Source organism: Pueribacillus sp. YX66, from assembly GCF_041725775.1.
Taxonomy (GTDB): domain Bacteria; phylum Bacillota; class Bacilli; order Bacillales; family UBA6769; genus Pueribacillus.
Genome location: NZ_JBEUEL010000017.1, coordinates 1 through 57,671, shown reverse-complemented (window position 1 = coordinate 57,671; position 57,671 = coordinate 1). Strand labels below are relative to the sequence as shown.

General features: G+C 37.3%; 42 protein-coding genes and 3 pseudogenes (1 of these 45 running past the window's edge). 4 read left to right on the top strand and 41 right to left on the bottom strand.

All coding sequences use genetic code 11. The features are described 5' to 3' along the window. The 5 genes from ABU914_RS09240 to ABU914_RS09220 form a co-directional block, all read right to left on the bottom strand. Positions 1-205, bottom strand: partial view of a spore coat protein gene (locus tag ABU914_RS09240; protein WP_062351093.1) — the start only. It extends 320 nt beyond the left edge of the window; only the first 205 of its 525 coding nucleotides appear in the window; its start codon is at positions 203-205; the stop codon falls past the left edge of the window. A gap of 101 nt (positions 206-306) precedes the next feature. Beyond that, complete coding sequence (locus ABU914_RS09235; protein WP_379669441.1) at positions 307-780, bottom strand: hypothetical protein; 474 nt, start codon at positions 778-780, stop codon at positions 307-309. A gap of 284 nt (positions 781-1,064) precedes the next feature. Then, on the bottom strand, positions 1,065-2,537 hold the full coding sequence (locus ABU914_RS09230; RefSeq protein ID WP_062351088.1) for a multicopper oxidase family protein: 1,473 nt from the start codon (positions 2,535-2,537) through the stop codon (positions 1,065-1,067). 55 nt (positions 2,538-2,592) lie between these two features. Continuing rightward, the gene (locus ABU914_RS09225) at positions 2,593-3,978 is read right to left on the bottom strand and encodes a sensor histidine kinase (RefSeq protein WP_062351085.1); all 1,386 of its coding nucleotides are present in this window, start codon (positions 3,976-3,978) and stop codon (positions 2,593-2,595) included. Then, complete coding sequence (locus ABU914_RS09220) at positions 3,953-4,669, bottom strand: response regulator transcription factor (RefSeq protein ID WP_062351081.1); 717 nt, start codon at positions 4,667-4,669, stop codon at positions 3,953-3,955. The genes ABU914_RS09225 and ABU914_RS09220 overlap by 26 nt, the downstream gene beginning before the upstream one ends. A 132-nt stretch (positions 4,670-4,801) precedes the next feature. Here ABU914_RS09220 and ABU914_RS09215 point away from each other — a divergent pair, with 132 nt between their 5' ends. Then, complete coding sequence (locus ABU914_RS09215; RefSeq protein ID WP_062351078.1) at positions 4,802-5,041, top strand: hypothetical protein; 240 nt, start codon at positions 4,802-4,804, stop codon at positions 5,039-5,041. 409 nt (positions 5,042-5,450) lie between these two features. On the opposite strand, the gene ABU914_RS09210 is transcribed toward ABU914_RS09215, so the two are convergent. The 3 genes from ABU914_RS09210 to ABU914_RS09200 form a co-directional block, all read right to left on the bottom strand. Continuing rightward, positions 5,451-6,068, bottom strand: a complete 618-nt coding sequence (locus ABU914_RS09210; RefSeq protein ID WP_040036845.1) for a CadD family cadmium resistance transporter — start codon at positions 6,066-6,068, stop codon at positions 5,451-5,453. 70 nt (positions 6,069-6,138) lie between these two features. After that, positions 6,139-8,535 carry a heavy metal translocating P-type ATPase gene (locus ABU914_RS09205; protein WP_062351075.1) on the bottom strand — a complete coding sequence of 799 codons (2,397 nt, stop codon included), beginning with the start codon at positions 8,533-8,535 and terminating at the stop codon, positions 6,139-6,141. Beyond that, positions 8,528-8,896, bottom strand: coding sequence for an ArsR/SmtB family transcription factor (locus tag ABU914_RS09200; protein WP_040047916.1), 369 nt, complete (start codon positions 8,894-8,896; stop codon positions 8,528-8,530). The genes ABU914_RS09205 and ABU914_RS09200 overlap by 8 nt, the downstream gene beginning before the upstream one ends. A gap of 212 nt (positions 8,897-9,108) precedes the next feature. Here ABU914_RS09200 and ABU914_RS09195 point away from each other — a divergent pair, with 212 nt between their 5' ends. Next, positions 9,109-10,809 (top strand): recombinase family protein, encoded by a 1,701-nt coding sequence (locus tag ABU914_RS09195; protein WP_379669440.1) that lies wholly within the window; start codon positions 9,109-9,111, stop codon positions 10,807-10,809. Here the strand turns inward: ABU914_RS09195 and rlmH are convergent. The 10 genes from rlmH to ABU914_RS09145 form a co-directional block, all read right to left on the bottom strand. Next, a complete protein-coding gene (gene rlmH / locus ABU914_RS09190) occupies positions 10,753-11,232 on the bottom strand; it encodes a 23S rRNA (pseudouridine(1915)-N(3))-methyltransferase RlmH (protein ID WP_379669439.1) in 480 nt (159 codons plus the stop codon). The genes ABU914_RS09195 and rlmH overlap by 57 nt on opposite strands. Before the next feature lie 67 nt (positions 11,233-11,299). Then, positions 11,300-11,476 carry a CxxH/CxxC protein gene (locus ABU914_RS09185; protein WP_379669442.1) on the bottom strand — a complete coding sequence of 59 codons (177 nt, stop codon included), beginning with the start codon at positions 11,474-11,476 and terminating at the stop codon, positions 11,300-11,302. 352 nt (positions 11,477-11,828) lie between these two features. Continuing rightward, on the bottom strand, positions 11,829-13,031 hold the full coding sequence (locus ABU914_RS09180; protein WP_379669438.1) for a S1C family serine protease: 1,203 nt from the start codon (positions 13,029-13,031) through the stop codon (positions 11,829-11,831). Positions 13,032-13,545: 514 nt separating this feature from the next. Then, positions 13,546-14,340, bottom strand: coding sequence for an MBL fold metallo-hydrolase (locus ABU914_RS09175; protein WP_379669437.1), 795 nt, complete (start codon positions 14,338-14,340; stop codon positions 13,546-13,548). Further along, positions 14,337-15,158, bottom strand: a complete 822-nt coding sequence (locus ABU914_RS09170; protein WP_379669436.1) for a two-component system regulatory protein YycI — start codon at positions 15,156-15,158, stop codon at positions 14,337-14,339. Before ABU914_RS09170 ends, ABU914_RS09175 begins: the two co-directional genes overlap by 4 nt. Positions 15,159-15,234: 76 nt before the next feature. Further along, complete coding sequence (locus ABU914_RS09165) at positions 15,235-16,542, bottom strand: YycH family regulatory protein (protein ID WP_379669435.1); 1,308 nt, start codon at positions 16,540-16,542, stop codon at positions 15,235-15,237. Continuing rightward, positions 16,539-18,365: a cell wall metabolism sensor histidine kinase WalK gene (gene walK, locus ABU914_RS09160; RefSeq protein WP_379669434.1), complete on the bottom strand. Its 1,827-nt coding sequence runs from the start codon at positions 18,363-18,365 to the stop codon at positions 16,539-16,541. Before walK ends, ABU914_RS09165 begins: the two co-directional genes overlap by 4 nt. A gap of 8 nt (positions 18,366-18,373) precedes the next feature. Further along, positions 18,374-19,078 (bottom strand): response regulator YycF, encoded by a 705-nt coding sequence (gene yycF / locus ABU914_RS09155; RefSeq protein WP_379669433.1) that lies wholly within the window; start codon positions 19,076-19,078, stop codon positions 18,374-18,376. A gap of 774 nt (positions 19,079-19,852) precedes the next feature. Beyond that, entirely contained in the window at positions 19,853-20,869 is a 1,017-nt protein-coding gene (locus ABU914_RS09150) for an NADP-dependent oxidoreductase (protein WP_379669432.1), read from the bottom strand. Between the two features lie 428 nt (positions 20,870-21,297). After that, positions 21,298-22,584, bottom strand: coding sequence for an adenylosuccinate synthase (locus ABU914_RS09145; protein ID WP_379669431.1), 1,287 nt, complete (start codon positions 22,582-22,584; stop codon positions 21,298-21,300). Between the two features lie 220 nt (positions 22,585-22,804). On the opposite strand from ABU914_RS09145, the gene ABU914_RS09140 reads away from it, so the two are divergent. Further along, positions 22,805-23,545, top strand: coding sequence for an SDR family NAD(P)-dependent oxidoreductase (locus ABU914_RS09140; protein ID WP_379669430.1), 741 nt, complete (start codon positions 22,805-22,807; stop codon positions 23,543-23,545). A 373-nt stretch (positions 23,546-23,918) separates the two neighbouring features. Here ABU914_RS09140 and ABU914_RS09135 read toward each other — a convergent pair whose 3' ends face one another. The 16 genes and pseudogenes from ABU914_RS09135 to ABU914_RS09060 all read right to left on the bottom strand — a co-directional run bounded on the left by ABU914_RS09135 (position 23,919) and on the right by ABU914_RS09060 (position 43,498). Then, complete coding sequence (locus ABU914_RS09135; RefSeq protein ID WP_379669429.1) at positions 23,919-25,448, bottom strand: acyl-CoA carboxylase subunit beta; 1,530 nt, start codon at positions 25,446-25,448, stop codon at positions 23,919-23,921. 34 nt (positions 25,449-25,482) lie between these two features. Further along, a complete protein-coding gene (locus ABU914_RS09130) occupies positions 25,483-26,262 on the bottom strand; it encodes an enoyl-CoA hydratase (RefSeq protein ID WP_379669428.1) in 780 nt (259 codons plus the stop codon). A gap of 18 nt (positions 26,263-26,280) precedes the next feature. Then, positions 26,281-27,183, bottom strand: a complete 903-nt coding sequence (locus ABU914_RS09125) for a hydroxymethylglutaryl-CoA lyase (protein WP_379669427.1) — start codon at positions 27,181-27,183, stop codon at positions 26,281-26,283. A gap of 54 nt (positions 27,184-27,237) precedes the next feature. Beyond that, positions 27,238-27,450 (bottom strand): annotated as a pseudogene (locus tag ABU914_RS09120) (acetyl-CoA carboxylase biotin carboxyl carrier protein subunit). A gap of 51 nt (positions 27,451-27,501) precedes the next feature. Beyond that, a pseudogene (locus tag ABU914_RS09115) lies at positions 27,502-27,657 on the bottom strand (biotin carboxylase N-terminal domain-containing protein); the annotation flags it as partial. A 280-nt stretch (positions 27,658-27,937) separates the two neighbouring features. Beyond that, positions 27,938-29,905 carry an acetate--CoA ligase gene (locus ABU914_RS09110; protein WP_379669426.1) on the bottom strand — a complete coding sequence of 656 codons (1,968 nt, stop codon included), beginning with the start codon at positions 29,903-29,905 and terminating at the stop codon, positions 27,938-27,940. Positions 29,906-29,973: 68 nt separating this feature from the next. Further along, positions 29,974-31,116 carry an acyl-CoA dehydrogenase family protein gene (locus ABU914_RS09105; RefSeq protein WP_379669425.1) on the bottom strand — a complete coding sequence of 381 codons (1,143 nt, stop codon included), beginning with the start codon at positions 31,114-31,116 and terminating at the stop codon, positions 29,974-29,976. A gap of 357 nt (positions 31,117-31,473) precedes the next feature. Next, positions 31,474-32,841 carry a replicative DNA helicase gene (gene dnaB / locus ABU914_RS09100; RefSeq protein ID WP_379669424.1) on the bottom strand — a complete coding sequence of 456 codons (1,368 nt, stop codon included), beginning with the start codon at positions 32,839-32,841 and terminating at the stop codon, positions 31,474-31,476. Positions 32,842-32,859: 18 nt separating this feature from the next. Then, on the bottom strand, positions 32,860-33,303 hold the full coding sequence (gene rplI, locus ABU914_RS09095) for a 50S ribosomal protein L9 (RefSeq protein ID WP_379669423.1): 444 nt from the start codon (positions 33,301-33,303) through the stop codon (positions 32,860-32,862). Further along, complete coding sequence (locus ABU914_RS09090; RefSeq protein WP_379669422.1) at positions 33,300-35,285, bottom strand: DHH family phosphoesterase; 1,986 nt, start codon at positions 35,283-35,285, stop codon at positions 33,300-33,302. Before ABU914_RS09090 ends, rplI begins: the two co-directional genes overlap by 4 nt. 15 nt (positions 35,286-35,300) lie before the next feature. Beyond that, positions 35,301-36,224 carry a YybS family protein gene (locus ABU914_RS09085; RefSeq protein WP_379669421.1) on the bottom strand — a complete coding sequence of 308 codons (924 nt, stop codon included), beginning with the start codon at positions 36,222-36,224 and terminating at the stop codon, positions 35,301-35,303. A 181-nt stretch (positions 36,225-36,405) separates the two neighbouring features. Beyond that, positions 36,406-38,571: a cellulose biosynthesis cyclic di-GMP-binding regulatory protein BcsB gene (locus tag ABU914_RS09080; protein WP_379669420.1), complete on the bottom strand. Its 2,166-nt coding sequence runs from the start codon at positions 38,569-38,571 to the stop codon at positions 36,406-36,408. Positions 38,572-38,599: 28 nt separating this feature from the next. Continuing rightward, entirely contained in the window at positions 38,600-39,847 is a 1,248-nt protein-coding gene (locus ABU914_RS09075; protein ID WP_379669419.1) for a glycosyltransferase family 2 protein, read from the bottom strand. After that, positions 39,840-41,588 carry a DUF2334 domain-containing protein gene (locus tag ABU914_RS09070; RefSeq protein WP_379669418.1) on the bottom strand — a complete coding sequence of 583 codons (1,749 nt, stop codon included), beginning with the start codon at positions 41,586-41,588 and terminating at the stop codon, positions 39,840-39,842. The genes ABU914_RS09075 and ABU914_RS09070 overlap by 8 nt, the downstream gene beginning before the upstream one ends. Next, entirely contained in the window at positions 41,578-42,426 is an 849-nt protein-coding gene (locus ABU914_RS09065) for a diguanylate cyclase domain-containing protein (protein ID WP_379669417.1), read from the bottom strand. Before ABU914_RS09065 ends, ABU914_RS09070 begins: the two co-directional genes overlap by 11 nt. Then, positions 42,407-43,498, bottom strand: a complete 1,092-nt coding sequence (locus ABU914_RS09060) for a hypothetical protein (protein ID WP_379669416.1) — start codon at positions 43,496-43,498, stop codon at positions 42,407-42,409. Before ABU914_RS09060 ends, ABU914_RS09065 begins: the two co-directional genes overlap by 20 nt. Positions 43,499-44,184: 686 nt before the next feature. On the opposite strand from ABU914_RS09060, the gene ABU914_RS09055 reads away from it, so the two are divergent. Continuing rightward, on the top strand, positions 44,185-47,292 hold the full coding sequence (locus ABU914_RS09055; RefSeq protein ID WP_379669415.1) for a hybrid sensor histidine kinase/response regulator: 3,108 nt from the start codon (positions 44,185-44,187) through the stop codon (positions 47,290-47,292). Between the two features lie 137 nt (positions 47,293-47,429). Here ABU914_RS09055 and ABU914_RS09050 read toward each other — a convergent pair whose 3' ends face one another. The 7 genes and pseudogenes from ABU914_RS09050 to ABU914_RS09020 all read right to left on the bottom strand — a co-directional run. Next, entirely contained in the window at positions 47,430-53,285 is a 5,856-nt protein-coding gene (locus tag ABU914_RS09050; protein WP_379669414.1) for a SpaA isopeptide-forming pilin-related protein, read from the bottom strand. 73 nt (positions 53,286-53,358) lie between these two features. Next, the gene (locus ABU914_RS09045) at positions 53,359-54,477 is read right to left on the bottom strand and encodes a response regulator (RefSeq protein WP_379669413.1); all 1,119 of its coding nucleotides are present in this window, start codon (positions 54,475-54,477) and stop codon (positions 53,359-53,361) included. A gap of 201 nt (positions 54,478-54,678) precedes the next feature. Beyond that, complete coding sequence (locus tag ABU914_RS09040) at positions 54,679-55,788, bottom strand: diguanylate cyclase (RefSeq protein ID WP_379669412.1); 1,110 nt, start codon at positions 55,786-55,788, stop codon at positions 54,679-54,681. Positions 55,789-55,931: 143 nt separating this feature from the next. Further along, positions 55,932-56,162: a 30S ribosomal protein S18 gene (rpsR, locus tag ABU914_RS09035; protein ID WP_379669411.1), complete on the bottom strand. Its 231-nt coding sequence runs from the start codon at positions 56,160-56,162 to the stop codon at positions 55,932-55,934. A 31-nt stretch (positions 56,163-56,193) separates the two neighbouring features. Continuing rightward, positions 56,194-56,700: a single-stranded DNA-binding protein gene (ssb, locus tag ABU914_RS09030; protein ID WP_379669410.1), complete on the bottom strand. Its 507-nt coding sequence runs from the start codon at positions 56,698-56,700 to the stop codon at positions 56,194-56,196. A gap of 17 nt (positions 56,701-56,717) precedes the next feature. Further along, complete coding sequence (gene rpsF / locus ABU914_RS09025; RefSeq protein WP_379669409.1) at positions 56,718-57,005, bottom strand: 30S ribosomal protein S6; 288 nt, start codon at positions 57,003-57,005, stop codon at positions 56,718-56,720. A 332-nt stretch (positions 57,006-57,337) separates the two neighbouring features. Further along, positions 57,338-57,671: pseudogene (locus tag ABU914_RS09020) on the bottom strand (transposase); the annotation flags it as partial.

Below are 57,671 nucleotides of genomic sequence, written 5' to 3'. Positions count from 1 at the left end.
CAACATACTCATTATTATCAGGATTAATTAAAGATAACATTACCCTAACATGCGACATCATGACATTTATCTGGAGAGCAATAATACTTTTCAAATCTGGATTTGTAGTATTAATATGATAGACTTTTAACTTATTTATCATTCCTTCGTGTGTAGACAAATGTTCGGCCATTAAGCCAAGGTCTACAGATGGTAAAGTTGACATATAACTCACCTTTCATTAAATAAATTCCCTTTAATATATGCTGTTTAATGAAAATCTGTTATTAATGCCCACTCTTATCTAGAAAGTGAAAATCAAGTGGATCAATGTAATTCAATACCAAAAATAATATTACATTGGTTGGCTTGTTTACGAATTGATTCTTCAGCTGCATATAAAACAAGTAACAAAACCATTGTTATCAACACAGCTATAATATTAATGATCGCATTCGGCCTAGTCATTGCTACCATATCTCCTAGCATGGCTCCCATCATCCCCCCCATTAGTCCGGAGAGTATGCCATCAATGACAGCAGGAAGACCTATAGGTAATCCTGCTAAAAAACCAACAACCAATCCAATTATTATAGCGTAAATGGTTGATTTAAATAAATCACCATGAAAGATGACCCCTAAAATAGTTCCCATTAGAATTCCTGCCGACATCCCTAATGACATGGATATCATCATTCCATTCATTTTTGTTACCCAATTTCGGTAATGCACTACATAGATAATGGTTGTTATAACTTGGGTGGCACACAACAAAAGTATAAAAAATAATGAAATTGACATTATTTCAACCCCAATCTTAGTTTGTCCACTTTTATTGTATTCACTGTTAACCCGCATTATGATATACCCATATAGGGTTTATTTTTATATTTACTGATAACAGTACAAGAGAGTTATCGTAAAAATAATCGAAACCTCCGTTCCTTCATCTAAGCTATTATCTATTTGAATTTCCGCTTAACCAAAAAATACGGTGAATTATGTCACCGTATTTTTTGATTATAATGAGTATATTTCCGAAATGCTCATATAGATTATTTATATAATATTTAAGCTTCCACTTTTTATTCCACTTTAAATTGTCCCATCATTCCTGCATCTTCATGTTCAAGTATATGACAATGATACATAAATACACCAGAATGATTAAATGTAGCAATAGCCCTAACTTTTTCTCCCGGATACACAATAAACGTATCCTTCCATCCAGTTTCATTAAGTGGCGGTGGATTTCCATCACGATCAATTATTTGAAATTGGACACCATGCGCATGGAAGGGATGAACAGTCCCTCCCATCATTCCCATTCCACTCTCATTGGAAACTTCCCATATTTCTGTTTCATGTATATCCACAAATTCGTCGATTCGATTCATATCCATTTGTTTTCCATTAATGTTGACCATAGGCCCCATTCCTTGAAAAACAAATTCTCTAGTTCTTACTGCTTCATAAGGATCAATCTTTTCAATGGTAGTTAATTGTTCTGGAATGGTATAGTTGGATTCACTTTCACCGTTTACAACAAACTTCATAAACTCTGACCCTTTATTCGATAATTGAATTGTATCTCCATCCTTAAAATTTGAAAAATCAACTAGGATTTCTGCCCTCTCGGCTGGACCCAGAATAAGCTCGTCCATTTCTATTGGATTTTCAAGAAAACCACCATCACTTGCAATTTGATAAAAGGTTTGGTTATTACTATAATGGAGTTCATACACACTTGCATTCGATCCATTTAATAACCGTAGCCTCATCATGCCTTTTGGAACTTCCAAATACGGATCTACAGCCCCGTTGACTAGCATTGTGCCTCCTTGTAATCCGTTCATCACATCATGCATTCCTAGTTCATATTGAAAACTTCCATTTTCATTAAATTGTTTGTCCTGAATGATAAGTGGAACATCATTCACCCCATATTCTTTTGGAATATCCAGAGAGTCAGAAACTTCATCTTCAATGAAAAATAATCCCGCTAATCCCTTATATACTTGCCTCCCGGTATTTTTTTCTGGGTGAGGGTGATACCACAGCGTAGCTGCAGGCTGATCTATCGTAAATTCCGGTGTCCAAGACTCTCCCGGTTGAATTCCTGAATGTGGGCCTCCATCTGCGTCTCCATCCACTTCTAGGCCGTGCCAATGAATTGTCGTAATTTCATCTTCTAAATTATTTTCTACCTGTACGGACACGTCTTCCCCATTTCGAACCCTAATGACAGGGCCTAAATAATTTCCATTATACCCCATCGTTTCTGTTTCCACTCCTGAAATAAATTCCTTTGTTGCATTTTGGGCAGTTATATGGAATTCAGCTTTATCTGGATCTGGATTTTTATCCTCTAACAATGGTGGGATGGGTAGAGATGAATTTCCAGCTATATCCGTTTTATTAAAGGAATACCCATTATCTGATTCATTAATTGGATGTATTGGAAATCCCGATACACCCGAACCTTGTATAAAAAAGAGGTAATACCCTCCGAAAATAATTACTAATCCAGCCAAACTAATACCTAAATATTTCTTCATACTTTTTCCTCCTCGTGAGTGAAGATGTTACCCAGCCATTCAGATTCTTATCTATTCATAAAGTTTCATGCTTTGGGAAGAAAACTGTAATTTCCGTTCCTTCCTTCCATTTACTGCCGATTTGAATTTTTCCACGGTGTGCATCCATTAATGCCTTGACAATAGACAATCCAATACCTATTCCACCTGTTTTTCTGTCTCTTGATTTGTCCCCTCGGTAAAATCGTTCAAATAGATAGGGTAGATCATCCTCTTTAATCCCAATCCCTTCATCTTGAACACAAAATCCAACATAACCATTAGAATCCACTATCTTAACATATACGCTATTCCCTTCAGGGGTATACTGAAGGGCATTATTAATTATATTCGTTAACACTTGTAAAACACGATCCTGATCCGCATGTAACCAATATTCTTTAGTTGGCTTTTGAATATTTAATGAAACGCCTTTTTCCTGAAAGGCTGGGGTAAATTGCCCATCTAATAAACGTAATAAATATCCTACATCTATATTGCTTTTGTTTAGTTTTATTTGTGGATTTTCAGCGGCAAGTAACTCTTCCAGTTCGCCCACTAGACGTACTAAACGCATCAATTCATCATGACTTTGCTGCAACCTTTTTGGCGTTGGTTCAAATATCCCATCTTGAAAAGCTTCCATTTGACTTCTTAATGTCGCAAGTGGGGTTCGTATTTCATGAGCAAAATCAGCAGTAAACTGTTTACGAAGTATCTCTTCCTTTGATAACGATTCAGCAAGTCGATTAAACGATTCACCAAGTGGCTTCATTTCATCTGACAATTCCTTAACTGGTACACGCGTTCGCCATTTATGGTCTTGTAATTCTTGAATAGCTTTTGATAACTTTCGATACCCAGTTGTTAGGCGTTTAGAAAACAATAGGCTAAACACGAACGCTAAAACAACTGTAACAATAATAGCAAGATAAATATTCGATTTAATTGTATTTAAAAAAGCAATGTCTTCCCCTATCATTTCCTCTGGATAATAAACTTCCATATTGCCTACATATCTTTCATCAAATGTTAAATCATAAGTATTTTTTCGGTATTCCGTTTTCATATCGATGTCCGAATCAGAATGCATTCCCATCCTATTCATCATTCCGAGCATCATCGTTGTATCTGCTATTACCTGTCCTTCTTCATCAGTAATTCTATAAAATAAATTGTCTGTCATAGCTTGTTGATGCATTAAATTTATTAATTGGTTATCAATAAGTTTCCCTGTTTCTTTATAAGAATTAATTGCTTCATCTTCTATAAGCTTACTTCTTTCCTCTCTATTAATTTGTAAATATTCGTTAAATTGATCTTCAAATCCCCATAGTATAGAGAAACTAGTAAGAAAAATACCAAAAAGTGACACAACTAATAGGTAAAAAAGGATTTTAGAACGAAGTGTCAATCGACGCATCAGACGCTCCTCCAAACTTATATCCCATCCCAAAAACAGTTAAAATAAATTCTGGGTGGCGAGAATCTGTTTCAATCTTTTTCCGAAGGTTTTTTATATGTGTATCAACACTTCGTTCATATCCTTCAAAATAAGATCCATCATCCTGAATTTTTTCCAGTAAATCCAAACGACTGTAAACTCGTCCGGGGTAGCTTGCCATAGCTATTAATAGCTTATATTCGATAGGAGTTAGTGGTATGATTTGGTTATTCAATGTCATCTCCTTTTTTAAAAGATCTACTGTTAGCTTTCCTTCATTGAACGATAAATGGTTTCCACTATTTACTCTTCTTAACCTACGTAAAATAGCCTTTGCCCTTATTACGACTTCTCTTGGACTAAAAGGTTTTGTAACATAGTCATCTGCCCCAATAACGATTCCATTAATTAAATCGTCTTCTGTCGATTTTGCTGTTAACATAATGATAGGAACATCACTTTCTTTTCTCGTTAATCTACATACCTCTTCACCTGAAATATCTGGCAACATAAGATCTAAAATAATAATATCTGGATTATTTTCTTTTATTTTTTTTAATGCTTCTATTCCATTAGAGGCAGGAATGGTTTCCCATCCCTCTTTTTCAAAGTATGCTTCTAACACTTCAAGAATCATATCTTCATCGTCAACAATAAGAATTTTAGTCATGTTAAACCACCTCTTTCATATAGTATCATCAATTAAAATGAAAATGATAATCTTCACAACTTCCACATAAGTTCACCACAAATTCTACATTTATAAGAGGTATGATTTAGTTAAGAAAAGGAGATGTTATAAATGAAAAAATTAGTAATAGGTATATTAACTGGAGCCGTTCTATTAGGAAGTGCAACTTTTGTTGCAGCTGAATCAAATGGTAATGGATTTTTCAACTTTGAAGAAATGAAACCTTATATTGAAGAAATGCATCCTAATTTATCACCAGAACAGCAAGAAGAAATGTTTAACAACTGTCACGGTGAAAATGGTATGATGCAAAACAATACCGGATTCCGTGATATGATGAATAATATCTAGTTTAGAGAGGTGATCCCATATGATGGGGATGATGAGCATGATGGGTTACGGTTTACTAGGATGGATCCTTAACCTTCTAGCTATCGGTATCGTTGTATATTATGCCACCAAATTAGCATTGAAAAATAATCATAAAAATTAATAGTAACTTACAATCCCTTTTAAGTGGTAAATGTCCCCTTAGTTGGACGACAACTAATTGACCATTTAGATAATAATAAAGAAGCCGCCACCCTTTGATCTGCTAAATCAAAATAAGGGTGACGGTTCGCTATGCAAAGTAAATACATTTTTGTTTATCCAGAAATAATTCATTCAGAACAACATTATCATGCTAACTAAAAATGCCAGCAGCATTCTCGGTATTTTTAAGATGTTTGATTTCTAGGATTAAAATTTGCCCCATTTGTTAAATTAGGAATGAAAATAAAGCGTTGAATGTACCATTCTCAAACATGATATAAATCCCTAGCCCTATAAATACAATAGGGACAATCCAACGTTCATATTTCTCAATTTTTTCTGATACAAAATCCAAAGAAGCTAAGCGATAGCTGACATAACATAGAACCCCAACCATAATGAAGAAGACAATACTAGCAATAAGTATTTCAACCGTGTTTAATGCCGTGAAATAAGGTATATAAATAGAAAAGTCATCTGCACTGGAAGACAGCACAATAAATATGACTGTTATATACAATTTATTAAACCGATTTGAGGAAAATAAAGATAATATATTGCTTTCATCTTCATCCTCCTCTCCCTTGATCCAAATCTTAATCCCCAGATAAAGTGGAATAAGCCCTAGAAGACCTAAAACCCATTGCTGAGGGATTAACCATGTAATACCTAGAGCTACTAAAAGACTGGCAGCTATAATAATTGCCGTACCTATGTATTGTCCAATCCATATATGTTTCGCTTGTCCTTTTTTTATTTGTGAAAACAAAAGGATTAAAATAATAAGATAATCAATCCCTGTTGCTACATAAACTGCAGCCGCAGTAAGTGCCGTTGTAATCATTTTTTTCATCTCCAATATTTCAGGATTGGGCTTTTCAATAAGAAGAAAAGCCCTGAGATTGCAAATTTAGTTAATATTTATCTTCTTCCACTCGCATTAGTCTTAAACCATTCAATGCTACTAAAAGAGTTGCTCCCATATCTGAAAGGATGGCAATCCAAAGTGTTAGCCAACCGGGGATAACCAATAATAAGGCAATGAATTTAATTGCTAATGCGAAGGTGATGTTTTGCTTAATTATAGTAAGTGCTTTTCGGCTTAGTTTCACAGAAAATGGAAGTTTTCTTAAATCATCTCCCATTAAAGCTACATCTGCTGTTTCAAGGGCAGTATCTGTCCCTGCTCCACCCATTGCAATTCCAACTGTAGAGGCAGCTAACGCAGGGGCATCATTGACACCATCCCCAACCATCGCTACGTTGCCATATTTAGATCTCAATTGTTTAATAAATTCTAATTTATCTTGAGGCAATAGTTCTGCTTGAATATCCGTTACCCCAACATGACCTCCAATTGCATTGGCTGTACCTTTGTTGTCACCTGTAAGCATGATGGTTTTTTTGATTCCAAGTTGATGTAACTTTTGAATGATTTCCTTGCTGGATTCACGTACTTCATCGGCTACTGCAATGACAGCAAGTATTTCTTTTTCAGTTCCAACCATCATTGCGGTTTTACCTTGATTTTGTAGGTTCTTAACAATTTGCTCTTGTTTATTATTAAAGTCAACTGACAGATTCTCAAATAATTTCGGATTTCCAATGTAGTAAGTCGTACCGTTGATAGTCCCCTTAATTCCTTTTCCTGTGATAGAAGAGAAATCATCCACGATTACATGAGTGTAGGAAATGTTCTCCTCATCTGCTTTTTTCATAATAGCTGAAGCTAGAGGATGCCCGGAACGATATTCTAATGCAGTAATGATAGACAACATATCTTCTGCATTTACCTGATTGTTCAACATTTTAAAATCTGTTACAACTGGAACTCCTTTTGTAAGTGTACCCGTTTTATCAAAAGCTATTGCTTTTAAAGCACCCATTTCTTCTAGATAAATTCCGCCTTTGATAAGCACACCTTTTTTAGCTGCATTTCCAATTGCTGAAACAATAGAAATAGGAGTTGAAATAACTAATGCACAGGGACAACCAACGACCAATACTGCTAGCCCTTGATAAACCCAAGTTCCCCAGCTGCCACCAAATAATAATGGTGGTACTACAGCTACCAGCCCTGCGATAATCATAATAATAGGCGTATAATATTTTGCAAATTTATCTACAAACGCTTGAGAAGGCGCGCGTTCCCCTTGAGCTTCTTCAACAAGGTGAATGATTTTGGAAATTGTTGTATCTTCAACAAGCTTTGTTACTTTAACTTCAAGTATTCCCTCTTCGTTTAATGTACCTGCAAAAACTTCATCATCCACTGTTTTCTCAACTGGGACTGACTCGCCTGTAATAGTTGCTTGATTAACAGCCGAGTAACCATGTACTACTACACCATCCATAGCAAGCTTTTGACCGGGTTTCACAATCATAATATCGCCAACAGCAATATCATCAACATGAATCATCATTTCTTGCCCATTTCTTCTAACAAGCGCCTCTTTCGGAGCAATATCCATTAAAGATCGAATTGATTGTCTTGCTCGGTCCATAGAGAAACGTTCTAAAGCTTCACTAATTGCAAAGAGAATAACAACAATTGCACCTTCTGCCCATTCTCCAATAATAGCTGCTCCAATAATAGCCACTGTCATAAGAGTTTTCATGTCAAATTCAAAATGTAGTAAGTTTTGAAACCCGACTTTAAAGAGTGAATATCCCCCAATAACGATGGCTGCTGCAAACAATAGGGAGGTAATAATATTTTCTTCCCCATTAACAAACTGAGAGATATAACCAAAAACGATTAATAAAGAAGCGTATAGTAATGTGCTGTGTTTTTTATAAAATGGCTCTTTCTCTTCTTTAACCTCTTGTTTCTCTTCCCTTAATGGTTTATCTGGAGCGACTTTAAGGTTTTCAAAAGCACCAGCTTTTTCTAATTCCTCGATAGTTGTATTCCCATATACCTCAATTTTAGATGCACCAAAATTTACTTTTGCATCATGAACCCCTGATAATTTTTTTACATTCTCTTCGAATTTACCCGCACAATTGGCACACGAAAAGCCTTCAACCCGATACACATTTTTATCCTGATGAACAACAATTGGTGTTTGCCGTTTTGGTTTTTCAGGCATTACTTTAAGATTTTCAAAAGCGCCAGCCCTTTCTAATTCTTCAACCGTTGCATCACCATATACGGATATTTTAGATGCACCGAAATTTACTTTTGCATCTTGCACATTGGGCAGTTTCTTAACATTTCTTTCAAATTTCCCTGCACAATTAGCACATGAAAAGCCTTGTACTCGGTAGGAAGTCATTTCCACTTCAGACCGTTCAGCTTGTTCAGACATTTACCTCCACCTCTTTCTTATGTGTTAATGCAATCATCATAATTTGTTTGATATGTTCGTCGTTTAATGAGTAAAAGGAAAGCTTTCCTTCTTTTCTATAGTTGACAATCCTTTGCTTATAAAGTGTTCGTAAATGATGAGAAGCATTAGCAACTGTAACGCCTAAGATATTAGCTATATCACAAACACATAGTTCATCTTCCTGACACAAAGCATAGGTGATTTTTGCTCTATTTTCGTCGGCAATTGCTTTTAACATTTGAGAAACACCTGAAATATCTACTGTTTGTAGATCACCCTGTATTCGATTAACCTTTTCCTCGTCATAACAAAAAATTTCACAAGTATCTTTCTTATTCAATTCATCACCTCATTCAAGTATTCGCTTGATTATATAATAACTTTTTCCAGCGCAACATTCAAGCATATACTTGAATGAAATAAAAAAGAAATGGGTATTTCCAATTCTAAAAAGTACTTCTTCAATTTCCCATTTAAGTCAAACAATCACATAAGGTCCCATTTCTCTTATCTAGTATTTCATTGTAATATCAGTATGAAGGAGGATTAGATATGGATATATCAAGAGTTGCAATTTATGCTCGTGTAAGCACAGAAGAACAGGCAAAAGAAGGTTTTAGTATAGCCGCGCAACTTCAAACACTTCGGCAATATGCTCAAATTTATAACTGGGAGGTGATTGATGAATATGTCGATGAAGGAATTAGTGGTAAATCCGTAAAAGGACGGCCTGAAATGAAAAGACTAATTAAAGATGTAGAGAATGAGAGATTTGATGCTGTAATAGTTTGGAAAATTTCCCGACTTTCAAGAAATATGCTAGAAACACTCATGATTCTAGATAAGTTTGAAAAATACAACGTGAAATTTATATCCTACTCAGAAAACTTTGATACCAGTAGTCCTATAGGTCGTTTAGTACTTCAAATTATGGCCTCAATCGCTGAAATGGAGCGAAATACATTAGCGGAAAACGTTAAGCTTGGGATGAAACAGAGAGCTTTGGAAGGGAGATGGAACGGCGGGGTTGTATTTGGATATGACACTGTTAAGAAGGAGCTAGTTATCAATGAAAAGGAAGCTGAAGTAGTACAGTTAATCTATCATATGTATGCAAATGGCAAAGGGCTAAGAGCGATTTCTAACCACTTAAATAAAGCTGGATATAAAACCAAGCGTAATCGTTATTTCTCCATCAATGGAGTAGCACAAATCCTAGACAATGTAATATATAACGGTAAAATCAGTTGGCTAAAATTTGAAAATTGGGATTCCAAACGAAGAAAAGGGAAAAATCCAAATCCTATTCTTGTAGAAGGAAAACATGAACCTATTATTTCGGACGAACTATGGAGCGTTGTACGAGCAAGGAGAAAAAGTAAATCATTTAAGCAGCGTCAATCAAACGAACCATTTTTACTTAGTGGCCTTTTACGCTGTCCTGATTGTGGTCAAGGAATGGTTCCGTCAATTACAACACATACACGAAAAGATGGGACGAAACGAAAACATCGTTATTACGTTTGTAGCGATTTTCATAACAAAGGATCTGCTGCTTGTAAAGCTAATTCCATTAAGGCATATAAAGCAGAAGAAACGGTTATCAAGAAAATTGAACATTTTAGTTCTAATAAGAAGAGATTATATAAGACGATCACTGACATAAGTTCAAGTTCTGCTCATTCGATAAGTAAGCTTAACAAAGAATTAGAAAAGATTGAAATACGATTAAAAGAGATTGAACAATTACAGGCAAAGTATATGGATGCCTTTGAGAAAAACACTCTCCCTGTTGATATTCTACAAGAACGGTTACAAAAGGTCTCGAATGATAAAAGGGGGTTAGAACAAAAGAAAAATGAGATTATAATACAATTAGGATCTATCGATTCAAAAGTAATCCAACCAGATTTGATTGAAAATTTACTGAAAAAATTCTTATCAGTATATAGGAAGACATCTAGGGAAAATAAAAAACAATTACTTCAGTTGTTAATCGATAATATCTCAATCAAGCAAATAGATAAATCTAGAACCATAAAAAACATAGAACTTGAATTTGATTTTACTGAACTGAATATATCGAAAACCTTTATACTAATCCACTTGTTGTATCGAGAAACGGATAATGAACATACATTTTCAATACCCGCTTCCGATAAAGAATTACCACCTTATCTACAACAGTTTTTGCCTCTATTTGTGGTACGGTTCCCCCCGATTAATCCGAAATCCCCGATAAATCTGCTCTAGCAAAATCACTCGCATCAACTGATGTGGGAATGTCATCTTCGAAAATGACAGCTTTTCGTTCGCGCGCTTTATCACTTCATTGCTCAGTCCTAGCGAACCACCAATCACAAATACGACTTTGCTATGGCCGTAGGTAGCAAGCTTGTCGAGCTTTGTAGCAAACTCCTCTGATGTCAGGCTTTTGCCTTTGATGACGAGGGCGATGACGTAGGCATCGCTAGGGATTTTAGCGAGGATGCGGGAACCTTCAATCCATTTGACTTGCTCAGCTTCGGATTCACTTAGTTGTTCAGGTGCTTTTTCGTCAGAGACTTCAACGATTGTTAGCTTAGCATAGCTGGAGAGCCGTTTCGTATATTCGACGATTGCTTGTTTTAAATAATTTTCTTTTAGTTTTCCAACGGAAATGATCGATATGTTCACAATTTATCCTACCTTTACAAACAAGTTATACACATTTTTATCCACAAATCCACAATTTCATTCTACATTATGTATGAGACCGTTCGTTCGACACTATATATACAGTAGGTTTATCACAGTATTCACAGGTTGTGTATAAGTTGTGTATAATATTAACTTTTTCCAAAACTGGAAAGGTTTCCTTCTCATCAATAATTACATCGATGGCAAGTTCGACGTGCTCTTCACAACAATGAATGACCATCGTTTCCTCTCCTTCTCTAATTGTATTTTGCAAATGAAAATTGAGCCACCTGAATTTGATGCTGTTCACCAGCTTAGATGGTTACTGCACAAGCTTCACATAGAGCTTCTACGGGTAGACTTATTTGCGAAAGCGTAGTTAGCACCCCATTCAACGCCCAAGGGTATCATGCCCACCTCTCCATATAAAGCTAATGGAGTTAGAAAAGTTTAATTAGCGAGCATTTTTAATTGTCATCTGGAGCAATTTTCTATTAACATTTACACTAATCTAATATACAGAAAAAGACAGGCGATGCGCACCTGTCTTTTTCCTAAATCTGACCTCTAACTTTTATTCTCTGTTCTCCGAATCAATATGTTTGCTCAACGAGCTTGACGGTTTTTTCTTGTTTTTTACCGTCTCGGTAAAATGTAATTTTCATGTTATCCCCAACTTTTTTCTTGTTGTATAGATGTTTCCGTAGTTCGAGGACGTTTGCGATTTCTTTGCCGTCAAGTTCCGTAATGACATCGAGTTCTTTTATGCCTGCACGGTGAGCTGGAGAACCTGTGACAACTTCCATGACGACAGCTCCTGCTTCAATCCCATCAGGGAGCTTTAACGTTTCTTTTAAATGATATGCGGGGATTTCACTTAAGTCTTGTGTTGACACGCCTAAAAATGCTCGTCTCACTTCGCCGTATTTTTCAAGTTGGTCAATGATTGGTTTGGCTGCATCAATTGGGATGGCAAAGCCGATGCCTTCGACGGCACTTTGCGCAATTTTACTAGAGTTAATCCCGATGACCTGGCCCGCAATGTTAATTAATGCTCCTCCGCTATTCCCTGGGTTAATGGACGCGTCGGTTTGAATTACTTCTGCATTCCAATCTGGCGCGCCGTCACCGTCTGTATCAACAGGGATTGTTCGTTCAATGTTGCTAATGATTCCTGCGGTGACGGTTCCTTCAAGAAAACCTAATGGGTTTCCAATTGCGATCGCTGGTTCACCCGGTTTCACACTGCTTGATGTCCCAAATTCAGCGATTTTCTTCACTTTCGATGCATCGACTTGAAGTATCGCTAAGTCCATGAGCGGATCAGAACCGACGAGTTCTGCTTCAAGTCGTTCACCGTCGCTTAATGTCACTTCGATGCCCGTAGCATCCCTAACGACGTGCTCGTTCGTCACGACGAAAGCTTTGTCACCTGCTTTTTTATAAATGACACCAGAGCCCGCACCCGCTTCACTTACTTGCCCTTCCCAAAAGTTCGTTCGTTGTAGATTAATGACACCGACGACGGCGTCGCTAACGACTTGAACAGCTTCCGTCACATCAGATTTAACGTCCAAACTGACGCCTTGTGTAACAGTATTATTGTTCTGATCATTTAACACCTTGTTTTCATTTGCATTGTTATCGCTAGGAAATAAACCTAATCCTGCGAGCTTTGGAGCAGCTAACAAGACGACGACTGCTCCAATTACCGCACCGATGATGCCTGCTAAGAATGAGCGACTGTTTTTATTATTATTGCGATTTTCACTTTGCGGATTATCATAATAGCCCATGATTGTCACCTTTCCTTTCGCTCTATATCAGTATGCCTGTTTTAAAGGATGTTCAAACAGGAGCAGAAAATCCCACTACGTTTCTCTTCGTTACGGAATAAGACATTGCTTATGAAACAATGTTTTTTTGTGATCTTCTGCTAAAGACTTGCACATCTGCGACATACATGATGTGCAGTACCGCAGTACTCACAAGACTCAAACAATACTTCACCGAATATACATTGGCTATCGCGAACGTTTTGATCTTGAATAATTCAACATATCTTGTTCGAGTCCGCCGGTTTTAAGACCGTAACTTTAAATTACTAAGCAAGTCTTGCTCATGTCACCGTTGCACAATTACTTTCCCAGTCGGGCGAGTAACTGCAGCCCCAAGAAAGGGTCGACTTGATTCTGTCCTATTTTAAATCACAAACTCACACTGTAAGTATAGGAAAAAAAGACAATTATTATAAAAATGTGGCGACTTTTCCACATTTTTTCACATCGTATCATGATTTTCGATTCTACTTTAAACCGCAGTCAATGCTGTCGGAACGTTCGGATCGGTATCATATAATCCGAGGCTCTCTCCAATCGTAAAGCCACGTTGTTCAAGCACTTGCTGGACAGAGAGCCGTGCAAGGTCTTTCATGTTGTTGTCACGGCTAAGATGGGCTAAGTAAATTCGGCTCGTGTTCGTCCCGATCATATCTGCGAGGGCGTGAGCGGCATCTTCGTTCGAGACGTGGCCTTTGTCACTTAAAATCCTTCGCTTTACGTTCCACGGATACCGCCCCATCATCAGCATGTTGACATCGTGATTCGCTTCAAAAACATACATATCAGAATGTTGAATCATCCCTTTCATCCGATCGCTAACGTAGCCGATATCGGTTGCGAGCGTCAATTTTTTACCTTCATGATGAAAAATATAAAACATCGGCTCTGCCGCATCGTGCGAAACGGCAAACGATTCGACGTCAATATCTCCGAAGCTTTTCACTGTTTCAACTGGAAACTCAAATTTTTGCTCCGTCGGAATGTTTCCAATCATTCCGTCCATTGCATCCCACGTTTTTGCATTTGCATAAATGGGCAGATTGTATCGCCTCGCAAATACACCTAACCCTTTAATATGGTCACTGTGCTCGTGTGTAACGAGAATGCCGTCAAGTTCCTCTGGTGAACGGTCAATCTTTCGAAACAGTTGTTCTAGTTTTTTTCCGCTTAAACCTGCGTCAATCAATAGCTTTTGCTTTTCTGTTGCGACATACATCGCATTGCCTGAGCTACCGCTCGCAAGCACGCTAAAAGTTAAACTCATTGTTCGTCGTCTCCTGTCTCAAGTGTTGCCTCAATGTTTGGATCGTCAATTAATCCGTTAATGGCATTGACATAATAATGCCGTTTATCGTTCACTTCGACGAACCATGTCGGGGCAAGAACTTGCACCTTCCCTTCAATGAGGCTGTAATAACCAAGTTCAATTTGTGTAATTTTGTCTTCGTTATCAAGTTTATTTTTGTTATACAGCTGATTAATTGCTTTAATTGCTGTTAAAATTTCTTGTTCTTTTCCTTCTTCGCTCGTCTTTAAATACGTTTGCGAGAAGCTCTTTATATGACCGTCCTTGTCCAATTGCACGATCATTTGGCCGTTCGGACTATCTTCCTTTTGATAGATGGGTCGCCCGTCATACGTTTGAATAAAGACAAGCTCTTTACCTTTTTCCGACAAATGCTTTGAAAACATATACTCATCACTAAACAATGTGTATGAGGATAAAACGTTTTTCGCTTCGCTTTCTGTCCCAATTATTGTTATCGGTTCATCAAACGACGCGTAAAAGCTTTTATTATCTTCGGATACCGCCAATATCACTTCATCTGAATTCACTTCAGCAAGTTTATCTTTTGAAAATGTATACGTTTCTCCGATGACATGGGACAGCTTTTTCGGGACCTCGGGCAATTGTACATACGTAATTCCTGCATCTTTCAGTTGGTCTTCAATTTTTACAGATGATTCTGAGATGTATTCAAATTGATTGTCGGTCTCCTTTTGATAAAGCTGGTAACCGAGAAAAAGATCAAGCACGAAAAACGTAATAATAAAAATTGTTTTTGTTCGGCTCCAATCCACAAGCATGTCCCTCCTTTTTCCGACATATCATCTATTTTTAAATTGAACGGCTCACCGGACGTGCAAACACTTCGTTTTACTCGCCGTTTTCTTTTAGAACGACTTCCCAGTTGTCACGATAAAAAATATACCAGTTCGGCGTAAAGACGATGTAATCATCATAGTTGCTCACTGTATAACCAAGCGTAATGTTTTCAATTTCATGCTTATCGATCATCATCGATTGCTGTATAGAATCAAGCAACTGTTCAGCTGACAGCAATGTGAGCGATTCCGGTTCTAGGTAAGTGATTGAATCTGAAAGCGTCTCTGTCGCTCGTTCATATTCAAACACTTCCTGCTGCTGCCAAATCACTTTCATTTGTGCAATGCGTGAGTCAAAGGCTGGATAACCTTTAAATGTCAAGCGGAATTCCACTTGTGTTTTATGATCAGGTTGTTCGCTTACGCTCATGAACGTAAACGGTTCAGTAAATCCGCCATGACTATTAACGAAACGATGCGTTTGAAGGATAGGCGATTCCTCTTGAACAGTTGACTGATCGCCACGTCTCGTCGGATTAATAAACGTTAAATAGTTTGCATGTAAGTAGAGTTTGAGCTCACGATTTCCATCTGTATAGGAACGAATATCGTTTTCATGATAGCTTTCGCGAACGAGACTCGGATCAGGGAATAACGCACTCGTTAGCTCAAGTTCAGGAATTGGAGCTGGATAGGCATGTACTCTTTGTGTCATGATTTCTTCCGTCGGGAAAAAGATCGGGACTCGATTTGAGCCTATATTTAATGGTTCCACATCATGAAAATTCTTTTTATGTTTCTCAACTAAGTCGAGGTATGCTTGAAACGTTTGATTTTTGATTTCAGCTTCAATGTAACTATTCTTTTCATTAGAAATAAACCATGCAAATGTTTTGACGCGATTTCTTCTCATTTGTTCGAATAGCACAATTCGGTCGACATGAGTAAGCATAGGCTTTTCACGATTGAAATCAAACAACTGATGAAACACTTCCATCGAAATGCCGTCCGCATACACGAATTCAATACTTTTCTCCGTGTTAATGATGTCGTTTAACTGGTTATTCAATGAATGTGTCGCAAAATTAACAAATTGGGCTTCAAGCAATTGATCATAGAACGGTTTCAAATAATCCAAGTTGTACATGCCTCTATGCGTGTCATCCGTATGATGAAATAGTTGAATCGGCATGAACACTTCACTTAATGATCGTTCGGCTGCGAGTGTCACTTTCTCTACCGTTTCTAAATTATGAAGCTGTTCATAGTTTGGTTGAAACGTCCATAAAAAGTACGTGAGGACAAGACTAAGTGTAAAGAGGAATATTAACGTAATCGTTTTGAGCTTTTCAAGATTCATTCGTAGTCAGCCCCTGACATCTTTTTAAACGGTAGCGTAAAGGAAATCGTCGTTCCTTTTCCCCATTCACTTTCTGCCCATATGTCTCCACCATGTGCATGAATAATGTCTTTCGCAATTGCAAGTCCAAGTCCAGTTCCCCCTAGTTGTCGTGACCGTGCGCGATCGACTCGGTAAAAGCGATCGAAAATTCTAGGGAGATTCGCTTTCGGAATTCCAACTCCTTCATCAGAAATGCTGACACGTAGACGATTCGCTTGACGCCAGCAACGGAACGTCACAGTTCCACCTTCAGGCGAATATTTTAATGTATTCGAAATAATATTATCGATCACTTGTGTCATTTTATCTTTATCAATTTGTACGTACGCGGCTCCAGTTTGCAAATATCTGACGAAGTGGATCGTTTCAAGCTTGGACATTTCAAATCGATCAATAATTTTGTTGAAATAATCAATGAAATCGACTTCTTCCATTTCAAAATTATATTCATTTTTATCCATTTTCGAAAGCTGCAATAAATCGTTAACAAGTCGGATCATCCGATCCGTTTCATCCCCGACAACAGAAAGAAATCGTGGAGCAACATCTTTATCTTTCCAAGCGCCTTCTTGCAATGCTTCAATATAACTTTTTAACGTCGTTAACGGTGTCCGCAATTCATGGGATACGTTCACAACAAATTCGCGGCGTTCTTCTTCGATCTGTTCTTGTTCCGTAATGTCGTGCAACACAGCGATAAGACCGTTGATCGAGCCGTCTTCTTTTAAGATAAACGAATGACTCGATCGAAGAATATACGTCTCTTCGTCAGTACTGAAGTCTAAAAGGATCGACTCTGGACCGGAATAAAATTCTTTCCACGTCAATTGATCAGATAAACGGAACAACTTCAAAATTGACGTTCCGAGTACGTTTTGCCTTGACAAGTTTAACATTTGCTCTGCCCGGTCGTTCATTAAAATAATCATTCCATCACTATCTGTCGCAACGACACCATCCGTCATAAAGGATAAAATCGAGCTAAGCTTTTTGCGTTCCCCTTCTGTAATTGCATTCGCTTCTTGTAATTTACGCGTTAAATCGTTAAACGCAGAAGCGAGTTGACCAATTTCATCATCACCGTACACTTTAACTTTTCTCGTAAAATCACCTCGCGCCATAATGAGCGCATGGTTACGCATATCTGACATCGGTCTCGTAATCGTACGAGCTAAAAAGACACCTAACAGAGCCGTTATAATGAGAGCGATCACGGTCGCTGTCACTAAAATCGTATTGATTTCATTCAGCTGCTCATATACTTCCTCCATTGAAGCTTCAACACGAATAACCCCAATCGCCGTATCTTTTCCTGACGCTAAAATCGGCATCGCTAAAATGTAAATTCGATCGCCATTTTTCGGATCACGTACAATGTCATCATCACGCGAGCCAAGTAACGCTTGTTTAACACGGACATCATTCGTCCGTTCACCTCCGGAACCAATGTTCCCTCTCGTAACAAGCACTTCGCCGTCACTATCAATCACTTGGACTTCACGGATCGCATTGTTTAAAGTCGGAAAGTTTCCAACGAGCGCTTCGATATTCTCTTGAATGTCATCCGGATCACCTTCCGGTACCTTGCTCAGTTCATGTCCAACATTGTACTCGAGGAGTTCAACACGTTCTGTAATCGAATTTTTAAAATTTGTTTTAAACCGCTCTTCAAGCTGCTGGATAAAATAAACGCTAATAATTTGAATCGCTACGACGATAAGCAAAACATACATAAGTGTAAACTTTAAATGGATTGATTTTAAGAAAGGCACTTTTGTCATGCTCGTTCTTACTCCTGTTCAGGATTGCGCAAATAATAACCGACTCCCCGTCTTGTAATAATCCAAGTCGGGTGACTTGGGTTATCCTCAACTTTTTCACGCAAACGGCGTACCGTTACGTCAACAGTACGTACATCCCCGAAGTAGTCATAGCCCCATACCGTTTGCAGCAAATGTTCCCTCGTCATCACTTGCCCGATATGTCTCGCCAAATAATGAAGTAACTCAAACTCACGGTGAGTTAAATCAAGTGCTTCTCCATGTTTCGTTACTTGGTATGCATTTGGATGAATGACGAGTGCACCAATTTCGATATCTTTCGCTTCCATGTCTGATTGACTCTCGTCTTTCTGATGCCTGCGCAAATTTGCTTTCACACGCGCTATCAGTTCACGAGTGCTGAACGGTTTCGTTACGTAATCATCCGCACCAAGCTCAAGACCTAGCACTTTATCAATTTCTGAATCTTTCGCTGTTAACATAATAATCGGCATATAGTGCTCTTTACGAATTTCCCGACACACTTCCATTCCGTCTTTTTTCGGGAGCATTAAATCTAATAGAACTAGATCTGGTGAATCCTCTCTAACTTTTGTTAATGCTTCTTCGCCATCATTGGCAACTGCAACCCGATAGCCTTCTTTTTCCAAATTAAACTGAAGAATATCCGCTATCGGTTTTTCATCTTCTACGACTAAAACTTTCTTATCCATTACATAATCACTCCTTTGTAAATTACATTTTCGATCTATCACGGTGCAGTCTAGGACATCGCTGCAAGCTTTTTTAAAATTATAATGATTTGCAAACTCTTTATTTTCACGATTTCTCGTCAGTCAATTCTAATCCGTAACGAACGCTAAAAACTAATAGACTTGCTAGCAATTAGCTATCACTAATGGAAGCCATGAATCGTAATCCATTCGGATAAACAACTGCTAAAAACCTGTTCGCCTCACATTATGCATAAGTAAACATGCTGCATCATTACTTTTTATTATTTTTGAAAATGATGATCGAACTTATCCACTAATTGTAACATAAAGCAAAAAACTTGTTTGAAATACAGAACAATTTTCATAAAATAAACTTCGTTCCGATGAAGTTTCGGCGCTTAAAGCAAGACAAGCGTTATTACAAGACACTAATTTAGTTCATGTAACAAAATGATATACTTAATTTTAACTCGACTTCTCATCCTGCTACTGAAATAAAATCATTCATTGTATGTATATATTGGCGTAGAGTAGAAAACAGGAATTAGAGCTTCGGAAGGTTGTTATTTACGAGGCCGCAAGATTCAAGCTGCTAAGTCGCTCGCACTCTTCGAGATGGTTACTTTATCACAAGGATTCAATCTTAAGGTTTCTACATTCGTTGCTTGTCAGCTACCGAGCGACTTAGCACTTACTCGGGTTGGACTTAACGGCTTGCTCGGTGCGCCACCACCACAAAAAAACCTGCTTCGTATTGAAGCAGGTCCTTCCTTATTTATCATCCGCAATTTTAACAAGCATTTTCCCTAAGTTATCCCCGCGGAACAATCCAAGGAAAGCATTAGGAGCATTTTCTAACCCTTCATATATTGTCTCTTTATATTTAATTTTGCCTTCCCGCAACCACTCAGCAAGTTGTTTCACACCTTCTTCAGCTTGATCATCATAGTTACTTACGATAAAACCTTTTAATAGAACACTACGCGTTAATAAATAAGGTAAGACACGTGGTCCCTTTTCGATTTCTGTATCGTTGTAATGAGCAATTTGACCACAGAGGGCAACTCGTGCATGGAAATTTAACAGCGAAAGTACCGCATCTGTAATTTCACCACCGACGTTGTCGAAATAAACATCAATGCCTTTCGGACAAGCAGCCTTCAAATCTTCACGTATGTTTTTCGTCGTTTTGTAGTTAATGACTTCATCAAATCCGAGTTCATTTTTTAAGTAGGCTATTTTTTCATCAGAACCTGCAATTCCTACAACGCGGCAGCCTTTCAGTTTTGCAATTTGACCAACGACCATCCCGACAGCACCTGCTGCTCCAGAGACGACAACGGTTTCACCTGCTTGCGGTTTTCCGATGTCTAAAAGACCGAAATAGGCAGTCAGTCCAGGCATTCCAGTGACATACAATGCAGTCGTAATGGGTGCTACATCCGGGTCAATTTTTTGCAAATGTTTTCCTTTTGCAGCCGTGTAATCTGCCCATTTCAGCATACCTGTAACATAATCACCTTCAATGAAGTTTGGATCGTTTGATTTCACAACCTTTCCAACGACACCACCTATTAACGCCTTACCGACTTCAAACGGTTCAACATATGACTTCGCGGCACTCATTCTCCCGCGCATGTACGGATCAACAGATAAATACAGCGCGCGAACAAGCACTTCACCATCTTTCGGCTCTGGCACTTCCGTTTCTACGAATTTGAATGTGGAGTCATCTGGCATTCCTTTTGGTCTTTCAGCAAGCAACACTTGTCTATTCTTTGTTCCCAATACATACACCCCCAACGTTTTTTACACTCAGAATCTATATTACTAGAAAGTTGCAAAATTTCCTAAAGAAAACCCTTACATGTTTTTTGAATCACATTGTTGCAACACACCATTATATTGAATTAGAGCATGGCGTTACCCAATAATATAAGGTTTATCGAAGAAATGGATCCTCATGAAAAGGCGAAATTCATAGCTAAAAATTTTCTGCAATTTATCGAGCAAGTTGTAAAAAAATACATCTATCATTTGAGTGGAAAGCAGATCGACTTCTACCCACTTCATGACAATCTTGATACAACTGCGTGGCGCGGTTTTCTTTGCTACGAGTGAAAACGAGCTTTATACTGCGTTATTCAAAAAAGTCAGTATTCATATTATTAAATAAAAAATACTTAGGAAGCCTGTAGCTCCTAAGCATTTAACGTTTACGCAAACACGCCACGTAGCATATTCGTTTGTGAGCGGTCTGGACCAACGGAGAAAACCGAAAGTGGAATTCCTGTCAATTGTGATACACGTTCAATGTAGTGACGTGCATTGTCAGGCAACTCGTTGAGTGACTTTACACTCGTAATATCCTCTGTCCATCCTGGCAATTCTTCGTAAATCGGTTTACATTCGCTAAGCATTTTTAAACTCGCTGGAAATTCTTCAATCCGCTTCCCATTATGTTCATACGCCACACAAATTTTCAGCGTTTCAATTCCTGTTAAAACGTCAATTGAGTTTAATGACAAATCCGTAATTCCACTGACCCGACGTGCATGGCGCACAACGACACTATCAAACCATCCGACCCGACGCGGACGACCCGTTGTCGTTCCATACTCATTTCCGACATCACGAATTTGGTCACCAATTTCATCCGTTAACTCGGTCGGAAACGGGCCATCGCCAACACGAGTTGTATATGCTTTGGCTACGCCGACGACATGATTAATTTTTGACGGACCGACACCTGACCCGATCGTTACACCGCCCGCAATTGGATTCGACGACGTCACGAATGGATACGTTCCTTGATCAATATCGAGCATAACCCCTTGCGCACCTTCAAACAGCACACGGCGACCTTCATCAAGTGCGTCATTTAAAACGACAGATGTATCAACGACATATTCAGCAAACTTTTGCCCATATTCATAGTATTCATCTAAAATGTCTTCAAGGTGATAGCCGTCTGTTTCATACATCCGTTCAAAGAGACGGTTTTTTTCTTTTAAATTTATCGTTAACTTTTCTGCAAACACGTCTTTGTCTAGCAAATCAGCGATGCGAATTCCGATTCTTGCTGCTTTATCCATGTACGCGGGACCGATACCTTTCCCCGTCGTCCCAATTTTGTTCGCGCCTTTGCGATTTTCTTCAAGCAAATCTTGTTTAATATGATACGGTAAAATGACATGTGCTCGGTTACTAATTTTTAAATTTCTCGTGCTAATACCTTCATTGTGCAAATAAGCTAATTCTTCCACGAGTGCCTTCGGATCGACGACCATCCCATTTCCGATGACACAAATTTTATCTTCGTAAAAAATTCCTGACGGAATTAAGTGCAATTTATATTTTTTATTGTTAAAAACGATTGTATGTCCTGCATTATTCCCGCCTTGATAGCGGGCAACAACTTCCGCATTTTCCGATAAATAATCTGTAATTTTCCCTTTACCTTCGTCTCCCCATTGTGTACCCACTACAACGACAGATGACATAAGCTTATACCTCCGGTTTCAGAATCAAACGCAACACGCGCTTGTAAAAACAAACATAAAAACCATCGTAAGTTTACCAATACGAAAGCAAAAAGTCAATGAAACACGAACGTTTTAATGAAAAATATATAGTTTGTTCGCCATTTTATAATTAAAGGAGATCGCAACGTTCTGTTGAATATAAGTTTGTGAACGTTGACTAACTTTGGAGGTGACACAGATGGAGTTAAAAGGAAAAGTGGCTCTTGTTACTGGTTCAGCAACTGGGATCGGACGTGCAATAGCAATTAACTTAGCGAAACAAGGCGTACATGTTATCGTTAACTATTCTCGTTCGAAAAAGGAGGCAGAAGAAACAGCGAGTCTCGTCCGTTCTTATGGGGTTAATTGTCTCGTTTATCAAGCGACGGTTGCATCAGATGAACAAGTACGTGCGATGGTTGACGCAACGATTAAGAAATTCGAAAGACTCGATATTCTTATCAACAATGCTGGGACGACAACATTTATTCCCCACGATGATTTAGAAGGGTTAAAAGAAGAGCATTGGGATACGGTTATGGATGTCAATGTAAAAGGACTCTTTTTCACTTGTCGTGCAGCGGCTGAAGAGTTAAAGAAAAACAAAGGCTGCATCGTAAACGTTACGTCCGTTGCTGGATTAACGGGCGGCGGTAGCTCGATCGCTTACTCCGCATCAAAAGCAGCCGCTGTCAGTGTAACAAAATCACTTGCGCGCGTCTTTGCTCCTGAAGTGAGAGTGAACGGTGTTGCTCCAGGTGTTGTGATGACCCGCTGGATGGACGGACACGAACAATTCGCGAAAAAACATTCAAAACGAACACCGCTCGGTAGACCAGCATACCCAGAAGATGTTTCCGAAGTCGTCATGTCGCTCATAACAGGCGCAAGCTTCGTCACAGGACAAACGGTTGTCGTCGACGGCGGAAATTTAATTTAACAAAAAAAGAGGGTATCGTTTTCTAAAAAAATTTTTAAAAGCAGTTTAAGCTTGGACATCGACTAGTGATTTGGTTAATATCCATGAATGTAATTGCGTAACTATCGTTCGTTACTCTAAACTCTACCCTTACCTCGTTTGCTAAAGCTTCGTTGGAGTAAGTTCAAAACGATCCACTCATTTTTTGCTAAAAAATGAACGGAACCGTTCCCATACGAGTCATGTTATCTATCATCTCATAATATCATCACTTAGACGTTAGCTATTTCTATTCGTGTAAAAAGGAACGAGCTTAAATGGTTCGTTCCTTTATAATGAAAAATCTCTTTCATCACACCAGATAACTTTGAGCAATTTCACGAATCTCTTCTTTTTAAACCGGATATACTCCATGTTTACGGTCAGTGAATACTTGATACTTCGAAGTGTACGCCTCTAGACGAGTCATAATTTCGTGACGTAATCGATTAGGTTCAACAATTCCATCAACAATCATTTCAGATGCCAAATGGTAAATATCAATGTCTTCATTATATTCTTCTTGCTTTTGTTGAATAAATGCTTCTCTCTCTTCTTCGGTAAGTTTAGCGATTTTGTTTGCGTAAACCGCATTAATTGCAGCTTCAGGACCCATAACAGCAATTTTAGCTGTTGGAAGTGCTAAGCAGCAATCAGGCTCAAACGCAGGACCTGCCATTGCATAAAGTCCCGCACCATAAGCCTTTCTAACAATTACTGAAATCTTAGGCACAGTAGCCTCACTTATCGCTGAAATCATTTTGGCACCATGTCGAATAATTCCAACACGTTCAACCTTCGTACCAATCATAAACCCTGGTACGTCAACCAAGAACAAGAGTGGAATATGGTAAGCATCACAAAGTGTAATAAACTTAGTCGCTTTATCAGCCGAATCATGGAATAATACACCACCTTTGACACACGGCTGATTAGCTATAACCCCTATTGACTGACCATTGATCCTTGCTAACCCTGTAATAAGCTCGGGTGCAAAAAGTTTCTTGATCTCACAAAACGAGTCTTCATCAATGATGCGATCAATAAAATCATACATATTAAAAGGTGCATTTTGGTTTTCAGGTATAATCTCTTCAATCGATTTGTCAAATGGCTTTTGTGAAATCGATTGAGTTTTTGCCGGTTTCTCTTTGTAATTTTGTGGAAAATACGTTAAATAACGACGGGCAAAAGCGATTGCCTCTTCTTCAGTTTTTACCATAACGTCTCCACAACCAGAAACAGAGCAATGCATTTTTGCACCACCCATTTCTTCAAGCGTTACCTTTTCACCAATCACCATTTCGGACATCCTTGGTGACCCTAAATACATCGATGCATTACCTTCGACCATAACAACAATATCGCAAAAGGCAGGGATGTATGCACCTCCGGCTGCAGATGGTCCGAATAATAAACAAATTTGCGGAACTTTACCGGAAAGCTTCACTTGATTATAAAAAATTCGTCCTGCTCCTCGTCTGCCAGGGAACATTTCAATTTGATCCGTAATACGTGCACCAGCCGAATCAACTAAATAAAAGATAGGTACTTGCAACTTTTCAGCTGTCTCCTGAATGCGGAGTATTTTTTCAACAGTCCGTTTTCCCCATGAGCCCGCTTTTACAGTCGAATCATTAGCCATTACACACACCGTTCTCCCATTTATTTTTCCAATCCCTGTTACGACCCCATCACCTGGCAACCCGTCTTCCATACAATTTGCAAAAAAAGCATCTTCGATTTCTATATTCTCATCAAATAAAAGCTCTAAGCGTTCACGAACAAAAAGTTTTCCTTTTTCAGCATTTTTTTCGTGATAAATTTCAGCACCGCCTTTTTTAATTTTTTTAATACGTTTTTGTAATTGTTTATTTTTTTCCACTATCTCTTCCCTCCCCAGTATGAATAGCTAGTATTCATTCCCCTTTGTATTGTGGTTTTCTTTTTTCTTTAAAAGCCGTTAAACCTTCTATGCGATCTTTTGTCGGAATCGTAATTGCATAAGCCATTTGCTCGATTTCTAATCCAGTCTGCAAATCAACTTGAATTCCTTTATTAACAGCAAGTTTCGCTTGAGCCACGGCAATTGGTCCATTTTCTGCTATTTTTTCAGCTATTTCGTGCGCTTTATTTAATAGTTTTTCCTTTTCAACGACATATTCAATAAGACCAAATTCCTTCGCCTCTCTAGCTTCAACTTTGCACGCTGTAAATATTAACTCTTTCGCTTTTCCTAAACCGATGAGCCGAGGTAAACACTGTGTTCCGCCTGCACCCGGTATGATCGCTAGTGAGGTTTCGGTTAAACCAACCTCGGCATTTTCAATTGCTATACGGATGTCACAGGCTAATGCAAGCTCTAGTCCACCACCCAATGCTACCCCGTTTATGGCAGCAATGACTGGATTTGGCAATTGTTCAACCAAATTTACAACTTGTCGGATTTGAAAAACCGTTTGTTTTACTTCAATCTCTGACATTCCCGTCCGTTCTTTTAAATCTGCACCAGCGCAAAAAACTTTATCACCAGAACCTGTAATTATAACAGCACGAATAGATGGATTGTATTTAATTTCTTCTAAAATTTCTTTCAATTCGCAAAGCAACTGTTTAGAAAAAGCATTAGCCGCCTCTGGACGATTTAATGTGATCGTTGCAAGATTATTTTGAACGTCAAATAATATCGTTGTTGGCACAAATGACCATCCTCCTTTCTAATTTTCTCTTCGTTCTTTTCGCATCGTATAACTTGAGAGCGGGTTTCCTAGTTTTTCTTCAATAAACAGAGCTGCCTGTATTAACTGTTTACGTTTAATTCCAGTGTCAATTCCCATGCTATTCAACATATAATGGAGGTCATCTGTTGCAAGATTACCTGAAGCGCCTGGAGCATAAGGACAGCCTCCTAGTCCGCCTAGTGCACTGTCAAAATTAGTGATTCCTAGATTAAGAGCAACTAATACATTTGCAAGCGCTGTTCCACTTGTATTATGAAAATGCATAGCTATTTTTTCACTAGGGAATCTCTTCAAGACTTCAGTTAAAACATCTTCCACTTGTTTAGGATTTGCGACACCAATCGTATCACCTAACGAAAGCTCATAAATCCCAAGTGAAAACAATTGCTCTGATACTGAAAGGACAGCATCTGTTGAAACTTTTCCCTCATAAGGACAGCCGAACACCGTAGATACATAGCCCCGCACTTTTTTTCCAGATGCGATTGCTTCGTTAATGACCAGCTTAAGGACAGGAAAGGTTTCAGAAATAGATTTATTAATATTTTTTCGATTATGAGTTTCAGAAGCTGACATAAATACTGAAACTTCATCAATATTAACTTCGAGTGCTCTCTGCAAACCTCTTTCGTTAGGTACGAGAGCTGCATAAGTAATATCTTTCTTCCGTATAATTGATTTTGAAACTTCAATAGCGTCCACGAGTTGCGGAATCCATTTAGGATTTACAAATGAGGTGATTTCTATATAGGATAATCCTGTTTCTGAAAGTAAGTTAATCCATTCGATTTTATCTTCAGTTTGAATAAACTGCTTTTCATTTTGCAATCCATCACGCGGTCCAACTTCTTTTATCGTTACAGTTTTTGGAAAGTCCATATATAGACATCCTTTCGTTTAACCTTTACGAGCACCATCAGAGCCTGAACCTTATTACTCAACAACGATAAGTTCATCTTCTTCGTTAACAAAGTCACCTTCATCTATTTTTATTTCTTTTACAACCCCGTTTACTTCAGCAGCTATTGGAATTTCCATTTTCATAGATTCTAATATAACTACATCTTGCCCTTCTAAAATCGCATCCCCTTCGCTTACTAATAGTTACCAAACATTTCCTGCCATATTCGATTGAATGATCGCCATAAATAAGTCCTCCTTAATATTTTTATTTATACGAACGATTGAATATATATTTCAATATATTTCAACAAACAGGTTTGTTGTATCTTCAGATTGTTCTTCCATGCATTTATTAACAAATTCAGCGTTTTCACTTAAAAGTCCATAGCGTGGATGAATAGCTTGTGCCCCAGTTTGTTTAGCGACTCCAATACTTTCATCCATTTGTAAATAACTTTCATGGACAGTCTAGTTTTCCAATGCAATATGCTTCATCTGCCATTTATGAGCTGAAGAGAATCCACATCTGCTTCTGAATAAACAGCAATCATTTTTATCCCCATTTTATTTGCAAGTACGGATTACACGTACTATAATTTCCCAGCGATTTGCAATGAAAACTTTCGTAAACAAAATAAGTTCTAAAATGGATTTATATAAATCTTGGCAGAAGACGAACCTTCAACTAAATGCCTCTCTAAGGCTGTCTTCTACCATTCTATTTCAATGATTACTTCGAGATAGATTTACCTTCTGTAATTTTTTTTATTTGGACTACTGAAGCAGGATCTTCTAAACCTGTAATATCACCCGATACCTTACCGGAAACTACAATTTCTTTTAATAAACGGCGCATAATTTTTCCGCTTACGGTTTTTGGCAATGATTCCGTAAAAACGATTGCTTTAGGCAGAGCAATTTTTCCAATTTGTTGAGTAATACACTCATTGATTTTTTCTTTTAAATCATCTGTTGCTAACGACATATCACCCAAACGTGCAAAGACTAGCGGAACCTCTCCTTTTATTTCATCAGGTATGCCAATAACCGCAACTTCAGCAATCCCTTCACATTCCATCACTGCACTTTCTATTTCCATAGTGCTTAAGCGATGTCCGGCTACATTAAAGGCATCATCAGAACGGCCGACGACCCATATATAGCCATCCTCATCTATTAATGCTAAATCGCTTGTATAATAGGCACCGTCTACTTGACTAAAATAAGATGAAAGATAGCGCTTCGGTTCCTTCCATAGTGTTCTGCACAACATCGGGAACGGTCTACGAATAATTAAATTTCCTAATGTACCAGGCTGAACAGGATTTCCCTCTTCATCAACAACGGCAACATCGGCTCCTAAAAATTGAATTCCAGCAGATCCAGGCTTCATTGGCGTTAGCCATGCGGCACCCGCTATCGGACAGCCAGCCGTCTCTGTTTGTCCCCATGTGTTGTTAACAGAAATTTTCTTTTTGCCAAGTACTTCATATGTCCAATGCCACGTTTCTGGATCTAAAGGTTCACCAACAAGTGCGACAACATCAAGATGCGATAAATCAAACTGATTCAATACATTTTCGCCTAAACTTTTAAGCATTCTTAGAGCAGTAGGAGCTGTAAATAATTTATTTACTCGATACTTTTCGATCATTTGATAAAATCTATCTTTTTTCGGGTAGTCGATGGCCCCTTCATATACAACCGTTGTAACACCATTTGCCAACGCACCAGCGATTCCCCAAATATGCATCGTCAACCAGCCTATATCAGCGGTACACCAGAAAACATCATCATCATGATGATCCATATGATATTTAGCATAAATGTAATTCTGGATCACGAATGCCATTCCAGCGTGTACGACTCCTTTCGGTTTGCCTGTCGTCCCGCTTGTATAAAATACAATCCCGTATTCATTTGCTTCTAATCTCTCAGGTTCACAGACTACACTTGCCTTCTTCACAAGCTCATGCCACCAATAATCACGTCCTTCTGTCATATCAATCTCTGTTCCTAATCGATCAACTACAATCACTGTTTCAATAGAAGGAACATGAGGAATAACTGCATCAACTTTTTCTTTTAAGCGAATAACGTTTCCGCGTCTAGTTGTTGCATCAGTAGTTACAATCACTTTTGGCTCAAAGCTGATGAGACGATCCTTTAATGACTTTTCGGAATATCCCGAAAATACTGTGTTATAGATAGCTCCGATTCGGAAGCAAGCTAATACCGCTATAAATGCCTCCGCTAAATTGGGAAGAAAAATAGCAACACAATCTCCTTTTTTTACTCCAAAGGAACGCAAGACGTTTGAAAAACGATTCACTTCTGCCAGTAACATAGTATATGTGAAAAATTTTGTGTCCCCATTTTCTCCTTCCCAAATGAGTGCTGTCCGATTGCCAGTCCCATTTTCTACATGGCGATCAATTAAATTAACACAAGGATTGCTAATTCCGCCTTCAAAAAAGCGAAAATCTGGCAATTGACCACTCATCGTTTTTTCCCATGACTCATACCAATAAAGTTGCTTCGCTACATCATCCCAAAAAGATGCTGGGTCCAGCTGAGATTTTTCAAGCAAGTTTTGAAAAGCTTTGCTGCTACCAATAGACGTTTTTGCTTGCTTTTCTTCACTTGGATAAACAAGCTTACTTTCAGCTACTACTTTTAAAATTCCGCTAGCATCCATAGAAATCCCCCTTTATAAAATTTATAAGTGCACTAAAACTAATCATGAAACTCTTGAACTTTCATTCATTAACAACCTAATTGACGGGCAATGACGAGTCGCTGAATTTCAGATGTTCCTTCTCCAATTTCCATCAACTTCATATCACGCAGATAGCGCTCAACCTCATATTCCCGCATATAACCGTAACCGCCATGTATTTGAATAGCTTGATTACACGCTCTAAAGCCAGCTTCTGATGCAAATAGCTTTGCATAAGCCGCTTCTTTTGTGAATGGTTTGCCGTTGTCCTTTAACCAAGCTGCCTTATGTACCATATTTCGTGCAAGTTCAATTTCCATCGCCATGTCTGCAAGCTTAAATTGTATTGCCTGAAATTTCGAAATACTTCGTCCAAACTGGATCCTTTCTTTTGCATAGTTTAATGCTTTTTCAAATGCAGCTTGAGCGATACCGACTGACAAAGCTGCAATGGAAATGCGCCCACCATCTAATGTATACAAAAATTGTTTAAATCCAGCTTTTGAATCTCCCAATAAATTCTCCTTTGGAACACGAACATTTTCCAAAATCATTTCACATGTATTGGAACCACGAACTCCTAATTTTTCATAATTACTATTAACGGTTAATCCTGAAGAATTTGTCGGTACAATAATAGCTGAAATAATATTTTTCCCGCGATCATCTTTTCCTGTAATCGCAGTTACTGTTATCGTTTTTGCATATTCTGCATTTGTAATAAAACATTTTTCACCATTTATAATATATTCATCACGATGAAGAACAGCCTTTGTTTCTGTTCCACCAGCGTCAGATCCTGCATTAGGTTCCGTTAAACCGAATGCAGCTAACGTTTCGCCTTTTGCAAGTGGCACAAGATATTTTTGTTTCTGAGCTTCTGTTCCAAAATAGTAGATCGGACTTGCTCCAAGTGAAACTGCTGCAGCATAACTTAACCCTGTACTTCCACACGCCTTACCAATTTCCTCCACAGCAATAGCATAAGAGATTGTGTCTCCTCCCGAACCACCGTATTCTTCTGGAAATGGTAAGCCTAGAATCCCTAAATCCCCCAATTTTTTAAATGTTTCTTCGGGAAATTCACATGTGCGATCAACATACTCTGCTTTTGGAGCTATTTCTTTCTCTGCAAATGCACTTACCATATCTCGAATCATTCGTTGTTCTTTCGTTAATTCAAAATTCATATATTTTCCCCTCTCATCTCACGCGTATTGTCAAAACTGTAAAACCTATCGTATTCATGACCTTACGAGCAAAAAGTATCTTCCCCTTGCATTTGCGTCCTTGCGTAATAACTCATGTTCGTGGAAGCTCAATGTCATGTCTTCTATATTCAAAATTTGCACCACTATTGCATTCGGAAATTCTTCAATTTTTAAATAATTCTAGAATCGAAACCGACTAGTAAGTCTGTTTAATGTATACTATTTATTTAAAAACCGTTTTATTCAAAAAGCGGTTACATCTTAATTATTTTTAAAGAAAAAAATCACCAGTAATGTAAAATGGTGATTTTCTATGAGTTTATTATCTTTTAAGTTTTATGCACCCGGCGGAATATCGCTTTCATCATGCCTGCGATCTAAATTAACGAACTTGTTATATTCTTTAATGAACGCAAGCTCAACCGTTCCTGTTGGCCCGTTCCTTTGCTTTGCAATAATGATTTCAATCATATTTTGATTTTCTGATTCTTTATCGTAATAATCGTCCCGATATAAAAATGCCACGATATCCGCATCTTGCTCAATGCTACCGCTCTCACGAATATCTGACATCATCGGGCGTTTATCTTGGCGTGATTCTACACCACGAGAAAGCTGGGACAACGCGATGACAGGAACTTCTAATTCCCGTGCGAGTGCCTTTAATGAACGAGAAATTTCCGATACTTCCTGTTGACGGTTATCGCCTGAACGATTGCTACTTCCTTGAATGAGTTGCAAGTAATCAATGACAACGAGACCTAAACCACTCTCTTGCTTAAGACGACGACATTTTGCGCGAATTTCACTTACGCGAATCCCAGGGGTATCATCAATATAAATACCTGCATTCGAGAGACTTCCCATCGCCATCGTAAGCTTCTCCCAGTCTTCTGGTGTCAACTTTCCAGTCCGTAGCCTTTGAGCATCAATGTTCCCTTCTGCACAGAGCATCCGCATAACGAGCTGCTGTGCACCCATTTCTAAGCTAAAAATTGCAACATTTTCGTCCGTTTTCGTTGCGACATTTTGAGAAATGTTTAAAGCAAAAGCTGTTTTCCCTACTGATGGTCGCGCCGCCACGATAATAAAATCGTTACGTTGAAATCCAGCTGTAATTCGATCGAGTTCAATGAATCCTGTTGGAACCCCAGTAATGTCATCTTTTCGATTGTGTAACATTTCAATGTTGTCATACGCTTCAACAAGAATATCTTTAATCGAAACGAATGAACCAGTATTTTTGCGATTCGCAACTTCGAGAATGCTTTTCTCCGCATTATCTAACACTTTTTCGACTTCTTCTTCACTCGCATATCCTTCCGCTGCAATTTCGGTTGCGGTTTTAATTAAACGGCGCAAGAGGGATTTTTCTTCAATGACGTAACTGTAATATTCTACGTTTGCCGCGGTTGGAACCGAACTCGCTAAATCACTTAAATACGAGACACCACCAATTTCCTCGAGCAACTTCCGATTTTGTAATTCTGTCGTAACAGTGACGAGATCAACAGGCTCTCCTCGTTCTGATAGATCGATCATCACGCGAAAAATTCGCTCGTGAGCCGGTCGGTAAAAATCTTCCGGGACAAGAATTTCGCTCGCTTTTACTAATGACTCTTGTTCAAGAAACACTGCACCTAACACCGCTTGTTCAGCTTCAATACTTTGCGGTGGCGTCCGATCCGCAAATAAATCACTCATTTTGCAGTCTTCCTTTCACTATTCTTCGACAACATGAACATTAATGATCGCTGTTACATCTGGATGGATCTTCACCGGTACTTTCGTAAATCCGAGAGAACGAATCGGTTCCGCCAATTCAATTTTTCTACGGTCAACTTTAATGTTTTGCTTCTTTAATTCGTCTGCAATTTGTTTGTTCGTCACTGCTCCGAATAGTCGTCCGCTTTCACCCGCTTTGGCCGTTAACTTCACTTCAAGTTTTTCTAATTTCGCCTTCAGCTGTTCCGCCTCTTGCTTCGCTTCTTGTGCTTTCTTTTCATCACTGCGTTGTTTCGCTTTTAACGTCTGCATGTTGCTTTTCGTCGCTTCAACGGCTAAATTGTTTGGGAACAAATGGTTGCGTGCGTACCCGTCAGCAACATTTTTCACTTCACCTGCTTTACCTTTTCCTTTTACATCTTTCAAAAAGATCACTTTCATCCTTCATCTCCCCTTTCTTGATCGTCAAAATATTCATCAATGGCCTGTTTCAGTAGAGTTTCTACTGCCTCGAGCGAATCGTCATCAAGCTGTGTAGCGGCATTCGTTAAATGTCCACCACCGTTTAATGATTCCATAATAACTTGAACATTAATTTCGCCAAGTGAACGTGCACTAATGCTAATTTTTCCGTCTGTACGTCGTGAAATGACGAAAGCTGCCTTTACGTCACTAATAGATAAAAGAGTATCTGCCGTTTGAGCAATTAACACTTGCTCATAACTCGTATTCGGATCACCTTTTGTAATCGCAACACCATCACGGTATATTTTTGCCTTCTCGATCATTTTAGATCGTTGAATAAATTTACTTAAATCTTCACTTAAAAACTTTTGCACGAGAGCAGTATCTGCCCCGCGTGCCCGCAAATACGAAGCGGCATCAAACGTTCGCGAGCCCGTTCGCAATGTAAAATTATTCGTGTCAACAGTAATTCCAGCGAGCAGTGCTGTTGCCTCTAACATGTTCAATTTTAGCCGCTCCGGTTGATATTCTAGTAATTCAGTGACGAGCTCAGAAGTCGACGATGCATACGGTTCCATATAAACGAGAACAGGTTCTTCGATAAAATCTTCTCCGCGCCGGTGATGGTCAATGACAACGACCCGTTCGCTCTTTTGTATAAGTTTCTCCTCAATGACGAGTGACGGTTTATGCGTATCAACGATGACGAGAAGTGTCTTTGCTGTCATCATATCGAGCGCAACTTCTGGGCGAACAAAACGGCTCCATAACGAAGGTTCTTCTTTAATTTTTTCAATGAGTTTCTCAATGGCAAAGTTCCTGTCCTCTTTACTAAAAATGATATAGCCTTCTTTATCATTCACTTGTGCGACTTTCAAAATCCCAATCGCTGACCCGATAACATCCATATCCGGCTGACGGTGCCCCATAATCAATACTTTATCACTATCGAGGATAAGTTCACGAAGCGCATGAGAAATGACGCGAGCTCTTACACGCGTTCGTTTTTCAATCGGATTCGTTTTCCCGCCATAAAATTTCACTTTGCCATCCGTTTGCTTAATCGCAACTTGGTCACCACCCCGACCGAGCGCGAGATCAAGTCCCGACTGTGCAAGCTGGCCTAGCTCCTGAAAATCCGCTGTCCCACAACCAACACCGATGCTTAACGTAATCGGTACGTTTAGATCGGATGTAAACTCTCGAACATCGTCAAGTAACGAAAATTTTGTTCTTTCAAGTTCATCCAATACTTGACGATTTAAAACAGCGAAAAATTTTTCCGATGAACTTCGCTTTAAATAAAGACCTTGTTTCACTGCCCATTTATTCAACATGTCGGTCACTTGGCTATTTAGCGTACTTCTTTCAGTGTCTCCCATTCCTTGTGTCAACTCATCATAATTATCTAAATAAACGATGGCAAAAACAGGTTTTTCCTGCTCATATCGTCGTTTTATTTCAACTTGCTCCGTCACGTCAAAAAAGTAAATAAGCCGCTCATTTCGCCTAATTTCGATTCGAAATCTATGCTCGAGAATCGCTACCTCTTCATGATTCACTTCTTCATTGTTAATGATAGACATGAGATCAGCCGATAAAGACTCTAGTGATTCACCAACGGATACTTTTTCTTGAAACCACGTTTTCATTTGTTTATTTGCCCATTTTACCCGAAGCTCATCGTCATACAATAGCATGCCGATTGGGATATCACGAATCGCTTCATCTCCGATCCGCTCCACTTGACGAGTCAACGTCGATAAATAGTCGAGAAGTTCTTTTCGTAACAAAAGTTCTCGCTGAATTACAATAAACGCAAGCATGACAAGCCCTATGAGTGCAGCAAAACCGAGCGTGATGTTATAAAAAAATATCGTAATCACAAACAATGAAGTAACGGCAAACAAAGTAGCGATATGAATCCCGAAAAACCTCTTCTTTAAAAACTTCGGCATGCTTTCAGCTCCTACTTAAGATTTCATTCGGCTACGTAGATTTAATCCTAAATCAAGAATTCCTAACAATTTCACGAGTTGGAGAGGGAACATAAGCATAAATGAGCCGATTGTAATTAAGGCTGGTACAGCAAGACTCCATCCTTTTATTTTACTAAAGGCATAAATGATCGTAAAGCCTTGCAAAACCATCGCATTTCCGAGCAAGACTTCCAAGTTCGCAACAAGAACAAAAAGTGTCGTTCCTTCTTCTAAACCGACAAGCGATAAAATAAGCACTATTAAGTAATAAAAAATGACACTTCTCGGTAACGACCATTCGGAAAATGGTTTCCATGATTTTACTTCATATTGCAATCGTTTCAAAATGGAGCTCGTAATCAGCTGGGTAATGAATGCAAACAATAGGGCACTCATAATGAGCATGCTTGGTACTAAGTAAGTTATAAAATCAAGCTGTTCGATAAACATCTCGATTTGCGTTTCGGTTCCTTTTGGAAACCCTGGTGTCGATTGAAGTTGACCGATCATATCTTTCATTTCATTAATCGAGTCTGCAATCGGATTAATGCCAGTAACGACAATTATAAGAATGTAAAGAAAAAGAAAGTTAACTATGTACGCTAGCGTACCAGCGAGTAAAATATGAAAAGGTGACTTTTTTCTACGATACACTTCTCCAATGACGAAACCCGCACTGGCAAAAGTCCATGTCAAAAGTACAGCTGGCAACGTAAAGATAAACGAAAGAACGAGTGCAGCAACAAGCATCACAAGCGTGGCGTTTCGTCCATTTCTCACTGCATTCAAAATAAACGGTAATGGTAAAACCCACACGAAAAGCAACCCAAATAACGGAATAAAAAACGCGATTGCAAAGAGTATCATATATAGTGCTAACCATAATGCTGTCTCTATTAGTTGCTTTGTATTCTTCACACATCCACCTCAAATAGATCGTTTTCCTATTGCTTCATTATCATACCATATTTCATCACTAAAACTCACAAGCGAAACTTCCCTTAGCGTAACGGTTATGGGGTCTTATAGGCATTTAACACGTTATAAAATAGATTAGCCTATACCGTGTATCAACAACGACATAGGCTAAAATTATTTATTATTCTTTTTTATTCCTTTTAAACTTGCGGTAAACATAAATAAAGAGAATTAAGCTTAGGGAAAAAATCCCAATAAACCCTAAAATAAAAAGCAATGTATTTTTATCACTGTTTACTGTATCAATTTTACTTTGGGAATTACCCATTTCAGATTCGTGAAGCTCATTTGTAAAAATTTCACCGTTTTTACTTTGTACAACAACTGTTGCTTTTAAAGCCGTAGTTTTTAAATAATCAACAATTTCTTTACTTAAAAACTGCTCCGTATTATTAGGATGAACAGCGGCGAATACTGCCATTGATTTGTCCTTATCCCAAATTGAGGATTGCTGCCAAGCTACATATTTCGATGTTTCATTTATAAATTTAAATGCTGATACGTCCAAGTTTTTCTTTTTATCCGTCTGAATGAGCAGCTGATCCATTTTATTTTCAAGTGCTGAATGCGCATGAGGTCCACCTAGTATAATCACATGTCGACCTTTTAATTTTTTCTTATCAACCTTATTTTCCTGCAATAATTGTAATCCGTCCAATGTTCCTTGATTTCCAATGCTATTCGTTAATGTTTGTAATTGGCTTATCATACGCTCATCATACTCACTCGGAAGCAAGATGGTTGTCTCGTTTGTACCATCTGTCGTCATAAATGGTGTTGGCCATGTTCTAAAATTTGACTCAGCTTCTGTTTCTAAAAAACCCATTAGTAAATAGCTATCTTCACTAATAAAAATCCATTTGTCATCATCTGGAGGAACACAAATTTCACGATTCCGTAACCCTTTTGCTTCAAATTGAATCATTACAAACGGAGATTTCTGCAATACGTCTGACTCAATCGGTATATCGACTCTATACGTTGACATACGTTCGTCCTCTTCTAAATCATCGATTGCGATCGAATGTGGCTCTTCATTAACATAAACAACGAGTTCTGCCCGTTTATCATTCGACACCTTTTCTTCACGTGTAAATAACGTATTTGAAACTTTCAAATTTAAATGCAACGTTGAATTCTTACGTATATCCACGTAAGAAGGTAACGGATAAAAGTAATGTTGAGACATTGTTTTCCGCCCCGTTAACGTTAAATTCGATATATTTAATTCTTCAAATGAATGCTTTTCTTTCGCTAGTTTTTCATCTGTATATACATTTTCAATTGAAACTTCGTTTCCTGTTAATTGTGAAGCGAAGTTCTCTTCTGTAACGACCGAAATTTTCTCCTCAATTACTTTATCACTTTCAGCAGTGACAAATAAAATTTGCTTCGTTGTTTGCGGAAATTGTAAAAAGTAGTTGCTAACGACAAGTTCTTTTTCAGGAGTTTTTATGTTTGCAGACGTATATAACTCTTTTACAACACCTGACCACTGATCCTTATTTCCAATCGCAATGACATGTTTTGAAATCACTTCTAAACTTGATTCCCGAATAATGGGTATTTCCTCATTTGATGCTTGTCTGCTTAAATCATTTGCTACTTTTAATGCCGATAACAAAATTGAAACGGATGGCTGATCTGGAATCACAATCACACTTTGAACCGATTCATCTTGATTATTTTGAATAAATGGATAAGGATAGAGTTCCAGCGCGTTTTTTCGACTGCTTATCTCTTTTTGATTTAAGAATAAGTGACTATCGCTTAATAAAGTAAGCCAATTTGCCGGGTTTTCCTCATTCGCACAATGATATTCAGAAATGTGCCCATAAAATGAAATCGTCACTTGATGAAACCCTTGAGTCATTGCATGTCCTTTTAATGGTACTTTAATTCGCATGTTATCTTTCTGAATATCCAACTCAGTACTAAAAGTCGGAATTTCATCAACTAATATTGTGACAGTTGAACCTTTCAACAATAAATTTGAGTATTGGATATTTAATTGCAAATAGCTACCATCTTCAACACCATTCACTGGCACATGGTAATATAGCTCTGCTCCGTCTACAAGTCCTTTTAATGTAATGTCGTCATTTGATAAGTTTTCAATTACCCCTGTATGAGTAGCCTTTTCATCTCCTAATAAGCTATCGGGCAATATTATCGTTCTGTCTTTTACGGGAAAAGCAGCCGCTTCAACATGATGTGTCCCATATATCAAAAATAACAAAAAAAGAACCGTACACTGTAATCCAATCTGTAGTATTCCTTTTTTCATATGATCACCCTTTCTCCAACAATTCCACTCATTCAAAACGTTCCGTTTTATACCACTTTATTTCTTGCTTCAGAATCACTCGTTTAATTTCTAAAAACAGTGCATTCATAACAAGGACGATCCACAGTTGTGAATACGAAAAGTACATTAAAATAACGATAAAAAAATTTTCCGTTGTCATTTCTGTTTTCTCAATACTTAACGTAATAAAAACTTCCGTTACAAATAATAAAAAAGCAAGCACCCATAAAACGAGCGAAACGATGCCAATCGTTAAGTTTAAATCGTAAAATAGATTCACGATAAATATCGTATTTGATAAAATCACACCGAAGAAAAAGAGAAAATAAGTAAAAAAGAAATAAATTAAATCAAAAACAATCGCTTTTCTTTGTAACTTAAAAAATTGCAAAAGAAATTTCGTAATAACATACTGATTGCCCCTTGCCCATCGCGTACGTTGACGCCACCATACTTTCCACGTCTCAGGTTCTTGTTCCCAAGTTACCGCAGCAGGAAAAAAACGAATATAATACCCTAAGTTATACACCCGAATCGATAGTTCAGTGTCTTCAGATAATGCTTTCTCATCCCAGCCGCCCAACTCTTCAATTATCGAACGGCGAATGGCGAAATTTGTACCGGGAATCGTCGCCATTTTAAACCAAAACCAACGTCCGGCTTGAGCCATCCATTGAAACGTAATCGTTTCAATGTTAATAAATCGCGTGAGCAATGATTTCTTCGCATTGGCAACACGAAATTTCCCAACGATCGCACCTGCTTTCTCATCGTTCATCAATCCCATAACGAGATAGTAAACAGCTTTAGGCTCTGGTGTATTGTCTGCATCGTAAACGATAATATATTCACCTGTCGAAGCTTGAAACCCATAGTTTAATGCACTTGATTTTCCTTTGCCAGCGTATGGTGCAACAGTATCTACAACTTTTATAAAAGGATGTTGAGCCGCTATCTTACGTGCAATACTTCCTGTCGCATCCGAAGAATTGTCGTTAATAACGATCACTTCTAACTTTTCTTTAGGATAATCTAAACGAACCATTGATTTTAACGTGTTTTCAATGACAACCGCTTCGTTATGTGCAGGGATTAGTACACTCACCTTCGGAAGTGTTTTCATCGCTTTCTTCCATTCCGGGATCACATTCTCATAGCGAAAAAAGTGAAAGTATCCTCCAAGCATTAAAAACATATGGTAAAGTAGCATAATCCAAATCACAATTAGCGACGTAACAAATAAAAAATTAGCCAACCGATTTTCGCTCCCTAAACAACCGCTTCCTTACTCGCGTTCGCAAATAAATAGAAAATAAAAAGAACAGCAAAACAAATAAAGAAACGATAATGGTTACTCCCCACAGTATTTTTTCCAACAATGACGCTGAATCTTGTTTGTTTATTACTCCGGACAATGAAGACAAAGTATCTTCAACAAAAATTTCGCCGGTTCCATCAGATTGGATATGGACATCTTCCGTTAACACCCATTGCTTCGTTTTTTTTAAATCTAACCATGTTACATTCGAAATTTTTTCATACTTTGCTAAAAACTCAGGCAAATATTCAATTCCTAAATAAGGATGGTAAAATCCACCAATGACGCTATCTCTGACAATCGATACTTGATCTACTCGTTTTTCCGTTTCTTGAAAAGGATTTGGCAATGATGGATCAACATATCCGATCGTCTCAGGGTAAAGCGTCATTCCATTCAAGTTTTGACCCGTTGTTACATACGGAGGAGAGTCCATCACCGTCCATTCTTCATCACTTAATTGAATTTCACCAAGCAAATTAGAAAAGTAATTAGCCACAATTGAATAGCCTTGCTGTGACATCGTATAATGCGGTGCTTCAAAGCTCAAAGGATAAAGACTATAGCTAACAAGTTCGTGAATAGACTGGCGTAATCGCTGTTCAATGTAATCACGTTCTTTTTCCTTCAGTGACTTAAGGTAAGTCATATAGTCTTGTTCATTTGCAAAAGAATCTTGAGATTTGATTTTTTCAATCGATGCTCTCGGGTCATTTGAAATGATAAATTGGTTATTTTCCACGTCCCAAAATTCAAAACCTTCCCCAGTTTCACTATCACGATATTGATGTGTATACCCATGAGCAATGACCGTCCCACTATTATTTTGTAAATGCTGTAATACTTTTACAAGTGTAGGGGAGTCCGAAAAGTATACCCTTTCGCCTGTTCCAGGTGTTATATATACAGGAATGACGACTAAAATATACGGTATGTTTCGGTCGTTTAAATACTCGCCAACTTCTAACAATTTATCCGGATCCGTTAACGGGTGAATATCTTCCAAACGAAGATAAGCTAAATGTTCATGCGGATGATCGTTAGGCAATATGTCATGTAATATTTCCGCAAAATAAGATTGAATGATGCTATCAATAGCGGTTACTGCAAAATAATAGCGATGACCTTCCTGTGCAAGTAAAGGATATGTCACCTGTCCTCTATGCCCATATAATAAAATATCTTGCTTATCATTTTCCTTTATTTGTTTGATTAAAGTCATGGATGGAAGAGATGTCATATCATGTTCGTCGCCAGCTTGACTAATTCCATTTACATTGATTTCTCCTAATTGTTTAAAGTGATGAAACGAAGGAATTTGCTCACCGTTTTCCCCAATGACAACGACAGGGCCAGTAAAAGTATCTAATTCTTGTAGAATGAATTCGTTTATTTCTTGCTTATGTTCCCCATAGTAAAAAACATGAGTAGCTAATCCAAAATCATGCGATTCCGCATTTTGAGCAGATACGACTCGAACATGTCTTGTAAAATGGCGAAGTAGCATATCGATTTTTATTACATCTGGACTCATTTCATTTTGATAATTGGAGTAAAGAAATAAAATAGAAATGTCATCATTTTGGAATTCATCTAATTGTGTTTGTGCAACTGCGTACTGTGCAAAAGAAACAAATAAGAAAACGCTTAGAAGCAAAGCAAGGTGATTACGAAACATGAAAAGTCACCTGCTCTTTAGCCAATTCATACACTTTTAAATAATCATCAAGATCATCGCGAAAGCTAACAACACCATAATCAAACTGTAATGTAATAAACTTTTTACTTGCTAACTGAAAAACAGTCAGTTCTTTATCTAACGTATCAATCACGCGTTGAACATCGTCTTCCGATGTTTGCACTAACAATAAACCAAACAAATCTTTTTCGGGGCGAAATTTTTGATCACTTTTTCTGACGTTTCGATAAATCCCACTAGACAAATGTGCCAAAATTCTCTTTAGTTCTGAGGCACCATACAATTTTTGGATTTGATCAAAATTTCGAACTCGTATTAACAAAAATGAAAACATATGTCCATAACGCTTTGAACGATTAAACTCTGACTCTAGTTCAAACAACATTCTTTCCTTGTTATCAAATCCCGTTTCAGGATCAATGGCTACCATTGAATTCAGTTGCTCACGCAGCCTTACATTATCTTCATACAAATCATTCAATTGTAAATATAATCGTCCTGTTGTGAGAGCTACTAATAAAAGATGCACCATCCAAAGAAAAAAAAGTGATAATGATACACTGCTTTCAATCGATGATGATTGAAACATTAACCAAAAAAATGTACTTCCAATTATAAAAAATAAAAGGAGCGTTAAGCCTAAAGCAGGAATTAAACCGGTTGCTATTCCAACGATTCCAACTAAACTAGTTAATACAAATAACATAATCCCTTCCTGGCCATTCAATAATAAAAAAACGCCTGCAAGACTAAAAAGAATCAATGTAATGACTAAAAGTATAATTAATCGTATTTGTTTAGTTAACAACTTGTTCATCAAACAATTTCCTTTCTGCTATTAGAGGAAAAAGGTTGTCAAACGAATGAGTTACATTTTCGCTCGTTACGTATCCACCGTAGTACTGAGATTCTTGATTATGAACTTGCATCGTAAGCATGCGCTCATAGACATCTTTTGCAAATCTTGTATCATTTTTCTCGAGACTGTATAAAATCGTTAATGCATAGACCGATGCGGATTCATACTCGACTGACCTTTTTTTTGTTTCACGATCATAGCGACCATACAGTAAATATTCTTTATAAAACTCTTCTTTTAACCATTCATAAAAATCGTCTGTAGTAGCTCCAGCCTTTTCAAGGTGGATCGCTGTGTAAACTTGATCAATTAAATTAATCATTTCATCAAATTGAAAAGTATGAGTAACGACACGGTAGGACTTAGGGAAAAACCCATTATTTGAAGGAATCTCTATCATAAACCTTTCCAGCACTTTGATAGATTCCTCAGATATGAGTTCGTATTTACTTAAATATCGAAAACCTTCTATATCTAAGTAAGATAACGTGATCTCTTCATTCGCATAACGATGATCGGTATCATAAAAATCGACAAAGTGTTCACCGTGTCGATTGTACATAACAATTGACTTTGCAATTTTAGTTGCCGTCTCTATATAATCTTTATTTCCGGTTCTTTCTCCTTCTAGGAACAAAGCTTTCATTATCCGCATATCATCGATTAATGCGTTCGTATTAGCTATTTCATCAACTTCAATCTTCCATGCAATGACCCCCTCTTTTAACAAAAACTTATTGATCAAAGTGTCATACGCATCCTTAAAACGTAGACTATCCTCTTTTTCAGCCAAATATTCCATCCAAAGCCCAAGTGATTCAGACAGAGCAAGCTCACTTCCGTCTTGAAGTTCCACATTTGTCCGAATCGTTCCATCGTCATGGAGCAAATGTTGAATAATAAAACGCTCTACAGGAAGAATGATAGGTTTCCCCTCATCTAAACCTTCTTTTCGGATAATATTTTGAAAGATCCAGACCGTGCTTACTATAAAAATGATTAACACTAAAAAATAAATCGTTCTTTTCATTTTTTACCAACTTTCAAAGAGAGAAAATCTTATTAAATTATTTATTTTTATAATAAACCATTATATCCTCCCAGTACTATAGTACCAAATTCTATAAACCTTTCAAAAAGAAGCGGAAACGTTCACTTGAGTAGAAGCATGTCTCACGAGGAACTCATGTTATTCCATTTCCGGACCGTTCTTCTTTCTTATCGGCATTTGCATTTGTTACACACGAATCGCTTTGTTTATAAATTTGAGTGTTCATTGTCCCCTGCAAAGCAATACACGTAAAACAAGCAACGAGAAAATATTCAAGATTCAAAGTATCTCGAAAGTCCTGTTTTTCACCTTTACAAAATCAATATTCGTCTGAAAATTCAGTTTAAATAAATGATTTGTACTATATTATCAATCATATATAATGGATCTAAACACATTCTAAACAATTAAAATATAAGGGAGAACTTTTACCACCGTACACTTATTGCTAAATTGAAATGAATACTTTGTTGGGAATTACAACGTGTTAATTAACACTTTACTTTGAACCTCTCAAGCATATGAATGAACCATAAATCTGGATTTGATTTACAAAGCATTTAGTTCAGCAAAAGAAAGCTATCATACCCGTCTATACAGTGATAGTGTTCGGCATTGTAATGAAATTAAAGCAGAATCACACTTTTGGAGGATAAAAAAAGCCGATGCCACCTAATAAACCACTAACTAAGAAAAAAGTATTTTTCCTTATCACAATATTATTTTTAGGCTTAACAGGACTACGCATTGGTTGGTTCCTTTATCATAAAACACCAGATCATCCTCACGCCGAAAAAGGATTGATCGATGTACGAGATTGGAAGTTTTCAAATAAACAGCTAATCACATTAAACGGGGAGTGGGAATTTTATCCAAATCAGTTCATTGAACCTCTCTCCATCGATAAAAATGAACAGAGACAGAAGGTACAATATATTTCCGTGCCTGGCAACTGGGTAAACGAAATTAGTGAAAACAAAAAGAAAAGCGCGATTGGGTATGGAACATATCGTTTAAAAGTTATCTTGCCAAAAAACGAATCGATCTATGGTCTACGGATTGAAAACATAAACACCGCAGCTAAAGTTTATGCAAACGGCAAACTTTTATCTACATTTGGTAATCCAGCTACATCGGCTTATTTGGCAAAAGGCAAACGCGGACCTTTTTCTACACAATTTTTTCACGATAAAGAGCAAGAGGTAGAACTTATCATTCACGTCTCTAACTATGATTTCGCTTCAGAGGGCGGAATTATTGGGGAAATAAAATTTGGCACGCAAACTGCGATTATGAAAAAAAGTCAGCAATCCCTTACTTTGCAAACTACTGTTTTTATTATCTATTTATTGCATAGTTTATATGCATTCAGCCTTTATTTCATGAATAAAAGAGAAAACCAAAAAGAGCTGTTCTTTTATAGTCTTATGCTTGTCATAGCAGGTTTTGTCGTATTGATAGACGATGATATCGTTTTGCATTTGCCAATTAGCGTGGAATGGTACCATAAACTATTAAACCTTTTATTTATTAGCACATTAATTACATTGACAACGTCAATTAAATACTTATTTCAAATCAAATCACGGCTTTTCCAACTACAAGTATTAGTATATTGCTTTTTATCGTTTGCTTTATTCATTATCCCATACGACTATTTTATGTTTCTCAATTTTGGCATGATGATTCTTTACCTTTTATCTTTTTATTTTTTATTTTCTAATACAATTAACGTGATTCAAGAAAACCAAGGTGAGGGTATCTATGTCCTGTTTTTCATAACCGGATATACTTCAAACATGTTTTGGGGCGGACTTATTAATTGGGGTTTAGTTAATATTCCTTTCTATCCGTTTGATTTTATTATTTATGTTGTTGCCATCGCCCTGCTTTTATTAAACCGACATATACAAATGATAAAAATAAATAAAGAGCAGACAAAAGCACTTCAGGAAGCAGAAAAGAAAAAAGATGAATTTTTAACGAATACGGCGCATGAATTACGTAATCCACTTCATGGCATCATCAATATTAGTCAGACGATGCTAAATGAATACGAAGAAACATTAACACAAAAAAACAAAGAAAATTTATATTTACTTATACAGATTGCACAACATATGCGATTTACATTAAACGATATTCTCGATTTGACGCATATACAAAATAAACATCTTCGTCTGCATCGTAAAAGCATCAATTTACATACCGTTACATCAATTGTCTTTGATATGATGCAGTTTATGAAAGAACGTAAACAGTTACAATTTCAAATGAATATCCCTCATTCATTTCCAAATGTCTATGCAGATGAAAACCGTCTCGTTCAAATTTTATTTAATTTAATTCATAATGCAATTAAATACACACCTAAAGGGTCGATTACTGTAGAAGCACGACAAAAAAATGGAATTGCAACAATCTCTGTTCGAGATACAGGGATTGGTATTCATGAGGATGTTCAACAAAAAATCTTTCAGCCGTATGAACAAGAAGATGCTAGCATCACATCCATCGGGGGAGGAATCGGATTAGGTCTTCATGTTTGTAAACAATTAGTCGAATTACATGGCGGGACCATCTCGGTCGAATCTAAACGTGGCTTCGGCTCCACTTTCTCTTTTACACTCCCATTAGCCGTTGAAATAAAAGAAAACGCAAAACAGGCAGAGGAAACATTTCTTATTTTAAATCAGCAAAGCCATCAAGAACTTGAAATTCATAGCGAACCAACATTTAATAACGACGATAAAAAAGCAAACATTTTAGTCGTCGACGATGATCCGATTAATTTGAAGATTATTAAAAACATGCTCGAATCAGACTATAGCATTATGACTGCTACAAGCGGGAACGAAGCTCTAGATTTAATTGATTCTTACGGCTATGACTTAATTATTTCTGATATTATGATGCCACATATGTCTGGTTATGAATTCACACAGCGAGTTCGTGAACGCTATACCTTGTTTGAATTGCCTATTCTATTATTAACAGCGAGGCATCAAGCGGAAGATATTTATACTGGATTTCTTTCTGGAGCAAATGATTACGTTTCAAAACCAGTGGATGCGATAGAATTAAAAGCCCGTGTCAACTCGCTTATTCATTTAAAATTATCTGTCCAAGAGCAGCTACGCATGGAAACAGCATGGCTACAAGCGCAAATTCGACCGCATTTTCTATTTAATACACTGAATACGATCGCTTCTTTAAGTGAAATTGATACAAAGCGAATGACGGCACTCTTAGAGCATTTTGGAAATTATTTGCGAAGAAGTTTTGACGTAAGAAATACAGAAACGGTCATTCCTTTAGAAGAAGAGCTTGCGCTTGTTCGTTCGTATCTATTTATTGAAAAAGAACGCTTTGGTGAACGATTGCAAGTGACATGGGATATCGATAATGACCTCGATATAAACGTCCCTCCTTTATCAATCCAGACGCTAGTAGAAAATGCCGTACACCACGGCGTGTTAAAGCGTGCAACAGGAGGATATGTTCTGATTCAAATTACAAACATACATGATAATGATAAAGTCCGCATATCTATTAAAGATAACGGAGTCGGCATGGAACAAGCAGAAGCAGATAAACTATTAAGTACGAAAGCACATTCGACAGGCAAAATTGGAATCGCTAATACAAATGAACGATTAAAGAGATTGTATGGAAAAGGATTAACCATTCATACGAGGCCAGAGCATGGAACAGCCGTTAATTTCACTGTGTGGAATTTGGCAAAAATAAAAACCTCTCGAACTTTTGAATAATAAGTACAAAATAGTTCTTTAAAATTAGTCACGAATGAATTAAATCATTGGGCTACAGCTAAAGTTTGTAACAACAAAACTAGAAGAAAAAAGCTTTCACACACTGGAAAATGAGTGCGTGAAAGCTTTTTAATTGTTTATTTAATTGCTCGTTTTCTTCTCACATATAAAACTGTTAATCCTGCCACTGCTATTACTACTCCTAACAATAGCGAATTGAATATGATTGTTGCTGTTTTCGGCAGTTTTTTGCCAGTTTTATTTGCATCTGTTGAGGCTGTGTCTTCTTTTTTGTTTTCTACAACAACTTTCTCTATTTTTGTCTGTCCCTTTTCAATCGTAAATGTAATTGGTGCATTACCTAGCTTATAACCTTTCGGAGCTTTTGTTTCCACAAATTGGTAGTCACCTGGCTTTAAGTCGGTCACGCGAATCTTTCCGTTTTTGTCTGTCGTTAACTCTTTTTGTAATAGATTTCCTTCACTATCTTGAAGTTTAAATACAGCATCTGCTAACGTTTCACCTGTTTCATCGTCGATTTTTGTTAACTCAACAGAACCCGTCATAAGTTCATTTACGAACTCAACTTTTGTACGTGTCGTTTGCCCGAGTTCAACTTCAAATGTGATTTGTTCATCATTTAATTCGTAACCAGCAATTGTTTCCGTTTCAACAAATTGATAATGGCCTGGCTTCAAGTTATCCACTATGAGTAATCCATTTTCATCTGTTGTTAATCCTTCTTGAAGTGTGTTTCCGTCTTCATCTTGAAGTTCGAACGTTACACCTTCAAGTAAATTCCCATCTTCACCTTTTTTCGTTAACTGAACACCACTTGTCGAGCGTTCATTAACTTTTGTTACGCCAACTTGTGATTGTTGGTTAAATTCAATTTCGAATTCAACTGGTGTTGCATCCAATTCATGTCCGAATGGTGCTTTCGTTTCAACGAAACTATATTTACCTGGTTTTAAATCTGTTACAGCTAACTTTCCTTCATCATTTGTTGTTAAATTTGTCTGTAGTTCGTTACCTTCTTCATCAAGAAGTGTGAATTCCGCACCCGCTAGGGTTTCATCTTGTTCACCAACTTTTATTAACTCAACAGAACCCGTCGTAAGTTCGTTTACGAATTCAACTTCTGAACGTGTCGTTTGCCCGAGTTCAATTTCAAATGGGATTCGTTCATCATTTAATTCGTAACCAGCAATTGTTTCCGTTTCAACAAATTGATACTGGCCTGGCTTCAAGTTATCCACTGTGAGTAATCCATTTTCATCTGTTGTTAATCCTTCTTGAAGAGTGTTTCCGTCTTCATCTTGAAGTTCGAACGTTACACCTTCAAGTAAATTCCCATCTTCACCTTTTTTCGTTAACTGAACACCACTTGTCGAGCGTTCATTAACTTTTGTTACGCCAACTTGTGATTGTTGGTTAAATTCAATTTCGAATTCAACTGGTGTTGCATCCAATTCATGTCCGAATGGTGCTTTCGTTTCAACGAAACTATATTTACCTGGTTTTAAATCTGTTACAGCTAACTTTCCTTCATCATTTGTCATTAAATTTGTCTGTAGTTCGTTACCTTCTTCATCAAGAAGTGTGAATTCCGCACCCGCAAGTCCTTCATTCTCTTCTCCAAGCTTTGTAAGTTTAACAGCTCCCGGTGTAAGGTCATTTGTAAATTCAACCGTTACAGCAGTTTCTTGACTTTTGATAATCTCAAACTTCTCTACTGTTGGATTAATCTCATATCCAGGGATCGACTTCGTTTCAACAAACTGATAAATGCCTGGTTTTAAATTTTCAACAACAATCTTTCCATTTGCATCTGTTGTATGTTCACTAACCTTCTCACCGTTTTCATCTTGGAGTTCAAACACTACACCTTCAAGTAACTTGTCATCTTCACCTTTTTTCGTAAGTACGACAGAGCCGGTAATCAGTTCGTTTTCAGATTGAACCGTTGCAATTTCAGTTTGTGCTTTTTCAACAATGACTTGAATTGGCGTTTCATCAAGCTCATAATGTTCCGGTGCTTTTGTTTCAATGAAATAATACGTTCCTGGACGTAAATCATTCACCGTTACAATACCTTCAATGTTCGTTTTTAAGTTTTCCATAACGAGATTATTCTCGGCATCGACTAATTTAAATTCCGCGTCTTCTAATGGTTCATTGTTATTGTCTTTGTCAACTTTTTTTAGTTGGACGGAACCATGAATGATGTTGTTCTCAACTGGATCTAATTGTAAAACTTCGATTTGATCTGCTTCAATTGTAAATGGAATTTTATCTGTTAATGACTCATAACCATGTAAAGCTTGAACTTCTTTGAAGAAGTAATGACCCGGTTTTAACCCATCGACCGTAATTTTTCCATTCTCATCTGTAGTTAAATTTTCTTGAAGAGTATTTCCTTCTTTATCTTGAAGTTCAAAGACAACCCCTTTAAGTGCTTCTTTTGTATCTTCGTCGACTTTTGTTAACTCAACGGTTCCGATGAACTTGTGGTTTTCAATCTGTAATTCTTCCTCATTCTTTTTAAATTCAAATGTGGCTCCATCTTTAATACTGACCACATATCCTTTAGGAGCTTCTGTTTCTTTGAGTGTATATTGTTTATCGTAAAGCAAATTTTTAAATGTCACTTTACCTTTTTCATCTGTTATGCCGCTTCGGATAAAGTTTCCAGCGGCATCATATAATTCAAACGTGGCCCCTTCAAGTGGTTCATTAGGAGCATCAGCATCGACTTTTGTTACGGTTAATGTACCGACCTCACCAGTAATTCCGCCAACTATTCTACTAATATCTATTTCTCGGCTGAATGGATCGCCAGATGAAACTGATTCCGTTCCTTCACCGTTCAATGTAAAGCTATTCTTGAAATTCGCTTCATCACCCGAACCCTTGAAAAGAATGTATGAATCATATTCGAGGACATACGCTTCTTCGATAGGGTTAATGAAGGTGAGCGTAAATGTTTCGCTTCCATCTTCATTTTCTTCAAAGGTGATTGAATAATCGGTACCTTCCTCAAATACCTTCGATTCATCTTTCGTAATTTTATTGGGATTTGTACTCACTTCTGTACCATATAAAACAATAGAATCTTTACGTAATGTTTGGTTTTTACTTAACGTATCTGTAATTACAACATTTTCCAAATAAGACTGTGAGCGATTAATATCAACTATCCAGTTCACAATCCGAGGGTTTTCGTTATTCTGCTTCCCTTGTTTGTTCGTATATTTACCGCCTTCATATGGTGTAACTGTTGCGGTTAAGTCAAAGTCATTTTTGTTTTCGGATTGTACCGTTGCTGTATTGTCATAAGCAGCGTCCACGAGCAATCCGTTTAAATCTGTTTTATATTCAATGAGATATGGTTCTTTAATGTCGCCTAGTAACAAGCGGAAACCAATTGTTTTATTTCCGTCAGAAATGGGTTCAACAGTGTACTCACTTTTAGTTAACTCATCACCTTTACGAATGCCATTTCGTCCACCCGTTAACTTCATCTCAAACACTTTTACAGAACTGATGTCAAAGTTTTGATTTCCTAGAATCCTATCTTCTACAACGACATCATTCAACGTTTCCTTATTATAGTTGACACCGATTCTCCAGTTAATTTCCTTAGAAACTGGGTTGTAGGAACCGTCTTTAAAACCATTCTGATTAGTATAATTATCGGGGGTGAATGTTGTTTCTGCCTCTTGCTCCCCTTTCGTTTTAGAACCTGGCGTATGTTCGACTTCCCACACTATATTCGCCTTGTTTGTATGAGTTTGTTTTCGATCTTCACCTTGATCTGTAATGATGCTATCGTAATCAAAAATTGTTGTATAGTTTATTTTAACTACATCTTCAATTTCGTTTAGAAACTCAATTTCTATCTCGCCTGTTTCCTCATTATATCTAAGGTTATAATCATCTCGTGTTAATAAAGTTCCACCATGTGTAACTTTTATACCATTTTCGTCGATCGTAAAGCCTTCTGGAAGTTTGTCATTAAATACGACGTTTTCCATCTTTTGTTTATCTTCGTTAATGCTTATATTCCAACTAACCTTTTTATCTTCATAATTAATGCCACTATGCGACTTGAAGAAAATTTGTTGCGTGATTGTCGTTGACTTTGATTTACTATTACCGAATTCATCTGAAATCGTATTCGTAATTACATTACTGTTCGGTGTATCACCTTCACCTGGACGGTTTATCGCTGTTGTTTTGTAACGAATTTCATACGCACTTTGTATCTTTTGTTTAAATTGAAACTCAAAACCGTTCGGATCGGTAGTTTCTGTAATCACGTATCCATCTACATCTTCTTGATCAACTTTTGTTCGACTTAATTCGTTACCAGTCGTTTGATCAATCTCAATCTTATAAACTTCAAAACTATCAGGTAAGAGTTTATGGTTCCCTTGAAGTACATCGGTTAAAACCGCTTTATCTTGATTGATCGATTTTTCATCGTAGTTATACTTGACGATCCACTCTACCGTTTGATTTGTTTTGTCATAATGTCCATTCATTTTTTCCAAAGGTTGACCTCGTTTAACGTTTACAGAAGCATGAGCCTTTAAAGAGTTATCCGCTAGCTCAGATGATTTTAGAGCGACGTCATTTTTATACGTTGTTCCACTATCCCCTTCAGCAACTTTTGTTTTATACACGACTCGGTAAGCTTCATCGATATCTCCTAGGTTTAGTGGGAAAATTGGATTTTCACCAAAATAATTCTCTGGTAGAGGTTTTTCACTTTTAATCGTGCCATCAATGTTCATTTCAAGCTCATAAAATTCAAATGAACCTGGAATATAGTCTTGCTTTCCTGTTAAATTATCATCTAACACAGCATTCGTTAACTTTTGCAAGTCTTTGTTAAAGTCGACCGTCCAAGTAATTTCTTTTGTGTTATATGGCTGATCAACATCGGCTGTTTTACTAATGGATGATCCTTCCGGAATAAATTTCACTGGATAAGTAACTTCTCCATCTTCCGAGATTGGAAAAGTAATATTCTGCCTAGCAGCCCCGTCACTATAATGGTTATCAAACTCTGATTCTAGTTGAATAAATCCAGAAATCTTTGAGTTCCCTTCAATTTCTGAATTAAAAGTAATCAAAATCTCATTATTGTTGTTGCTTATAAAGGTTCCAAACACGGTCCCATCAGCTGTACTTAATGGAATAGGCTCAGTATTCGCTTGCACCTTAAAAGGTTCTGGTACTTTAATTTTGTATGTGGAACCAGCCATATAATCGTGATTATTTGGTAGTGCAAAATCATATTTTATTGTTACTTTAAAAGCATCATATGGTCGTTCCAGTTCTATTTCTTCACCTGGAGTTAGTAGGATATCATCTGTTCCATCTTCAAATCGTTGATATAACTTCACGTCCGTAATAATATTTTCTGTTATTACATTCGCACTAGATTGTTTAACTGTATGAATATTTGTGTGCCCTTCGAGATCAACTTTTTCATCTTTTCCTACTTCTTCGACCTCGTTTTCTTCACCACCTGTCTCTTTTGTAGCTGGATTACTAGCCACAACTGCATCTATATTAATCTCTCCACTCGCATCATGATGGTTTTCTACTTGTTCGTTAAACGTAACAGAAATTGTTCCATTTGCAGATGCTTTATAAATCCCTATTTCTACACCATCTGATGCTAGAACTCCCGATTGTTCATTTTCAATTAGAAGCTCAGTAGGAAGTTCAAGTAAATCTTGATCCCCCGCTTCTACGGAAACATCCACAACCGACCATGTTGCGTTAATCGTTACATTTTCACCTTGATGTTCTTTAATATTTTTAATTTCAACATCATTCTTATCCATCACTAAGACATTTGTAAAAATACTTTCTCTTAATCCTTCAGCAATAGCTTCAGATGAAATTCCTAAAGCACTGCTCGTTAGTGTATGAAAGAATAAAAGAAAAACAAAAACCAAACTTAGATTTTTACGCATTACATATATATCCCCTATTCATAAAAAATTAGTTATTCACTCTGTACTTTACTTGTAGCACTCATAAATTTTCTTAGTTAGAATAAATATTTTTTCGCTCTTCATACCACGCTTGTATATTAGGGTCTGGGTTCACTCCATATTCTTGAACACACATTTTTTTAAGGCTTTTATATTGATATTCAACTGAAGCCCAATCACCTAATTTGTCATACAATTGCATCAAGACAAAGTAATGAGCCTCAACATGTGGAAATAGTTCTTGCATCCGTTGGCAAATGGAAATTGCTACTGTAATTTGTTCATTTGATATTAAAAACTCAGTCACTTTTTTTGCATGAGAAAGCCAAAGATTTCTTAACCGTTCTCGCTCACTTTCAGCCCATAAATAACCTTCTTCTTCTAGATAGTTGCCTTGATATAATTCCAATGTTTGAGTTTGTTGTAAAAGAGTATCTTTCGAAATAGGAGGCAAAAGCTCCATCTTTTGCTCCCACTCCTTTATGTCTAACGTAACCCCTTTTAAATTAAGTACATAATTATTATCCAAACTCGTAATTTCAATATGAAAATTAATATCTCGTAACATCTTGCGAATTTGGTAAATGGTTGTATAGAGATGCGCCATCCCTTTCTCCAAATCCGTATTAGACCAAAACATATCGAGAAGCATACTTTTTGAAACAGGCTTTCCATGATACTGTAATAAAAAAGCAAATAACTCTTTCGCTTTTAAAGTCCTCCAACGAACATTAATCACTTCAGTTCTTTTAAAGTGTAGAGAACGGAAACAACATACTTTGTCATAATTCGTTATTTCGAATATCGATTTCCGAAGATCTTTTTTAAGACGGTCTATCGTTTTACTTAATCGATCCAGTTGAACAGGTTTTAAAAGATAATCGACTGCGTTTAAGTCAAAAGCTTTTACAGCATATTCACTATGTGCTGTAACAAAAACAATTTTGATGTGAGACCACTTACTCTGAATTGTTTCTGCTAATTCAAGTCCATTAGTTTCAGGCATTTCAATGTCAAGAAATATAATATCTGGAGCATCTTGCTGAATCATTTTGAGTGCTTCATAAGGATTTATATAAGTTCCAATGATGTCGATACCGCCAATTTTTTTCAATAACTTTTCAAAATAAGCTAAAATAAGCGGCTCATCATCAATTAAAATAACTCGCAACTCACATCCCTCCGTTCTTTCAATTTTATTTCAAAAAAAAGCTGTTCTAAAAAAGCTTAATTACTTTACGAACGGCCTATACATTGTGACTATTTATTTAGTTTCTTACTCGGTCTTATTACCATAAACTATACTTATATAGACTATACGATAGTGTTCTAAACATTTTCTAAACAATATCTAAAACTAAATTCCCAAGCCTTAGCTCATTGCCGTAGTTTGTAATGTGAGCACTTGATTTCTTTCTTTTTTCGCTTCATACAACAATTGATCAACTTTAACTAAATTACGTTCTAAATCAATATCTTCAGCTGGAACCTCATGAATGCCAGATGAAAAAGTACATGTAAAAGTTTCAGTGTTTTTAAAAAACGATATCGTTGAAAATTTTTTTAATACGTTTGACATTTTTATTTTTGCTTGCTCAGGTGAAGTATCTGGAAATAAAATAAGAAACTCGTCTCCACCAAGTCGAATGACAATGTCAAAATTACCGATTCCTTTTTTTAATTCGTTTACAAGAATAACCAACACTTTATCGCCTATGAGATGACCGTACGTATCATTAATTTTTTTATAATTATCAAGATCTAGAAGTGCCATGCTTAACGTTCCCTGTTTATGTGAAACCTTAAAGGTTAACTGTTCATAAATCTTAGCTAAATACTTCCGATTATAAACTTTCGTTAATTCATCCGTAAATATAAACTGATCTGTTATTTTTTTTTGAGCCAATTGACGTTGAACACGAATATTAAGTTCATCTGAAATATTTTGCTTTGAAATATAATCATCTGCACCAAGTAAGTAACTACTTTTCTTCATCTGTTTTGAATGAGCACTGCCAATTATAATGATTGGCGTAAATCTATTTTTTAGTTCATCAATAATTTTAAACGCTCCAAAATAAATATGGCTCTCTGCTCCAATTATGGTACAATCAGGTTCTAGAATATAATAAGCTGCAAATGCATGCTTAAGATTAGATAAAGTGATGACGGCGCAATTTTTTTGCTCTAATGCACTTTTTATTTCTGTTAACCAACTTTCATTTTGATTTATGATTAAGACTAGCTGTTCATCAATATTTTTTTCAAATACTTTTTTTATATTAACTAATTCTTCACGATAAAAAGTCTGAATTAAAGGCAACATAAAGTCCTGTAGTTCTTTCTTTTCCAATTTTCTTCTATTTTTCTCAACCCTACTTTTTCTAAACTGATTTCCTTCATTTTTCTTTTGCGACGAATCGATCTTTCTACTAGACAACTTTAAAAAAAGGTCTGTCTGCTGTTTTCTTAAACTACTCATTATTAATTCTCCTAATCATTAATATACCTAATTAAAAATACATGATCTTGCTGAACAATATCTGAACAAAATGTTGTTTTTACATTGAAAAGACAAAAAAATATCACAACAGGGTTTCCTGTTGTGATTGATAATCAAATTTATTAATCTGCAGTATAAGGCAATAAAGCCATTTGGCGTGCACGTTTAATGGCACGTGTCAGCTGGCGTTGATATTTCGCACTTGTTCCTGTTACACGACGCGGAAGAATTTTTCCGCGTTCAGAAACGAATCGTTTTAAAAGTTCAACATCCTTATAGTCGATGTATGTGATCTTATTCGCTGTAAAATAACATACTTTCCGACGACGTCCTCTACGTCCTTGACGAGCCATATAAAACCCTCCTTATTAAGAAAATGTGAATCTAAAACGGTAAATCGTCATCCGAGATGTCGATCGTTTGTCCATCATTCGAAAAAGGATCGTCGTCCATGAAGCCACCCTTTTTCTCATCTGGAATTGGTGCTTGTCGTTCATTCGGGTTCTGAAAGCCGCCACCTTGTTGTTGTCCAAAATCTGAAAATGCATCGTGTCCACGGCTTTGAGATGCACTTCTTGGCTCTAAAAATTGCACACTATCTGCAACAACTTCCGTTACAAACACACGTTGACCTTGGTTGTTTTCATACGAGCGTGATTGTAAACGACCATCCACACCCGCTAAACTACCTTTTTTTAAATAATTGGCTACATTTTCAGCTTGGCGACGCCAAACAACAATATTAATAAAATCAGCTTCTCGTTCTCCATGCTGATTCGTAAATGTGCGATTGACAGCGAGTGAGAAACTCGCAACTGCAACACCGTTTGGTGTATAGCGCAACTCTGGATCCCGTGTTAATCGACCAACTAGAACAACGCGGTTAAGCATCAGAAACCCTCCCTCATTTATTCACCAGGGCGAATCGCCATGAAACGAATGATGTCATCGCTAATTTTCGCTAGACGATCAAATTCTTGAATGGCGTTTGGCTCACTGTTCGTTTCAATGACGACGTAGTAGCCTTCACGATAATCATCAATTTCGTAAGCAAGACGTCTCATGCCCATTTCGTCTACTTTTTCTAATTCAGCGCCCTGATCTGTTAAAACCGTATTAAAACGTTCAATTAGCGCTTTTCGTCCTTCTTCATCTAAATCCGGACGAATGATGTACATGATTTCGTATTTACGCATTTTGCGTCCACCTCCTTCTGGTCTAAACGGCTCTTTACTAAACACTTTAGTGAAGAGCAAGGAGTAACCTTCATTACTCACATCAATGCATTATAGCAAATGTTTAGCCTTGACGCAATTGTTTTTTCCCAGAAGCAGCCATGAAGAGTAAATTTATATCTCTTCCTCTTTGATGATGGGAAAAATCACTTATCCACAGTTGTCGTTTTTTACCAGTTTGTCTTCCTATTTTTTGAGTCGAAACGAACAAAATTTCTGTTTTTGACTTTTTAAGTTGTGGATAACTCAAGTTTCCCTTTTTTTCTATCACATCCTTTGGTACAATAAAACCACTAGGTAAACCGAATTTGAATCGGTTTTCCTAATTGGTTGATATCCTCATCTGTTATTTTGCGTCTGCGAATCGCTTCTAACAGATCCGAGGATTTTTCTTTTGCCGATTTTTTTAAACCCTTTAGGATCTTGGCACCGTTAAGGTACAACTGAACCAGGATGTCGGCAATTTGCACCAGTAGGTAATGGTTTTTCATTGCCGTATAATCATGGCAATTAACATGTTCGATATCGTGCCACCGGTTCTTCTGGTGGTTAAAGCCCTCGTTTTCTATTTTCCAGCGACTACGTCCCGCCTGAACAAGTCTTTCCGCGTTCTTTTTTGTTATTTTG

Bases quoted from the DNA above. Each gene is read 5' to 3' on its own strand.
- ABU914_RS09235 (WP_379669441.1), bottom strand. From the start codon at position 780: ATGTCAATTTCATTATTTTTTATACTTTTGTTGTGTGCCACCCAAGTT.
- ABU914_RS09230 (WP_062351088.1), bottom strand. From the start codon at position 2,537: ATGAAGAAATATTTAGGTATTAGTTTGGCTGGATTAGTAATTATTTTC.
- ABU914_RS09225 (WP_062351085.1), bottom strand. From the start codon at position 3,978: ATGCGTCGATTGACACTTCGTTCTAAAATCCTTTTTTACCTATTAGTT.
- ABU914_RS09220 (WP_062351081.1), bottom strand. From the start codon at position 4,669: ATGACTAAAATTCTTATTGTTGACGATGAAGATATGATTCTTGAAGTG.
- ABU914_RS09215 (WP_062351078.1), top strand. From the start codon at position 4,802: ATGAAAAAATTAGTAATAGGTATATTAACTGGAGCCGTTCTATTAGGA.
- ABU914_RS09210 (WP_040036845.1), bottom strand. From the start codon at position 6,068: ATGATTACAACGGCACTTACTGCGGCTGCAGTTTATGTAGCAACAGGG.
- ABU914_RS09205 (WP_062351075.1), bottom strand. From the start codon at position 8,535: ATGTCTGAACAAGCTGAACGGTCTGAAGTGGAAATGACTTCCTACCGA.
- ABU914_RS09195 (WP_379669440.1), top strand. From the start codon at position 9,109: ATGGATATATCAAGAGTTGCAATTTATGCTCGTGTAAGCACAGAAGAA.
- ABU914_RS09185 (WP_379669442.1), bottom strand. From the start codon at position 11,476: ATGGTCATTCATTGTTGTGAAGAGCACGTCGAACTTGCCATCGATGTA.
- ABU914_RS09180 (WP_379669438.1), bottom strand. From the start codon at position 13,031: ATGGGCTATTATGATAATCCGCAAAGTGAAAATCGCAATAATAATAAA.
- ABU914_RS09175 (WP_379669437.1), bottom strand. From the start codon at position 14,340: ATGAGTTTAACTTTTAGCGTGCTTGCGAGCGGTAGCTCAGGCAATGCG.
- ABU914_RS09165 (WP_379669435.1), bottom strand. From the start codon at position 16,542: ATGAATCTTGAAAAGCTCAAAACGATTACGTTAATATTCCTCTTTACA.
- walK (WP_379669434.1), bottom strand. From the start codon at position 18,365: ATGACAAAAGTGCCTTTCTTAAAATCAATCCATTTAAAGTTTACACTT.
- yycF (WP_379669433.1), bottom strand. From the start codon at position 19,078: ATGGATAAGAAAGTTTTAGTCGTAGAAGATGAAAAACCGATAGCGGAT.
- ABU914_RS09145 (WP_379669431.1), bottom strand. From the start codon at position 22,584: ATGTCATCTGTCGTTGTAGTGGGTACACAATGGGGAGACGAAGGTAAA.
- ABU914_RS09140 (WP_379669430.1), top strand. From the start codon at position 22,805: ATGGAGTTAAAAGGAAAAGTGGCTCTTGTTACTGGTTCAGCAACTGGG.
- ABU914_RS09125 (WP_379669427.1), bottom strand. From the start codon at position 27,183: ATGGACTTTCCAAAAACTGTAACGATAAAAGAAGTTGGACCGCGTGAT.
- ABU914_RS09110 (WP_379669426.1), bottom strand. From the start codon at position 29,905: ATGGATGCTAGCGGAATTTTAAAAGTAGTAGCTGAAAGTAAGCTTGTT.
- ABU914_RS09105 (WP_379669425.1), bottom strand. From the start codon at position 31,116: ATGAATTTTGAATTAACGAAAGAACAACGAATGATTCGAGATATGGTA.
- dnaB (WP_379669424.1), bottom strand. From the start codon at position 32,841: ATGAGTGATTTATTTGCGGATCGGACGCCACCGCAAAGTATTGAAGCT.
- rplI (WP_379669423.1), bottom strand. From the start codon at position 33,303: ATGAAAGTGATCTTTTTGAAAGATGTAAAAGGAAAAGGTAAAGCAGGT.
- ABU914_RS09090 (WP_379669422.1), bottom strand. From the start codon at position 35,285: ATGCCGAAGTTTTTAAAGAAGAGGTTTTTCGGGATTCATATCGCTACT.
- ABU914_RS09080 (WP_379669420.1), bottom strand. From the start codon at position 38,571: ATGAAAAAAGGAATACTACAGATTGGATTACAGTGTACGGTTCTTTTT.
- ABU914_RS09070 (WP_379669418.1), bottom strand. From the start codon at position 41,588: ATGTTTCGTAATCACCTTGCTTTGCTTCTAAGCGTTTTCTTATTTGTT.
- ABU914_RS09065 (WP_379669417.1), bottom strand. From the start codon at position 42,426: ATGAACAAGTTGTTAACTAAACAAATACGATTAATTATACTTTTAGTC.
- ABU914_RS09060 (WP_379669416.1), bottom strand. From the start codon at position 43,498: ATGAAAAGAACGATTTATTTTTTAGTGTTAATCATTTTTATAGTAAGC.
- ABU914_RS09055 (WP_379669415.1), top strand. From the start codon at position 44,185: ATGCCACCTAATAAACCACTAACTAAGAAAAAAGTATTTTTCCTTATC.
- ABU914_RS09050 (WP_379669414.1), bottom strand. From the start codon at position 53,285: ATGCGTAAAAATCTAAGTTTGGTTTTTGTTTTTCTTTTATTCTTTCAT.
- ABU914_RS09040 (WP_379669412.1), bottom strand. From the start codon at position 55,788: ATGAGTAGTTTAAGAAAACAGCAGACAGACCTTTTTTTAAAGTTGTCT.
- rpsR (WP_379669411.1), bottom strand. From the start codon at position 56,162: ATGGCTCGTCAAGGACGTAGAGGACGTCGTCGGAAAGTATGTTATTTT.
- ssb (WP_379669410.1), bottom strand. From the start codon at position 56,700: ATGCTTAACCGCGTTGTTCTAGTTGGTCGATTAACACGGGATCCAGAG.
- rpsF (WP_379669409.1), bottom strand. From the start codon at position 57,005: ATGCGTAAATACGAAATCATGTACATCATTCGTCCGGATTTAGATGAA.